General features: G+C 72.2%; 51 protein-coding genes (1 of these 51 running past the window's edge). 17 read left to right on the plus strand and 34 right to left on the minus strand.

Features of this window, described 5'->3' with window-relative positions; genetic code table 11:
• From AB0I79_RS44200 to AB0I79_RS44215, 4 genes are all read right to left on the minus strand, one after another.
• On the minus strand, positions 1–808 hold an 808-nt coding region (locus AB0I79_RS44200), incomplete at its 3' end, for an alcohol dehydrogenase catalytic domain-containing protein (RefSeq protein ID WP_357886470.1).
• A 15-nt stretch (positions 809–823) separates the two neighbouring features.
• Complete coding sequence (locus AB0I79_RS44205) at positions 824–1795, minus strand: adenylate cyclase regulatory domain-containing protein (RefSeq protein WP_357886472.1); 972 nt, start codon at positions 1793–1795, stop codon at positions 824–826.
• 14 nt (positions 1796–1809) lie between these two features.
• The gene (locus AB0I79_RS44210) at positions 1810–2319 is read right to left on the minus strand and encodes a PH domain-containing protein (protein ID WP_357886474.1); all 510 of its coding nucleotides are present in this window, start codon (positions 2317–2319) and stop codon (positions 1810–1812) included.
• 59 nt (positions 2320–2378) lie between these two features.
• Positions 2379–3200 carry a biotin--[acetyl-CoA-carboxylase] ligase gene (locus AB0I79_RS44215; protein WP_357886476.1) on the minus strand — a complete coding sequence of 274 codons (822 nt, stop codon included), beginning with the start codon at positions 3198–3200 and terminating at the stop codon, positions 2379–2381.
• A 55-nt stretch (positions 3201–3255) separates the two neighbouring features.
• On the opposite strand from AB0I79_RS44215, the gene fdhD reads away from it, so the two are divergent.
• Both fdhD and AB0I79_RS44225 read left to right on the plus strand, forming a co-directional pair.
• Positions 3256–4095, plus strand: a complete 840-nt coding sequence (gene fdhD / locus AB0I79_RS44220) for a formate dehydrogenase accessory sulfurtransferase FdhD (RefSeq protein ID WP_357886478.1) — start codon at positions 3256–3258, stop codon at positions 4093–4095.
• Positions 4096–4169: 74 nt separating this feature from the next.
• Positions 4170–5252 carry an epoxide hydrolase family protein gene (locus AB0I79_RS44225; protein WP_357886480.1) on the plus strand — a complete coding sequence of 361 codons (1083 nt, stop codon included), beginning with the start codon at positions 4170–4172 and terminating at the stop codon, positions 5250–5252.
• A gap of 39 nt (positions 5253–5291) precedes the next feature.
• Here the strand turns inward: AB0I79_RS44225 and AB0I79_RS44230 are convergent, their stop codons facing one another.
• The 3 genes from AB0I79_RS44230 to AB0I79_RS44240 all read right to left on the minus strand — a co-directional run bounded on the left by AB0I79_RS44230 (position 5292) and on the right by AB0I79_RS44240 (position 10323).
• On the minus strand, positions 5292–7913 hold the full coding sequence (locus AB0I79_RS44230; protein ID WP_357886483.1) for a phosphoenolpyruvate carboxylase: 2622 nt from the start codon (positions 7911–7913) through the stop codon (positions 5292–5294).
• A 68-nt stretch (positions 7914–7981) separates the two neighbouring features.
• Positions 7982–9541: a hypothetical protein gene (locus AB0I79_RS44235; protein WP_357886486.1), complete on the minus strand. Its 1560-nt coding sequence runs from the start codon at positions 9539–9541 to the stop codon at positions 7982–7984.
• Positions 9538–10323, minus strand: coding sequence for an ABC transporter ATP-binding protein (locus tag AB0I79_RS44240; RefSeq protein WP_357886489.1), 786 nt, complete (start codon positions 10321–10323; stop codon positions 9538–9540). Before AB0I79_RS44240 ends, AB0I79_RS44235 begins: the two co-directional genes overlap by 4 nt.
• Positions 10324–10359: 36 nt before the next feature.
• Between AB0I79_RS44240 and AB0I79_RS44245 the strand changes: the two genes are divergently transcribed.
• The 3 genes from AB0I79_RS44245 to AB0I79_RS44255 all read left to right on the plus strand — a co-directional run bounded on the left by AB0I79_RS44245 (position 10360) and on the right by AB0I79_RS44255 (position 13192).
• Positions 10360–11946, plus strand: a complete 1587-nt coding sequence (locus AB0I79_RS44245) for an acyl-CoA carboxylase subunit beta (RefSeq protein ID WP_357886492.1) — start codon at positions 10360–10362, stop codon at positions 11944–11946.
• Positions 11943–12143 (plus strand): acyl-CoA carboxylase subunit epsilon, encoded by a 201-nt coding sequence (locus tag AB0I79_RS44250; RefSeq protein WP_357886495.1) that lies wholly within the window; start codon positions 11943–11945, stop codon positions 12141–12143. Before AB0I79_RS44245 ends, AB0I79_RS44250 begins: the two co-directional genes overlap by 4 nt.
• Before the next feature lie 107 nt (positions 12144–12250).
• Positions 12251–13192 (plus strand): NYN domain-containing protein, encoded by a 942-nt coding sequence (locus tag AB0I79_RS44255; RefSeq protein WP_125632505.1) that lies wholly within the window; start codon positions 12251–12253, stop codon positions 13190–13192.
• On the opposite strand, the gene AB0I79_RS44260 is transcribed toward AB0I79_RS44255, so the two are convergent.
• Complete coding sequence (locus tag AB0I79_RS44260) at positions 13150–14166, minus strand: DUF5937 family protein (protein ID WP_357886498.1); 1017 nt, start codon at positions 14164–14166, stop codon at positions 13150–13152. The genes AB0I79_RS44255 and AB0I79_RS44260 overlap by 43 nt on opposite strands.
• Positions 14167–14226: 60 nt before the next feature.
• Between AB0I79_RS44260 and AB0I79_RS44265 the strand changes: the two genes are divergently transcribed.
• From AB0I79_RS44265 to AB0I79_RS44280, 4 genes are read left to right on the plus strand one after another with little or no spacing between them, the layout of a single operon-like run.
• A complete protein-coding gene (locus AB0I79_RS44265) occupies positions 14227–15450 on the plus strand; it encodes an MFS transporter (protein WP_357886501.1) in 1224 nt (407 codons plus the stop codon).
• Between the two features lie 58 nt (positions 15451–15508).
• Positions 15509–16918, plus strand: coding sequence for a DNA-3-methyladenine glycosylase 2 family protein (locus AB0I79_RS44270; RefSeq protein ID WP_357886504.1), 1410 nt, complete (start codon positions 15509–15511; stop codon positions 16916–16918).
• The gene (locus tag AB0I79_RS44275) at positions 16915–17427 is read left to right on the plus strand and encodes a methylated-DNA--[protein]-cysteine S-methyltransferase (RefSeq protein WP_357886507.1); all 513 of its coding nucleotides are present in this window, start codon (positions 16915–16917) and stop codon (positions 17425–17427) included. Before AB0I79_RS44270 ends, AB0I79_RS44275 begins: the two co-directional genes overlap by 4 nt.
• A gap of 31 nt (positions 17428–17458) precedes the next feature.
• Positions 17459–18328, plus strand: a complete 870-nt coding sequence (locus AB0I79_RS44280; RefSeq protein WP_357886510.1) for a hypothetical protein — start codon at positions 17459–17461, stop codon at positions 18326–18328.
• A 50-nt stretch (positions 18329–18378) separates the two neighbouring features.
• On the opposite strand, the gene AB0I79_RS44285 is transcribed toward AB0I79_RS44280, so the two are convergent.
• The gene (locus AB0I79_RS44285) at positions 18379–19533 is read right to left on the minus strand and encodes an MFS transporter (protein ID WP_357886513.1); all 1155 of its coding nucleotides are present in this window, start codon (positions 19531–19533) and stop codon (positions 18379–18381) included.
• 91 nt (positions 19534–19624) lie between these two features.
• On the opposite strand from AB0I79_RS44285, the gene AB0I79_RS44290 reads away from it, so the two are divergent.
• A complete protein-coding gene (locus tag AB0I79_RS44290) occupies positions 19625–20056 on the plus strand; it encodes a MarR family transcriptional regulator (RefSeq protein WP_357886516.1) in 432 nt (143 codons plus the stop codon).
• On the opposite strand, the gene AB0I79_RS44295 is transcribed toward AB0I79_RS44290, so the two are convergent.
• The 12 genes from AB0I79_RS44295 to AB0I79_RS44350 form a co-directional block, all read right to left on the minus strand.
• Positions 20036–20986: a hypothetical protein gene (locus tag AB0I79_RS44295; protein WP_357886519.1), complete on the minus strand. Its 951-nt coding sequence runs from the start codon at positions 20984–20986 to the stop codon at positions 20036–20038. The two genes, AB0I79_RS44290 and AB0I79_RS44295, sit on opposite strands and share 21 nt — an antisense overlap.
• Positions 20983–21582 carry a hypothetical protein gene (locus AB0I79_RS44300; RefSeq protein WP_357886522.1) on the minus strand — a complete coding sequence of 200 codons (600 nt, stop codon included), beginning with the start codon at positions 21580–21582 and terminating at the stop codon, positions 20983–20985. The genes AB0I79_RS44295 and AB0I79_RS44300 overlap by 4 nt, the downstream gene beginning before the upstream one ends.
• Positions 21579–24647 (minus strand): BTAD domain-containing putative transcriptional regulator, encoded by a 3069-nt coding sequence (locus AB0I79_RS44305; RefSeq protein WP_357886525.1) that lies wholly within the window; start codon positions 24645–24647, stop codon positions 21579–21581. Before AB0I79_RS44305 ends, AB0I79_RS44300 begins: the two co-directional genes overlap by 4 nt.
• Before the next feature lie 92 nt (positions 24648–24739).
• The gene (locus AB0I79_RS44310; protein WP_357886528.1) at positions 24740–25156 is read right to left on the minus strand and encodes a pilus assembly protein TadG-related protein; all 417 of its coding nucleotides are present in this window, start codon (positions 25154–25156) and stop codon (positions 24740–24742) included.
• Positions 25153–25539 carry a TadE/TadG family type IV pilus assembly protein gene (locus AB0I79_RS44315; RefSeq protein WP_357886531.1) on the minus strand — a complete coding sequence of 129 codons (387 nt, stop codon included), beginning with the start codon at positions 25537–25539 and terminating at the stop codon, positions 25153–25155. Before AB0I79_RS44315 ends, AB0I79_RS44310 begins: the two co-directional genes overlap by 4 nt.
• Positions 25536–25934, minus strand: a complete 399-nt coding sequence (locus AB0I79_RS44320; protein WP_357886534.1) for a TadE/TadG family type IV pilus assembly protein — start codon at positions 25932–25934, stop codon at positions 25536–25538. The genes AB0I79_RS44315 and AB0I79_RS44320 overlap by 4 nt, the downstream gene beginning before the upstream one ends.
• Positions 25935–25963: 29 nt before the next feature.
• Positions 25964–26203, minus strand: a complete 240-nt coding sequence (locus tag AB0I79_RS44325; RefSeq protein WP_357886537.1) for a hypothetical protein — start codon at positions 26201–26203, stop codon at positions 25964–25966.
• The gene (locus tag AB0I79_RS44330) at positions 26200–27123 is read right to left on the minus strand and encodes a type II secretion system protein (RefSeq protein ID WP_357886540.1); all 924 of its coding nucleotides are present in this window, start codon (positions 27121–27123) and stop codon (positions 26200–26202) included. Before AB0I79_RS44330 ends, AB0I79_RS44325 begins: the two co-directional genes overlap by 4 nt.
• A 23-nt stretch (positions 27124–27146) precedes the next feature.
• Positions 27147–27998, minus strand: coding sequence for a type II secretion system F family protein (locus AB0I79_RS44335; RefSeq protein ID WP_357886543.1), 852 nt, complete (start codon positions 27996–27998; stop codon positions 27147–27149).
• Positions 27999–28003: 5 nt separating this feature from the next.
• Complete coding sequence (locus AB0I79_RS44340; RefSeq protein WP_357886546.1) at positions 28004–29299, minus strand: ATPase, T2SS/T4P/T4SS family; 1296 nt, start codon at positions 29297–29299, stop codon at positions 28004–28006.
• On the minus strand, positions 29296–30012 hold the full coding sequence (locus AB0I79_RS44345; protein WP_357886549.1) for a hypothetical protein: 717 nt from the start codon (positions 30010–30012) through the stop codon (positions 29296–29298). The genes AB0I79_RS44340 and AB0I79_RS44345 overlap by 4 nt, the downstream gene beginning before the upstream one ends.
• Position 30013: 1 nt before the next feature.
• The gene (locus AB0I79_RS44350; RefSeq protein ID WP_357886552.1) at positions 30014–30685 is read right to left on the minus strand and encodes a hypothetical protein; all 672 of its coding nucleotides are present in this window, start codon (positions 30683–30685) and stop codon (positions 30014–30016) included.
• Between the two features lie 311 nt (positions 30686–30996).
• Here AB0I79_RS44350 and AB0I79_RS44355 point away from each other — a divergent pair, with 311 nt between their 5' ends.
• Positions 30997–35874, plus strand: a complete 4878-nt coding sequence (locus AB0I79_RS44355; RefSeq protein ID WP_357886555.1) for an FtsK/SpoIIIE domain-containing protein — start codon at positions 30997–30999, stop codon at positions 35872–35874.
• Positions 35875–35946: 72 nt separating this feature from the next.
• Entirely contained in the window at positions 35947–37356 is a 1410-nt protein-coding gene (gene eccB, locus AB0I79_RS44360) for a type VII secretion protein EccB (protein ID WP_357886558.1), read from the plus strand.
• Positions 37357–37434: 78 nt separating this feature from the next.
• Here eccB and AB0I79_RS44365 read toward each other — a convergent pair whose 3' ends face one another.
• Together AB0I79_RS44365 and AB0I79_RS44370 are read right to left on the minus strand one after the other, a co-directional pair.
• Positions 37435–38211 (minus strand): hypothetical protein, encoded by a 777-nt coding sequence (locus AB0I79_RS44365; RefSeq protein WP_357886561.1) that lies wholly within the window; start codon positions 38209–38211, stop codon positions 37435–37437.
• Between the two features lie 16 nt (positions 38212–38227).
• Positions 38228–39289: a hypothetical protein gene (locus AB0I79_RS44370; protein WP_357886564.1), complete on the minus strand. Its 1062-nt coding sequence runs from the start codon at positions 39287–39289 to the stop codon at positions 38228–38230.
• A 130-nt stretch (positions 39290–39419) separates the two neighbouring features.
• On the opposite strand from AB0I79_RS44370, the gene AB0I79_RS44375 reads away from it, so the two are divergent.
• Complete coding sequence (locus tag AB0I79_RS44375; protein ID WP_357886568.1) at positions 39420–40340, plus strand: M23 family metallopeptidase; 921 nt, start codon at positions 39420–39422, stop codon at positions 40338–40340.
• Between the two features lie 2 nt (positions 40341–40342).
• On the opposite strand, the gene AB0I79_RS44380 is transcribed toward AB0I79_RS44375, so the two are convergent.
• The 9 genes from AB0I79_RS44380 to AB0I79_RS44420 all read right to left on the minus strand — a co-directional run bounded on the left by AB0I79_RS44380 (position 40343) and on the right by AB0I79_RS44420 (position 46452).
• Entirely contained in the window at positions 40343–41635 is a 1293-nt protein-coding gene (locus AB0I79_RS44380; RefSeq protein WP_357886571.1) for a hypothetical protein, read from the minus strand.
• Between the two features lie 17 nt (positions 41636–41652).
• Positions 41653–42117, minus strand: a complete 465-nt coding sequence (locus AB0I79_RS44385; protein ID WP_357886574.1) for a hypothetical protein — start codon at positions 42115–42117, stop codon at positions 41653–41655.
• Positions 42118–42127: 10 nt separating this feature from the next.
• Positions 42128–43552 (minus strand): hypothetical protein, encoded by a 1425-nt coding sequence (locus AB0I79_RS44390; RefSeq protein WP_357886577.1) that lies wholly within the window; start codon positions 43550–43552, stop codon positions 42128–42130.
• A gap of 12 nt (positions 43553–43564) precedes the next feature.
• Complete coding sequence (locus AB0I79_RS44395) at positions 43565–43975, minus strand: hypothetical protein (RefSeq protein WP_357886580.1); 411 nt, start codon at positions 43973–43975, stop codon at positions 43565–43567.
• Between the two features lie 68 nt (positions 43976–44043).
• Positions 44044–44358 carry a WXG100 family type VII secretion target gene (locus AB0I79_RS44400; RefSeq protein ID WP_357886583.1) on the minus strand — a complete coding sequence of 105 codons (315 nt, stop codon included), beginning with the start codon at positions 44356–44358 and terminating at the stop codon, positions 44044–44046.
• A gap of 11 nt (positions 44359–44369) precedes the next feature.
• The gene (locus AB0I79_RS44405) at positions 44370–44693 is read right to left on the minus strand and encodes a WXG100 family type VII secretion target (RefSeq protein WP_357886586.1); all 324 of its coding nucleotides are present in this window, start codon (positions 44691–44693) and stop codon (positions 44370–44372) included.
• A 127-nt stretch (positions 44694–44820) separates the two neighbouring features.
• Entirely contained in the window at positions 44821–45264 is a 444-nt protein-coding gene (locus tag AB0I79_RS44410) for a YbaB/EbfC family nucleoid-associated protein (protein ID WP_357886589.1), read from the minus strand.
• A gap of 28 nt (positions 45265–45292) precedes the next feature.
• Entirely contained in the window at positions 45293–46141 is an 849-nt protein-coding gene (locus AB0I79_RS44415; protein ID WP_357886592.1) for a hypothetical protein, read from the minus strand.
• Entirely contained in the window at positions 46138–46452 is a 315-nt protein-coding gene (locus AB0I79_RS44420; RefSeq protein ID WP_357886595.1) for a hypothetical protein, read from the minus strand. The genes AB0I79_RS44415 and AB0I79_RS44420 overlap by 4 nt, the downstream gene beginning before the upstream one ends.
• Positions 46453–46576: 124 nt before the next feature.
• On the opposite strand from AB0I79_RS44420, the gene AB0I79_RS44425 reads away from it, so the two are divergent.
• Complete coding sequence (locus AB0I79_RS44425) at positions 46577–47008, plus strand: YbaB/EbfC family nucleoid-associated protein (protein WP_357886598.1); 432 nt, start codon at positions 46577–46579, stop codon at positions 47006–47008.
• Between the two features lie 20 nt (positions 47009–47028).
• On the opposite strand, the gene eccD is transcribed toward AB0I79_RS44425, so the two are convergent.
• Positions 47029–48462, minus strand: coding sequence for a type VII secretion integral membrane protein EccD (gene eccD, locus AB0I79_RS44430; protein ID WP_357886600.1), 1434 nt, complete (start codon positions 48460–48462; stop codon positions 47029–47031).
• 101 nt (positions 48463–48563) lie between these two features.
• Here eccD and eccCa point away from each other — a divergent pair, with 101 nt between their 5' ends.
• Genes eccCa through AB0I79_RS44445 form a run of 3 tightly spaced genes read left to right on the plus strand, consistent with a single transcriptional unit; the run spans position 48564 to position 53915 of the window.
• Positions 48564–52547 carry a type VII secretion protein EccCa gene (eccCa, locus tag AB0I79_RS44435; protein ID WP_357886603.1) on the plus strand — a complete coding sequence of 1328 codons (3984 nt, stop codon included), beginning with the start codon at positions 48564–48566 and terminating at the stop codon, positions 52545–52547.
• 7 nt (positions 52548–52554) lie between these two features.
• Positions 52555–52839, plus strand: coding sequence for a hypothetical protein (locus tag AB0I79_RS44440; RefSeq protein ID WP_357886606.1), 285 nt, complete (start codon positions 52555–52557; stop codon positions 52837–52839).
• A complete protein-coding gene (locus AB0I79_RS44445) occupies positions 52836–53915 on the plus strand; it encodes a WXG100 family type VII secretion target (protein WP_357886609.1) in 1080 nt (359 codons plus the stop codon). Before AB0I79_RS44440 ends, AB0I79_RS44445 begins: the two co-directional genes overlap by 4 nt.
• 40 nt (positions 53916–53955) lie before the next feature.
• Here AB0I79_RS44445 and AB0I79_RS44450 read toward each other — a convergent pair whose 3' ends face one another.
• A protein-coding gene (locus AB0I79_RS44450; protein ID WP_357886612.1) for a protein kinase crosses the window boundary here: on the minus strand, positions 53956–55916 show its 3' portion. The gene runs 403 nt beyond the window's last position; the window shows 1961 of its 2364 coding nt (coding positions 404–2364); its start codon lies off the right edge, out of view; its stop codon occupies positions 53956–53958.

Below are 55916 nucleotides of genomic sequence, written 5' to 3' on the forward strand. Positions count from 1 at the left end.
CGCGGGCGTAGAAGGCCTGCTCGTACGTCTCGGGCCGGCCGACGGCCTCGATGACCACGTCGGCGCCGTTGCCGCCGGTCAGGTCGCGGATCGCCTCGACAGGGTCGGACGCGCGGGAGTTGACGGTGTGGGTGGCGCCGAAGCCGCGCGCCCACTCCAGCTTCCTGTCGTCCACGTCCACCGCGATGATCCTCGCGGCGCCCGCCAGCGAGGCGCCCAGGATCGCCGCGTCACCGACGCCGCCGCAGCCGATGACCGCCACGCTGTCGCCGCGGGTGACCCCGCCGGTGTTGACGGCCGCGCCGAGGCCGGCCATGACACCGCAGCCGAGCAGGCCGGCGACCTGTGCCGGGGCCTCGGCCGAGACCTTCGTGCACTGCCCGGCCGCGACCAGCGTCTTCTCCAGGAACGCGCCGATGCCCAGCGCGGGCGACAGCTCGGTGCCGTCCTTGAGCGTCATCTTCTGCGTGGCGTTGTGGGTGGCGAAGCAGTACCACGGGCGGCCGCGCAGGCAGGCGCGGCACTGGCCGCACACCGCGCGCCAGTTGAGGATCACGAAGTCGCCGGGCTCCAGGCCGGTGACCCCGTCGCCCACCGCCTCCACGGTGCCCGCCGCCTCGTGTCCCAGCAGGAACGGGTAGTCGTCGCTGATCCCGCCCTCGCGATAGTGCAGGTCGGTGTGGCACACGCCGCAGGCCTGCACGTTCACCACCGCCTCGCCCGGACCCGGGTCCGGCACGAGCACCGTCTCGAGAGAAACTTCCTGACCCTTGCCCTGGGCTACCACGCCCTGCACTTCGTACGGCATGCCAGTCATCTTGTGTCAGGAGGATGATCTCCGCAAGACATACGGCTGCACCACGCCGAGGCCCCTCGCCGGACGGCGCCTGATCTTGTGCAACTCGTACGGCTCGCCGTCGAGCCCGCCGGCCAGCGCCTCGTCGATGAGGATCGTGCCGGGCCTGGCGATGGCGGTGAGCCGGGCGGCGAGGTTGACGGTGGTGCCGAAGACGTCGCCCATCATGGGCAGCACCGGGCCGTACGCCATCCCGATGCGCAGCTCGTCGGTCGCCACCAGGTCGAGGGCGATGGCCGCGGCCTGCTCGGGGCCCTGCGCGGTGAACAGCACCTCGTCGCCCAGCGTCTTGACCAGCCGGGCGCCGTGGGAGGCCACCACGTCGGAGGCCCGCGACTCGAACCCCTCCACCAGCCCCGCCAGCTCCTTCTCGTCGAGCTCGCGGCTGCGCCTGGTGAACGACACCAGGTCCGCGAACCCCACCGCCATCGCCACCCTGGTCGGCACCAGCTCGTCGTTGACGTCGGCGATGGCCAGCAGCCGGGTGCCGGCGGCGGCGAGCTGGGCCCGCCAGACGTGGATGAGCACGTGCTCGAAGTCGGGCAGCAGCCCCTGCGCCGTGTCGAGCACGGCCGCCAGGTCGCCCTCGGACGGCTCGGGCGGCAGCATCGTGCCGATCATGATCTCGGCCTGCCACTGCGCCAGCCTGGCCGTGGTCTGGCCGAGCGCGCGGGCCATGCGGATCACGGTCTGCTCGTCGAGCAGGCCGCCGTCGATCATGCTGCGTACCCGGCGCAGCGCGTCGACGTCGGCCTCGGTGAACGCCACGGCGTCGTCCGCCCGCTGCGCGAAGCCGAGCGCGCGCCAGATGCGCTCGGCCAGCTCCCGCGGCACCCCGCTCCTGGCGGAGACCTCCGCCCGTGTGTACCGGGGCGGCAGGCCGACCAGCAGTCGCTCGATCTCCTCGGCGCTCGGGCGGCCGGGACGGGCTTCGCTCACCCGAGGAGGCTACTTCAGCGCCCGTCCACCTCGCCGTCCGAGGCGTCCTCGACGAGCCGGAACAGGTCGGTGCGCACGTCCTGGATCCTCGGGATGTCCTTCAGCACGATCTCCCCGCGATCGCCGGCCGACTCGACCGTCAGCGTGCCGCAGCCGAGCAGCCGCTCGGGGAAGGTCTGGTCCGAGCTCACCGTGTTGACCTTGGCGATCGGGATCTCGTCGGTCGACTTGTTGAGCACTCCCGTGCTGATCGTGAAGCGGTGCGTGGTGAGCACGTAGCCGGTGTTCTTCCACTGCAGGTACGGCACGAACGACCAGATCGTGAGCAGGATGAGCCCGATGACGACGACCGCGATCCTGGCGTAGGACACGTACTCGAAGTCGGGGATGAAGTACAGCGCCGCACCCGTCGCCGCGGCGATGAGGATCAGCGCGACGAAGGGGACGATGAGCCGCTTCCAGTGGGGGTGGAAGGATCGGACGCGCCGCTCACCCTGCGTCAGATGATGGTCGGGAAGGGTCATGGGCAGCATCGTGCCACCATCGAGGGGCCGGGGGCCATGCCCATGACGCAACGGGCAGCTCAGCCCGCGGCCCGCACGTGCACCACGTCGCCCGCGCTCAGCGTGTACCGCTCGCCGCCGGACTCCAGTTGCAGGTGGCCGGAGCCGTCCACGCCGGTCGCGAGCCCGGTCAGCGTCCGCCCGCCCGGCAGCTCCACCCTGACCTGGCGGCCGACCGTGGCGCTGATGGCGAGGTAGGCCGCGCGCAGCCCCGAGGCGTCGGCGTCGCCCTCGGCCTCCGTCCACTCGCGGTAGTGGGTCTCGACCTCCCTGAGCACGGCGCGCAGCAGCGGGTCGCGGTCGAGGCAGGCCCCCTCCGCGATGCTCAGCGAGGTGGCCGTCTCGGTGGGCAGCTCGTCGGGCCGGAGCGTCACGTTCAGGCCCATGCCGATGACGACCGCGTCGTCCGCCCGCTCGGCCAGCACCCCGGCCAGCTTGCGCTCGCCGATCAGCAGGTCGTTGGGCCACTTGAGGCCCACCTCGACCTCCGCCAGGCGGCGTACGGCGGAGGCGGCGGCCACGCCGTACAGGAGCGACAGCCAGCCCTGCGCGAGCGGCGGCACGCCGGGCCTGAGCAGGACAGAGAACGTCAGCCCCGAGCGGGGCGGCGCCGACCAGGTGCGGCCCAGCCGCCCGCGGCCGGCCTGCTGCGCCTCCGCGACCAGCACCGTGCCCTCGGGCGCGCCGTCCCTGGCGGCCTGGGCCAGGTCGGCGTTGGTGGAGCCGGTGCTGTCGACGACGGTGACGCCGGTCCACAACGAGCCAGGACGGACCAGGGCCCGGTTGAGCGACGCCTCGGACAGCGGCGGGCGGTCGAGGTCGGAGTAACGTGAGTCGGCCATCCCCCCATCTTCGCTGATGACGGGCGGGTGAAGGGGGAGTGGGCAAGATGGTGGAGTGAGCGAGCGCGCCGGGCCGACCACCCGGATCAGGATCACGGAGCTGTCCGGCCCGGCCGCCCGGGAGCGGCGCGACGACCTGGCCACGGAGGAGCCGCTGGAGCTCCGCGTCACCGCGCCCGACGGCACGCGCAGGACGGTGGCGATCACCATGCGCACGCCGGGGCACGACTTCGAGCTGGCCGCAGGCTTCCTGCACGGCGAGGGCCTGGTGCGCCACGGCGACATCGCCTCGATCGCGTACTGCACCGACGAGGACCTGCCGCCCGAGGCCCGCTACAACACGGTCACGGTGCGCCTGCGCGGCCCGGTGCCCGACCTGCCCGCGCTCGACCGCCACTTCCTCACCTCCAGCGCCTGCGGCGTGTGCGGCTCGGCGAGCCTCGACGCGCTGCGCGGCCGGTGCGCGGCGGTCCCTCGCGGGTCGCTCAAGCTCGCCCCCGAGGTGCTGTACGGGCTGCCGGACGCGTTGCGCGCGACGCAGGGCGGGTTCGGCAAGACGGGCGGGCTGCACGCCGCCGGGCTGTTCTCCGGCGACGGCGCCCTGGCGGCGGCGCGCGAGGACGTGGGCCGCCACAACGCGGTGGACAAGCTGGTCGGCTGGGCGTCCATGACCGGGCGGCTGCCGCTGGCCGAGCACCTGCTCATGGTGAGCGGGCGGGCCAGCTACGAGATCATGCAGAAGGCGCTGGCGGCGGGCGTCCCGGTGGTGTGCGCGGTGTCGGCGCCGTCGTCGCTGGCGGTGGAGCTGGCCAGGGAGTTCGGGCTGACGCTGGTGGGGTTCCTGCGCGGGGAGCGCTGCAACGTGTACGCGGGGGCGGAAAGAATCATCGCCTAACAGTGGAATGAAGCATTCCGTTCTGCTAGTCTGGAAACAGAACGAAACATTCCGTTCCTTCTGGAGGTCAGAACATGAGCACCATCACCCCCTTCCGCGTCGAGATCCCCCAGTCCGACCTCGACGACCTCCAGGCCCGCCTCGCCCTGACCCGCTTCGCCGACGAGATCCCCGGCGCCGAGCAGGGCGTCAGCGTCGAGCGGGTCAAGCGCCTGGTCGCTCACTGGCGCGACGGCTTCGACTGGCGGGCGGTGGAGGCCAGGCTCAACGCCTACCCGCAGTTCACCACCGAGATCGACGGGCAGGACATCCACTTCCTGCACGTCCGCTCCGACAACCCCGACGCGCTCGCCCTGATCGTCACCCACGGCTGGCCCGGCTCCATCGCCGAGTACCTGCGCGCCATCGAGCCCCTGTCGCGCCACTTCCACCTGGTCATCCCGTCGCTGCCCGGCTACGGCTTCTCGGGCCCGACGCGCGAGCTGGGCTGGAACAACCAGCGCATCGCCAGGGCCTGGGCCGAGCTGATGGCGCGGCTCGGCTACGAGCGCTACGGCGCGGTCGGCAACGACGGCGGCTCGATGATCTCCCCCGAGGTCGGCAGGATCGACCCGGAGCACGTGGTGGGCGTGCACGTCACGCAGATCTTCTCGTTCCCGTCGGGCGACCCGGCCGAGTTCGCCGGGCTGAGCGAGGAGGAGCAGGCGGGGCTGGCGGTGCTCGACTGGTTCTGGAAGGAGAAGGGCGCGTTCAACGTCCTGCAGTCGCAGCAGCCGCAGACGCTCGCGCACGCCATCGTCGACTCGCCCGCCGGCCTCGTCGGCTGGCTGGCCCAGCTCTTCGACGAGGACCTGGACGACGAGTTCGTGGTGACCAACGCGGCCATCCACTGGCTCACCGGCACGGCCGGCTCGGCGCTGCGCCTCTACTGGGAGAACGCCCGCGCCGAGCAGCCCAAGGAGCCGACGACCGTGCCGACGGCGCTGGCCATGGGCGAGGGCGACTTCAAGTCCATCCGCCGCTTCGCCGACCGCGACCACGCCAACATCGTCTCCTGGAAGACCCTCCCGGCCCCGGCCCGCGGCCACTACACGGCGCACACCGCCACGGAGGCGCTCACCTCGGACGTCATCGCCTTCTTCCGCAGCGTCGGCTAGGCACGAGAAGGCGCCCCCTCGGGGGCGCCTTCCGAGGCGTCAGCCGGTGTTCTGCAGGCCCGCCGCCACGCCGTTCACCGACAGCAGCAGCAGCGTGGAGAGCCGGTCGCGCTCCTGGTCCGACGGGTTCTCCGTGCGCAGCGCGCGCAGCGCCCTGAGCTGCAGGTGCGACAGGGCGTCCACGTACGGGTCGCGGAGCTGGACGGCGCGCGAGAGCACCTTGCGGTTCTCCAGCAGCCGCGTGTGCCCCGTGACCCGCAGCACCAGCTCCCGGGTCCGGTCGTACTCCTCCAGCACCCGCTGGGCGAAGTCCTCCCTGCCGCCCAGCGCCAGATAACGCTTGGCGATGGAGCGGTCGGTCTTGGCCAGCGACATCTCCGCGTTGTCCAGCATGACGTTGAACAGCGGCCACTCCGCGTACGCCGCCCGCAGCTCGTCGAGGGAGTCGACGGCGGCCAGGCCGGTGCCGAGGCCGTACCAGCCGGGGAGGTTGACGCGGGTCTGGGCCCAGGCGAAGACCCAGGGGATGGCCCGCAGGTCGTCGAGTGAGCGGGGGGCGCCCAGGCCGCGGCGGGCCGGGCGGGAGCCGAGGCGCAGGGTGCCGATCTCCTCCAGCGGGCTGACCAGGCCGAACCACTCGGGGAAGCCGGGGGCCTCCGTGAGCGCCCGGTAGGCCTGCTCCGAGGCCGTCGCCACCTGCTCCGCCAGGCCGCGGAAACGTTCGGCGGCGGTGGCGGTGCGGGCGCCGACCGTGGGCGAGGAGGCCAGCAGGACGGCGTTGGCCACCTGCTCCAGGTGGCGGCGGGCGATCGCGATGTGGCCGTAGCGGGCGAAGATGACCTCGCCCTGCTCGGTGACCTTGAAGCGGCCCGCGACCGAGCCGGGCGCCTGGGCCAGCACCGCGCGGTTGGCCGGGCCGCCGCCGCGGCCCAGCGCGCCACCGCGGCCGTGGAACATGCGCAACTGCACGTCGTGCTCGGCGGCCCAGGCCGTCAGCTCCTCCTGCGCCTCGTAGAGGCGGAGGGTGGCGGCGGCGGGGCCGAGCTCCTTGGCGGAGTCGGAGTAGCCGAGCATGATCTCCATGCGCCGCCCGGTGTCGGCCAGCCGCCGCTGCACCTCGGGGATGTCGAGCATGCCGGTCAGCACCCGGGGCGAGTTGGCCAGGTCCTGGCCCGACTCGAACAGCGGCACCACGTCGAGCACCGGCGCCCGGTCGCCGAGCGCGTGCCTGGCCAGCTCGTACACCGCCGCGACGTCCTCGGCGGAGCGGGTGAAGGAGACGACGTAGCGGGAGCAGGCGGTGACGCCGAAGCGCTCCTGGATCCAGCCGATCACCCGGATCGTGGCCAGGACCTCCTCCGTGCGCTCCGACAGCTCGCCGCCGGCCCGCAGCTCCTCCAGGGCCTCCGCGTGCACCTGGGAGTGCTGGCGCACCTCCAGCTCGGCCAGGTGGAAGCCGAACGTCTCCACCTGCCACATGAGGTGCTGCAGCTCCCCGTACGCCTGCCGCGGCGCCGAGGCGGCCAGCGACTCCTGGGCCAGCCGGAGGTCGGCCAGCAGCTCGGCGGGCGAGCGGTAGGCCAGGTCGAGGTCGCGGCGGCGGGTGGCGGCGATGCGCGCGGCCACGAACAGCAGCCACTGCCGGTGCGGCTCCCGCGGCGAGCGGGTGGCCAGCTCGGACACCACGTCGGGATGGCCGTCCACGGCCGCCGCCAGCGCCGTCCGCAGCTCGGGTGAGCAGGGCGCGAACTGGGCGGAGGCGGTCAGCGTGCGGGCGATGCGCGTGCAGGCGGTCTCCAGTGCCGTCAGCACGTGCTCGGACTGGATCTGGATGGTCTCGCGGGTGACCTTGGAGGTCACGTTGGGGTTGCCGTCGCGGTCGCCGCCGATCCAGCTCCCGTACCGGATGAACGGCCTGGCCAGCGGTGGGCGGGTGCCGGTGCGCTCGTCGAGCGCGGCGTCGAGCGAGCGGTAGACCTGCGGCACCATGCGGAACAGCGTCTCGTCGAAGGCGGCCATGGCCGTGCGCACCTCGTCGAGCGGGTCCAGCTTGGTGGAGCGGAGCTGGGCCGTACGCCACAGCAGGTCGATCTCCTCCAGCATGCGGCGCTTGCTCTCGGCGCGCTCGGAGGCGCCGCGTCCCGGCGCGTTGTACTCGGTGAGCTGGCCGCTGATGCGCTGGATCGCGGTGACGACGGCGCGCCTGCGCGCCTCCGTCGGGTGCGCGGTGAGCACCGGATGCAGCTCCAGGCCCTCCAGCAGCTCGGTGACGCGCTCGTGCCCGAGCTCGTGCACGGCCTGTGCCAGCGACTCGCGCTGCACCCTGCCCTCGGCGTCCCGCTCCCGCAGTGTGCGGATGCGGTAATGCTCCTCGGCCAGATTGGCGAGGTGGAAGTAGCAGGTGAACGCGCGGGCCACGGCCACGGCCCGCTCGATCTCCCATCCGGCGACCATTTCGGTGATCACGTCGGCCGAGATCTCACCCTTGCGCGCCGCGATGACGGCCTTGCGCAACCGTTCGACATCGGCCAGCAGGTCCTCGCCACCCTGTTCGGCGAGCACCTGGCCGAGCAGTTTGCCCAGCAGACGCACATCGTGGCGTAGCTCGTCCGGCATCTCGGTTACGGCGGCACTGCGACGCTCGAGCCCCTGGTCAATCATGTTTCGAAGGGTATCGAGTCGCTTCCGGCCGACGTAGACCGGTCTCAGTTATTGGACTAGACCACTGCTCAGGTGGGCTTCGAGACGGCCGCGAGCAGCTCCGGCGTACGCGCGAAGCCGATCCTGGCGGCCAGCCGCCGGCCGAGCACCTCGGCGAGCAGGCCGTAGAACGGCGCCAGGACGGACACCCAGAGGAGCCCGAACAGGAGCGGCACCACGATCGGCAGCGCGAGCAGCCCGATCCCCACCGTGGCCCCCATCGCGGAGGCGAACGCCAGCCCGCCCTGGCCGGGGGCGGCCCCGCTGAAGGCGTTCATCCGCTCGGGAGCGGTGTACGGCAGCACCACGCTGGTCACGGAGCCGACGCCGAGCCCGATCCCGAGCGCGCCCCAGCCGGTCAGCATGCCGGGCAGGATCGCGCCCGGCTGGCCGGTGAGCAGGCCGGTCGCGACGGCGATGGCGGCGATCACCGGCACGGCGATCAGCGCGTTGGCCAGGTGCCGGCCGGCCAGGTCGGTGGCCAGGCCGCGCTCGGAGCCGAAGGCGACGGCGTTCATCCAGAGCGAGCGGCCGTCGATGCCGAACGCGTTGATCGACTGCAACGCGATCATCAGCGCGCCCGCGCCGGACAGGGTGATCGGCATGCCGGCGCCGGCCTCGGCCGTCCTGGTCAGGGAGAACGACAGCACGACCGTCACCAGGACGGCGCTGAACCAGCCCACGCGGTAGCGGGGGTCGCGCCTGATGTACTTCAGCTCCTTGGTCACCACCGCCGCCAGCGGCCCGTCCGGCAGGAAGCGGTCGACGAGGCCGCTCTCCCTGCGTACGGAGGCGGCCTGGGTGGAGACGTCGGGCGTGACCAGGGCGCGGGCGAGCGCCTTGATCCACAGCCAGGCCAGCGCCACGGTGAGCAGCGCCACGAGGACCACCTCGGCCAGCCCGATCAGGCCGCCGTCGGCGATGGCGTGGGCCAGCATGCCGGGCGGGGTCCACCGCAGCACGGCCGCCATGGCGTGCAGCATGGCCGCCGGGTCGCCGAATCCGCCGTTCATCAGCAGGTTGGGCAGTTGCGCGAGCAGCACGACGAGCAGCGCGGCCACGGCCAGCACGTCACGCCCGCGCCGGGTGCGCAGCGCGCTGGACAGCGCCGTGGTGATCAGCCGGGACGCCACCACGCACAGCGCGAACTGCACCAGCACGGCCGGCACCCCGAGCAGCCAGCCGCCCGCGCCCGAGGCCAGCCCGACCAGGGCGCCGAACGTCACGATCAGCATCGCCGCCGGCCAGACGCCGGTCACGGACGCGGTGAACAGGCCGACCGCCAGCCGCCGCGTCCGCAGCGGGAACAGCGACAGCTTGGCCGGGTCGAGCGTGTCGTCCAGGCCGAACGCCATCAGCGGCACGACCATCCAGCCGAACAGGAAGAAGGCGAACGCCACGATCACGAGCGAGGAGGAGATGTCCGGGGGCGCCAGCCGCAGCAGGCTCATCAAGAAGAAGCCGAGCACGGCCAGCCCGGCGGCCGCGACGAGGGTGAAGACGAAGCCGAGCTTGCGCTGGAGGTCGCCGCGCAGGTTGCCGGCCAGCAACCGCAGCTTGAGCCGCGCGAAGAGCGCGACGGTGGTCACGGGCCGGCCTCGGGCGGCCTGGCGCCGAGCCAGGTCAGGCCCGACTCGCCGCCGCCCTGCGAGGAACGGCCGACGAGCTCCAGGAAGGCCTGGTTGAGCGTGGGACGGTCGCCGCGTACGTCCGCTAACGTGCCCTGCGCCACGATGTGCCCCGCGCTCATCACCGACACCCAGTCGCACAGCCTCTCGACCAGGTCCATCACGTGGCTGGAGAAGATGACGGTGGAGCCGGAGGCGGTGAAGCGGCGCAGCACCTCGGTCAGCGTGTTGGCGCTGACCGGGTCGACGCCTTCGAACGGCTCGTCGAGGAAGAGCACCGACGGGTTGTGCAGCAGCGCCGCGGCCAGGCCGATCTTCTTGCGCATGCCGGTGGAGTAGTCGACGACGAGCTTGTCGGCGGCCTCGACGAGGTCCATGACGGCCAGCAGCTCGCCCGCGCGCTGCTCGACCTCGGCCTTGGGGATGCCGCGCAGCCTGCCGTTGTAGAGGAGCAGCTCGCGCCCTGACAGCCGCTCGAACAGCCGCAGCCCCTCGGGCAGCACCCCGATGCGCGCCTTCACCTCGACGGGGTCGCGCCAGACGTGGAACCCGTCCACCTCGGCGGAGCCGCCGTCGGGACGGAGCAGCCCGGTGATCATGCTGAGGGTGGTCGTCTTGCCCGCCCCGTTGGGCCCGACCAGACCCGCGAAGCTCCCGGCGGGGACCACGAGGTCCACCCCCGCGACGGCGATCTGCTGCCCGAATCGCTTGAACAGGGCGTGCGTGCGAACCGCGTCCGACATGGCTCCACTCTAGGAGGAGAGGCTAGCCTTGCGCGCATGAGCACTGCGGAGGAGATGCCGGGGCAACCGGATATTCACACCACCGCTGGGAAGATCGCCGACCTGGAGCGGCGACTCGACGAGGCCGTGCACGCGGGCTCGTCGGCGGCGGTCGACAAGCAGCACGCCAAGGGCAAGATGACGGCCAGGGAGCGGGTGCTGGCGCTGCTGGACGAGGGCTCGTTCGTGGAGTTCGACGAGTTCGCCAGGCACCGGTCCACGATGTTCGGGATGGACGAGCGCAGGCCGTACGGCGACGGCGTCATCACCGGGCACGGCACGATCGACGGCCGGCAGGTGTGTGTGTTCTCCCAGGACGTGACGGTGTTCGGCGGCTCGCTCGGCGAGGTGTACGGCGAGAAGATCGTCAAGGTGCTGGACCTGGCGGTCAAGACCGGGTGCCCGATCATCGGCATCAACGAGGGCGGCGGCGCGCGCATCCAGGAGGGTGTGGTCGCGCTCGGCCTGTACGCCGAGATCTTCAAGCGCAACGTGCACGCCTCCGGCGTGATCCCGCAGATCTCGCTCATCATGGGCGCCGCGGCCGGCGGCCACGTCTACTCCCCCGCGCTGACCGACTTCGTGGTGATGGTGGACCAGACGTCGCAGATGTTCATCACCGGGCCCGATGTGATCAAGACCGTGACCGGTGAGGAGGTCACGTTCGAGGAGCTGGGCGGGGCCCGCACGCACAACACCAGGTCGGGGGTGGCCCACTACCAGGCCGCCGACGAGCAGGACGCCCTCGAGTACGTCAAGGCGCTGCTGTCGTACCTGCCGTCGAACAACCTGGACGAGGCCCCGGCGTACGAGCCGGCGACGGATCTCGACCCCGACCCGGAGCTGGACGAGGTGATCCCCGACTCGCCGAACCAGCCGTACGACATGCACCAGGTGATCGAGCACGTGCTGGACGACGGGGAGTTCCTGGAGGTCCACGCGCTGTTCGCGCCGAACGTGGTGGTCGGGTACGGCAGGCTCGACGGCCAGCCGGTGGGCGTGGTGGCCAACCAGCCCATGCATTTCGCTGGATGTCTGGATATCAACGCATCCGAGAAGGCTGCCAGATTTATTCGAACATGTGATGCCTTCAATATTCCAATCCTGACTTTTGTTGATGTACCGGGTTTCCTTCCCGGCACCGATCAGGAATGGAACGGAATCATCCGCCGCGGCGCCAAGCTCCTGTACGCCTACGCCGAGGCCACCGTGCCGCTGATCACGGTCATCACCCGGAAGGCGTACGGCGGCGCGTACGACGTCATGGGCTCCAAGCACCTGGGCGCGGACGTGAACCTGGCCTGGCCCACCGCGCAGATCGCGGTCATGGGCGCGCAGGGCGCGGTCAACATCCTCCACCGGAGGAGGCTGGCGAGCGCCGCCGACCCCGAGGCCGAGCGGGCGGCTCTGGTCACCGAGTACGAGGACACGTTGGCCAACCCGTACATCGCGGCCGAGCGCGGCTACGTGGACGCGGTGATCCGGCCGTCCGAAACCCGCCCCCAAGCCATCCGGGCGCTGCGCGCCCTGCGGAACAAGCGGATGACGCTGCCCCCCAAGAAGCATGGGAACATTCCGCTATGACGCCGCACCTGCGCATTGTCCGAGGGGACGCCACGCCGGAGGAGATCGCGGCGCTCGCGGCCGTCCTGGCGTCCCGCCGCGCCGAACCGGAGGCGAGCCGCACATCGGGAAGACAAACATGGCGAAACCCGGCTAGAGCCATGCGTAAGCCTGTCGCCCCAGGGAAGTCGGCATGGCGGATGAGCGCACTACCCTAGATAGATCCTGAGAATCGGGTGTCAAGTTCCCCGGGAGTTGGGACTATCTAGAGAAAGTAGGCGTATATAGTCGGCCGATCAACTAACACCGCGGCCTGGAGGACGACATGGCCATCCCAGACCTCATGCCGCATCCTGTGGCAGCCAAGTACGCCGTCCTAGTGGATGTCGGTTATCTGTACGCTGCGGCAGGTGAAGTGCTGCTCGGCGCGAAGGAGCGCAAGGAATATCGGGTGGCCGCCGATGAGCTCATCCAGAGTCTACAGAAACATGCAGAGGAACGCATTTCGGGCGAACTTCTGCGGATCTATTGGTATGACGCAGCCCGTGATCGCGTGCCTACCGTCGACCAGCGTGTCATCGCTCAGCTTCCGTGGGTCAAGGTTCGGCTCGGCAACCTGAACGCCCGCGGCCAGCAGAAGGGTGTGGACGCGCAGATCCGGAGCGATCTGGAGGCACTGGCCAGGCATCATGCGGTCACTGACACGATCCTGCTGGCGGGCGATGAGGACATGGTCCCGGCGGTGGAGGCCGCGCAGGCCTACGGCGTGCGCATCCACCTGTGGGGCGTCGAGCCGCCTTACGGCACCAACCAGGCCGAACGCCTGGTGTGGGAGTCCGACACCGTCGAAGTGATCAGCGCCGATTTCCTAAGACCGTTTTTCAGCCGTGCTCCTCAGCCCGTCCCTGTCACTCCACCCGCCGCCGCTCCCTCGCCCGCGCAGGTCTTCGCCGGGCGCGCCCCCGTCAAACCGCACGCGAAACCCGGCCAGGTCGCCAAGCTGGGGCCGAGCAGGCCGCGCGTGGAGGACGTGGGCGAGCACGTCGCCCAGAAGTGGATACTCACCCGCGGGCGTGACAACATCCGCGACCTGCTCCCCGGGCCCATCCTGCCCACCGTGATCGACACCGAGCTGCTGATCGAGGCGGAGAAGGAGCTCGGGCACTCGCTGCGGCCCTACCCGGAGGCGCGGGTGTGGCTGCGTGACGGGTTCTGGGCGCGGGTCTACCGGGAGTTCGACCTGGGGGTGGGCGTCTCGTCCAAGTAGTCGCGGGGCCCGGGGTTCAGGAGGGCCTCGGCTATCGCCGTGCGGGCGTACAGGACGTATCGCCCCGTACGGTGTGCCGTGCACAGGCCGGCCCTGCGCAGCGCGGTGAGGTGCTGGTTCGCGCCCGGCTCCGACAGCCCGGCGCGCCGGGCCAGCTCGCGGGTGGAGGCCGGCTGGTCGAGCTCGGCCAGCAGCCGCGCGCGGGTCCTGCCCAGCACGGCGGCCAGCGCCTGCGGCGGCTCCATCTCGCGGCGCTCCCAGAGCGTCGCCACGCCGCGCGGCGCGTACCGCACGGTCGGCTGGTACGGCGGCACCGTCACCGAGAACACCTTCGGCCAGACGAACACGCTCGGCACCAGGAGCAGCCCGAGGCCGCGCAGCGGGCGCTCACCGGAGACGTGGCGGTGCCGGATGCTCAGCGTCCCGTCGTGCCAGGTGACGGCCTCGTCCAGGTCGGCCAGCATGCGCTGCGCGCCGCCCTCGGCCAGCAGCCTGGCCCGGTACAGGATCTCGCCCTCCAGCAGGGCCCTGATCCGCGGCCAGTACGGGGCCAGCGCGGCCCGCCAGTAGTCCGTGACCTCGGTGGCCAGGCGTTCCAGCCCCTTCTCCGGGTCGTCGAAGAGCGCCTGCACCCGTTTCGTCCGTGGACCGGGCACCTCGTCCAGATCCGGGCGCACGCGGGCGGCCGCGCCGCGCATGGTGGCCAGTTCGAGCTCCAGGTCCGGCACGGACGTGGACGGCGGGGTGCAGGCGAAGCCCGCGATCGTGATCGTCGGCACCGGGACGAGGTCGGACAGCAGCCGCCACTCCACGTCCGCCAGGCGGCGGCGCACCTGCTCGGCCCAGGGGCGCAGGAGCGGGTGCGCGGACGGGTCCTTCAGCACGCGCACGCTGGCCACGACCTCGCCGAGCGGGGAGATCGCGAAGCGGATGTTCGCGAGGTCGTGGGCGGTGAAGACGAGGTCGAGGGTCATGGGATTCGCGGCTCACTTAATCGATGGCACCATTGCCGACATTTCACCATCGTGGCGGGCATGTCAACGACAGTGACGCAGGAGCCGCTGCTTCGGCTCCGCGGCTTTCGCAACCTCTTCCTGGCCGGCGCGGTCAGCCAGCTCGGATCCCAGATCAGCTACGTCGCCCTGCCCCTGCTCGCCGTGACCGCCCTCGGGGCGGGCGCGGGCGAGGTCGGGCTCCTCGCCGCGCTCGGGACGCTCACCGTGCTGCTGCTCGGGCTGCCCGCCGGAGCCTGGGTGGACCGGGTCAGGCGCCGTCCCGTGATGATCGCCACCGACCTGCTGCGGGCGGGGGCGCTGCTGTCGGTGCCGGTGGCGTGGTGGGGCGGGTGGTTGTCGATGGGGCACCTGTACCTGGTCGCGGTGCTCGTCGGGGCCGGGACGCTGCTGTTCGACGTGGCCTCGTACAGCATCGTGCCGGCGCTGGTGGGACGGGACCGGCTGACGGCGGCGAACACGCTACTGGTGGGGACCGGGGCCGGGATGGACGTGGCGGGGCGCAGCACCGCCGGGGTGCTCGTGCAGGTGGCGGGGGCGCCGGTGGCGATCCTGCTGGACGCGCTGAGCTACCTGTGGTCGGCGGCCTGGCTGCGAGCCGTCCCCGACCCTCGGACGACGGCGCGGGAACCCGACCCGATGGGAAGGCAGATCGCCGAAGGCGTCCGGTTCCTGTTCGGCAACCCGATCCTCGTCACGGCCCTGCTCCAGGGAACCCTGGTCAACCTGGCGTTCCCGCTCTGCTCCGTCCTGCTCCCGGTCGTCCTCGTGCAGCAGCTCGGCCATCCCGAGTGGGTGCTCGGGGCGTACCTGGCCGCGGGCGGGCTCGGCGTGCTGGCGGGATCGTCGTCGGCGCACGCCATCGGCCGCCGGCTCGGCACCGGGCGCGCCGCGTGGCTCACGAGCCTCGTCACCACGCCCGCCGCGTTCGTCGTGCCGCTCCTGAGCATGGGCGGGCCGTGGGTGTGGGCGAGCGCGGTGGCGTGGCTCGTGCTGACGTTCCGTACCGGGCTCAACAACGTGCTGCTCGTCAGCCTGCGGCAGCGGGTCACGCCCGACGCCATGCTGGGCAGGATGACGGCGACGATGCGCCTGCTCCTGACGGGCGCGCTCGGGGCGGGCGGGCTGCTCGCCGCCGCCGTCGGCGAGCTGTGGGGCACCGGCCCCGCGCTGGCGCTGGGCGCGGCCGTCATGGCACTGAGCTGGCTGCCCTACGTACGCTCGCCGCTGCGCCACCAGCCATGAACGTTGGTGTCTGATTTCCGCCAGTCAGTCCCCTTGGGGAGCGCATACTGTCGGAGACATGTCACCACTCGAGCTCGACTTCGACTCCTGTTACCGGGCCGTCTCCGCCAGGGACGCCCGGTTCGACGGGCGTTTCTACACGGCGGTGACGACAACGCGCATCTACTGCCGCCCGATCTGTCCGGCACGTACGCCCTCGGCCCGCAATGTGCGCTTCTACCGGCACGCGGCGTCGGCGGAGGCCGCCGGGTTCCGCCCCTGCAAGCGCTGCCGGCCCGAGCTGTCGCCCGGCGACCCCGGCTGGGACGTGCGCGGCGACCTCGTCGGGCGGGCACTGCGGCTGATCGACGACGGGGCGGCCGACGAGCAGGGCGTCGCCGGGCTCGCCCAGCGGCTGCACATCACCGAGCGGCACCTGCACCGGCTGTTCGTGACCGAGCTGGGGGTCGGGCCGCTGGCGGTGGCGCGGACGAAGCGGCTGCTGCTGGCCAAGCAGCTCCTGACCGAGACGGGGCTGCCGGTGACGGAGGTGGCGTTCGCGGCGGGGTTCGGGAGCGTGCGGCAGTTCAACGCGACGATGCGGGAGACGTACGGGTTCACGCCGAGTGAGCTGCGCGCCACGGCCGGGCCCCGGACGGTCCAGGCCAACGGGGTGGCGACCGGGGCGGCGACGCTGCGGCTCCGGCTGCACCGGCGGGAGCCGTACGACGTGGACGGGGTCTTCGCCTTCCTCGCCTCCCGGGCGATTCCCGGGCTGGAGGTGGCGGACCGCACCTCGTACGCCAGAGCCGTACCGGGCGGGACGATCACACTCACCCCGCAGCGCGGCCACATCGCGCTGGACGTGGCCGTGGACGACACCCGCCAGCTCGCCCGCGTGGTGGCCCGCTGCCGCCGCCTCCTCGACCTGGACGCCGACCCCGAGGCGATCTCGGAGATGCTCGGCCGGACCTCGCTCGGCCCGCTCGTCGCGGCGCGGCCGGGGTTGCGGGTGCCGGGGGCGTTCGACGGGTTCGAGCTGGCCGTGCGCGCGGTCGTGGGCCAGCAGATCTCGGTGGCCGGCGCCCGTACGCTGCTCGGCCGCATCGTCGCCAGGGCCGCCGCCCCTGACGGCCTCTTCCCCACCCCCGTCCAGCTCCTGGACACCGACCTGACCGGCCTCGGCCTGACCAACCGCCGGATCGACACGCTCAAGGACCTCGCCGCCCGCCTGACGGAGGGTCACCTCGACCTGGACGGCGGGCAGGACCCGGCGGAGGCGGTGGCCGAACTGCTGGCGGTCCGCGGCATCGGCCCGTGGACGGCCAGCTACATCGCACTGCGCGCGCTGCGCGACCCGGACGCGTGGCCCGCGGGCGACCTCGTCCTGAACAAGCGCATGGCCGCCCTGGGCATCCCCCAGGACCACATCGAGCGGTGGCGCCCGTGGCGGGCGTACGCCGCCCTGCACCTCTGGAGCTCCTCATGATCGCTGCCCAGCTCGTACCGACGCCGGTGGGCCCGCTGGCCCTGCTCGCCCGGGAGGGAGTGCTGGTCGCGGCCGGCTTCACCGCCGACCCGACGGAGATGTTCGTCCGGCTCACGCCCGCGCTGCAGGCCGAAGGGCTGGAGGTCGTGGACGACCTGGGCCTGGCGGCCGAGGCGACCCGCGCCTACTTCGACGGCGACCTGCACGCGCTGGACGCCGTCCCGGTCTCGCAGCCCGGGTCGCCCACGCGCAAGCGGCTGCATGCGGCGTTGCGGGAGGTGAAGGCGGGGACGACCGTTTCGTACGCGGAGCTCGCGGAGCGGGCGGGGATGCCGAAGACGGCGGCGCGGGCGGCGGGGTCCGCTTGTGCGCAGAACCTGATCGCGCCGTTCGTGCCTTGCCATCGGGTGTTGCCCAGCTCTGGGGGATATGGCGGGTACTACTACGGCGTACCGGTGAAAGAGTGGCTGATTGCCCACGAAAATGGAGGAATCGTTAACGCTTGGTAATCGGCCGACAGCTTTCGGTAATGTGTTCGCCATGTCGCCGACATTAGAACATGAGTACCTAATCGAGCTCGTCCGCAACCGCCCGACCCTGGTCACTTCCCTACTGGCGGAGATGGGCGTCGCCGTTCCGGCCTTCGATGAGCTGTCGCTGGGCAACACCGACTTCACCGACTGCAGACCTACGGAGTATCGCGCCGACTCGGTGGTCCTCATGACCCAGGGCGGGACGCCGGTACACGCCGTGGTCCTGGAGATCCAGCGAGCACCCGACAAGCGCAAACAATGGTCCTGGCCGGTCTATCTGAGCACACTCCGGGCACGTACGAAGTGTCCGGTGGTGCTCCTGGTCTTCTGCCAGGACGCCGCGACAGCCAAGGCATGCGCCGAAGCGATCGACATGGGACATCCGGGATGGGTACTCGTACCCATCGTCGCGAGCTCGAAGGACGTGCCCGAGATCATCGACACCACGCAAGCCTCCGCCAACGCCGAACTCGCCACCCTCTCGGTGATCGCCCATGGCAACGACGCGTCCGAGCGACTGCACAAAATCCTGCACGCATATGTCCAGGCCATAGTCCAAGGCCCGAAGGACCGGCCGAGCTATATTGAGCTTGTACTCAGCTCGGTGCCCCGGTCCATCGGCAAGATCATCTACAAGGAGCTCGAGATGAGCGTAAACATCGAAGACCTCATGGACTACCCCTTCGTCCGCGAATGGGTCGAACAGGGCGAGGCCAAGGGCGAGGCCAAGGCCGTCCTCATCATCCTCGAGAACCGGGGCGTTCCCCTTCCGCACGAAGCACAGGAACGCATCCTGGCCTGCACCGACCAGGCAACACTGAGGACATGGATCGGCCGAGCCGTTACAGCCACCAGCGTCGACGAGCTGTTCGACTGAACAAACCCGCAGGGCCGGCACGGCACCCGCCGCACCGGCCCTGATCGCGATCAGGCAGGCACCAGCCGCCGGGCCTGCATCCCCGCGACTCCGGCCACGCCGAGCCCCACCAACCCCAGCAGGGCGGCCGTCCAGGCCGGGGCCGTGTAGCCGAGGCCGGCGTCGATGGTCAGGCCCGCCACGAAGGAGCCGATGGCGTTGCCCAGGTTGAAGGCGCCGATGTTGGCGGCCGAGGCCAGCGTGGGGGCGCCCGCGGCGGTGTCCAGGACGCGGGTCTGGAGGGGCGGCACGGTGGCGAAGGCGGCCACGCCGAAGAGCGTGATCGCGACGATGAAGGCGATCTGGCTGGACGAGACGAGCGCCACCACCACGGCCAGCAGCGTGAGCAGGCCCACCGAGCCGTAGATGGACGGCATGACCGCCCGGTCGGCGAGCTTGCCGCCGATCAGGTTGCCGGCCACCAGGCCGACGCCGAACAGGGCCATCACCACCGGCACCGCCCCCGGCGAGAAGCCGCCGACGCCGGTCATGATCGGCGCGATGAACGTGATGACGGCGAAGACGGGCGCGAACCCGAAGACGGTCATGGCGAGCGCGAGCCAGACGCCGGCCTTGCGGAAGGTCGCCAGCTCGCGCAGCAGGCCGCCGCCCGAGGGCCGGGGCTGGCGCGGCACCAGGGCCATGACACCGGCGAGGCCGGCCACCCCGATGGCGACCACGACCCAGAACGTGGCCCGCCAGCCGAACGCCTGCCCGATCCACGTCCCCAGCGGCACGCCGAGCACGTTGGCCAGCGTCAGGCCGGTGAACATCAGGGCGATGGCGCTGGCCCGCTTCTGCGGCGCCACCAGGTCCGCGGCCACGACCGAGCCGACCCCGAAGTAGGCGCCGTGCGCGAAGGCCGCCAGGAAACGGCCGGCCATGAGCACGCCGTACGAGGGGGCCAGCGCCGACAGCAGGTTGCCCGCGATGAACAGCACCATCAGGGCCAGCAGCATGGTCTTGCGCGACAACCGCCCGCCGAGCATGGTCAGCGGCGGCCCGCCGACGGCCACGCCGAGGGCGTACCCGGAGACGAGCAGGCCCGCGGCCGGGATCGTGACGCCGAAGTCCGCGGCCAGCTCGGGCAGCAGCCCGTTGATGATGAACTCCGTGGTTCCGATGCCGAAGGCGCTGATCGCGAGGGCGAACAGGGCGAGAGGCATAGAATTCTCCTCAGACGACGTTAGTAAGCGTAGACATTATTTGCACACGCTGACTAACTGACCATACAACCATGCCGGAGGAGGCTGTCACATGCCCATAGCCGATGACGCCGTCGAGGCGCGCGCCCAGGGCTGGCGCACCCTCGCGGCGCTGCACGCCAAGATCGAGGACCGGCTGGAGAAGTGCCTGCAGAAGGAGCACGAGCTGAGCGTGAGCGAGTACACCGTGCTCGACGTGCTGGCCAGGCAGGACGGCTGGCACATGCGCATGCAGCAGCTCGCCAGGGCCGTGGTGCTCAGCCAGAGCGCGACCACGCGGCTGGTGGCCCGGCTGGAGAACCGCGGGCTGCTGCACCGCTACCTGTGTGCGGACGACCGCCGGGGGATCTACTCCGAGGTCACGCCCGCCGGGCGCGAGCTGCTGGAGCGGGCGCAGCCGACGCACGACGCCGTGCTGAAGGAGGTGCTGGCCGAGGCCGCGCAGGAGCCGGAGCTGGCCCCGCTAGCCGCCGTTCTGTCCTGACGGCGGCGTGACGTTGCTCTGGATCTCGCCGACCGGCACGTCGCGCGTGGTCTCGAGCTCCACGGGGTCGAACTGGAACGGCACCACGCCGCCCTGGGCCTGGATGTCCACCGGCCACACCGTGGTCACGGTGAGCGTGTACTTCTCGCGCGGCTGGTCGATCGACGAGCGCAGGTAACGCACGCCGCAGGAGAACTCCCCGCCCTTCGTGTACGGCCTGCCGGCCGCCCCGCAGCCGCTCTCCGTCACCTCCGCCCGCTCGCCCGTCGTCCCCGGATCGATCTCGATGTTCTCGAGCGTCGCGACCAGGGTCACGCTCATGACGCCCGGCAGCTCTGCCGTGACGGTGCGGCGCGGCTCGCCCACGCCTTCGAGCCAGACCCAGGTGGGCAGGTTGACGTAGCTCTTGGCGTCGGGGTTCAGCTTGACGGCGGGCTCCGGCACGGTCAGCGCGGCACGGGCGATCTGGGCGAGCTGCTCGATCGTCAGGCCGGCGGGCGGCGTGGTCCCGGTGGGCACGAAGATGAACTGCTCCAGGTCGGTCCAGCAGGCCACGCCGTTGGGGTCGGCCTCGTTCAGCGCGGGCAGCCACCAGCGCCCGTCCTGCCCGAGCTTGTCCTTGAACTGCTGGATGAAGGCCTGGTGGCTCTCCTCGTCGATGCGCGCCCTGTTCGCCGCGTCGCGGCCCTCGCCGCGCTGGCGGAGCATCTCCTCGGGGGTGGGCCCGGGCTCGTACCAGCACGGTTGCGGGATGCGGTAGCCGTCGCCGCTGCCGCCGACGTCGCCGCTGACCCTGATGCTGGTGTGTTTCCCCCTCCATCCCACGGTGTTGCCGGTCTGCTCCTTCTCCTGGGTGGTGTTCTCGCCGGGGCCGGGGATGGGGTCGAGAAGCAGCGGGGCCACGAGCAGGGCCGCTAGCCAGGCTTTCATCGGGTGCATCTCTCTCTGGAGGGAACGTAGGTCCTGATGCGCCACACCCCGTCGTCACCGCGGCGGGCGGCCACGCTCTGGCCGTAGGGGGTGCGCAACCACTCGGGCTGGGGGCTGACGGCTCTCCCGGTACGGGTGGAGACCATCCGGACCCCCGATTCGTCCACACAGGCGTTGATCTGGGCGCCCTTGCCCACCCGCGCGCTGACCCGCAGGTTGTAGAGCCGCCCGACCCCGCGCATCGACCACCCCTCGGCGGCGAACGACTCCACCCACTCGCTGGCCTGCACCGCGGCGTCGAGTTCGAGGCCGTCCTTGTACGTGCGCCGCCTCTCCGCCACGGCCTTGCGGGTGCCGACGTACTGGTCGACCATGACCTTCAGCAGCGGGTCGGGGTTCGCGGGCCACTCGACGCGGGCCTTCAGGCCGTCGGCGACCTGGATCGTCTCGGGCCCGGAGGACGGCTGCTCCTCGGGCGCGGCCGGGGTGGTGCCCACCGCCGCCGCCGGGGCGCCCTCCTTCGGGCGGTACGGCCGCTCCGGTGCCGCGCAGCCCGCCGCGAGCAGCAGGCACAGCACTATCGCCGCAGGTCTCATGCCGACGACTCCCTCACCACATGAATGCGCCACGTGGGCAGCAGCTCCTCGATCAACGCCTCGGTCTCGGGGGCCATCGCGCCTCCGTACGGGTGCGAGGCGGCCCGACGGGTCAGGCCCTCGACGACGGCGCGCAGGCGGACGGCGTCCTCCGTGGCGTGCGTGGCCCGCAGCAGGTCGCGCCAGAGGCTCTCGTCGTCGGGCGCCAGCAGCAACGCGGCGCGCACGGCGGCCACCGCGGCGTCCGGCTGGCCGTGCGCGAGCCGCAGCTCGCAGAGCTGGTGCGCGGCGTCGGCCACGGCCGCGGTCACGTCGTACTCCAGGTCGTCATCCGTCAGCCAGGCGTACCGGCCGGGGCCGCGCGCGGCCAGCAGCGGGCCTCTGACCAGGCCGAGCGCCTTCTCCAGCAGGACGGCCCTGGCCGTGGGGTCGTGGTGCGAGCGGCGGACGAGCTCACGGAACAGCGCCCAGTCCGTACGCACGTCGGGCCCCAGCCGCAGCCGGCCCGCCTCGTCGGTGAGCAGGTGCTCGGGCCCCAGCCACTCGGCGACCCGGGCGATCGTGGCGTCCCTGACCATGTCCTGCACGCCGCGCGGCCACAACACGCCGCCGAGCACCACGGGATGCACGCCGCCCACGTGCGTGGCCAGGTACACCAGCAGCTCCGTGGCCAGCGCCATCCGGCCCTCCTCCAGCGGAGGCAGCCCGGCGATCTCGACGGGGCCGAGGATCCTGATCTCGACGGCTGGCGGGTGCAGCCCGGCCAGCGGCTCGGCCTCGGGGATCGCCTCGCCCTCCAGGCGGCCGGCGGTGCGGAACAGGTCGATCAGCGCCTGGTAGTGGCGGCGCGGCAGGAGCTGGGCGTCCACCTCGAAGCCCAGCTCGGCGATCCTGGCCTTGCCGTCGTCGCCGATCTCCAGGGTCCAGGTGGCGTGCGGGACCTCGCCCGCCACCACGTACCCGGCGGTGTCCCTGCGGGCCAGCAGCGCCAGGCGGCGGGCCTCCTCGTGCGTGGGCGCCACCGCGGACAGCAGGTAGTGGGCGCTGCGCGGGCTGCCGGTGATGCGGCCGGTCAGCACCTCCCTGCGCGGGGCGGCACCGGCCTCCAGCTCGGGCAGCACCTCGGCCAGGCTGCCGACCGCCCTGACGCGGCCCGGCGCGATGGCGGTCAGCTCGCCGCCGAAGCCGACGAGCGTGATGCGCATGCGGTCGGACCACAGGTTGGTGGCCAGCTCGACCGCCAGGGCGGCCAGCGCGGCGGTGGTCTGCGTGCCGCGCACGTTGATCAGGCCCTGCGCGGCCTCCAGGTCGATCAGGACCCGCCCGGCGGCGTCCGTCCCGATGGAGACCAGGCCGGGGTACGGCGCCCCGCCCGGCCGCACGCCGGTGCCGGCCTGAGACGCCCCGCCCCGCTGCGCGCCGGCGCCGGCCTGAGGCGTCCCGCCCCGCTGCGCGCCGGCGTCGGCCTGGGGCGCCCCACCCGGCCGCGCGCCGGCGCCGGCCTGAGACGCCCCGGCCCGCTGCGCCCGGCTGTCGGGATACGGCGCCCTGCCTGCCTGCGCCCGGCCTTCGGGGTACGGCGTCCCCCCGTGCCGGGGCCCGGGGTCCGCGTACGGCTGAGTCCTGGGGTCCGCGTACGGCTGAGTCCTGGGATCCGCGTACGGCTGGGTCCTGGGGTCCGGCAGGAGGCGGCCCTCGTGGGCCGGGAGGCGCCAGATCTGGCCGCCGTCCGCCGCCGTCCACGGGGCGGGCGGGTCGTCGTCCGCCGGGTGGATCCACAGGTCGAGCGAGCGGGCCGACAGGTGCGCCCCGTACACGACGGGCGGCGTTCGGCGCTGGGCGGCCAGCTCGGCGCCGAGCATCCGCAGCCCGACGTCCAGGACGCGGGCGCCCGGCGCGTCGCTCCCGAGCCGCAGCGCGAGCTCGGCCTGGGCGGCGTCGTCGCGCGGCCGGACGATCCTGCGGCCGAACAGGCGCCGCCAGAGCTGCTCCCTGCGCCGCCTGGCCAGCACGAGCAGCAGCCCGGCGGCGGCCAGCGAGGCGGCGGCGAGGTACTGCGTCAGTTCGCCGCCCTGGGGCTCGGTGATGACGACGGGCTGCCGGTCCGTCGGCGTCTCGTCCTCCAGCTCCGCGCGCTTGCCCTCCTGCCGCTCGGCGTGCTTGCCCTCCTGCTGATCCGTGCGCTTGCGCTCCTGCTGGTCCGTACGCTTGGGCTCCTGCTGCTCGGGCTGGCGGTGCTTGGCCTCGCCCCGCTCGCGGGGCTCCGGCCGGTCCACGTGCGCCCTGCCGGGGTGCTCGCGCAGCGTCTGCTCGCGGGGCTGGCCGGCGGGCACGATGTGCACGTTCCTGGCGTCGTCCGGCATGTCGAGCACCCAGCCGGGCCTGATCAGGTCGGCCATCCGCAGGCGGGTGCCGTCCGGCTGCTCCTTCGCCTGGTTGAGCCGGTAGATCTCGGGGTAGCGGCGGCCGTCTCCCAGGCACTTCTCCGCGATCTCCCACAGGCTCTCGTGGTGCCGGCCGTGCGGCGGCTGCACCACGTACACCTTCTTCGTCTTGGGCGTCTCCAGCGTCTGCTCGACGATCGGCGCCGAGTACGCGACCGCCGTCACCGGCGGGGCGGCGGGCGTGGGCGCCGTCTTCACCAGCGGCACCACCATCGCCCCGGCCGTGAACAGCAGCAACACCGCCGACACGAGCTTGTTCGCGAGGAACTGCATCCCGCCGGAGAGCGGCACGCGGGCGGGCATGCCGACCCGGCGGACCCCGGCGTACACCTCGACCAGCACGCACACGAAGAGCTGGAGCCAGGCGCCCCACACCATCAGCACCAGCACGGCCATGATCGTGGTGTGGCCCACCTTGCCGGTCCACACGCCGGGGTCGAGCAGCTCGGGCCTGATCGGCGGGCCGGCGTACGTGAGCAGCGCGTACGGCACGCCGCCCACCAGCGCCACCAGCACGATCAGCGCCCCGATCCCGGCGAGCACGTCGCCGAAGCTGCGCCTGGCCGGCACGCGTACGGGAACGTGACGTCCGGGTGGACGCGCGGGCTCTCGCGTCGGCATCGCCTCTCCTTTCCCCGGTCCAGCGTCGTGCCTCTGGTGTCCCGCATCCATCGAGTGGCGGGATTCGGTCTGGCTCGCTTCGGGCGGGCCCGCTATCTCGCCTCGGGGGCCGCGGTGGCCTCGCCGGTCATCTCGGAGCCGGGGAAGCCGATCGCGCTGAGGAAGAACGCCTCCCATCGCACCGACACGGACACCGTCACCTGCGCCTGTCCCTGGCCGACCGCGCACTCCCCGGAACTCACGTCGTCGCCGCCCTGGGCCGCCACGATCTCGTCGGCCCTGGCGCACACCTGCGCCTCGGCGAGCAGCCGCGCCTCCCCGGTCTCGCGGAGATGGTCGACGTCCAGCTCGTCGGCGCCGGCCCGCGCGGCCTGCTCGGCCACGTCCGCGGCGCGCAGCCGGGCGTTGATCGCCGAACCGCCGTCCACCAGCAGCCCGGCCAGCAGGAAGACGACCACGGAGAACAGCACGGTGAACACCGACATGGAGCCCCGCTCGCCGGCCCTCATTCGATCCTCCTGAACTGCTCGATCGGCACCACCGCGGTCCCCGTGAGCCGCTTGGTGCCGCCGAAGCCGAGGAAGGCGAGGTCCAGCTCGCACGACACCTCGGCCTGGACCTGGCCGCCCTGCTCCCACTCGGAGCCGTCCAGGGAGACCGCGGCCGACTGGCAGCGCCCCTCCAGCACGCTCGTGGTGATCGCCTCGGCGGCGGCCTCCGCGTCGTCGAGCGAGCGCTGCACGGACGCGGCGCGGGCGGCGTCGCGCGCGGCCCCGTTCACCCGCCCCTGCGACTCCACCAGCACCCCGGCGCCGGCCAGGAACATGAGGAACAGCAGGAAGACCGGGGCCAGCATGACGGTCTCCACGGCCATCGAACCCCGCTCGTTCATGCGCAGTCCTCGCCGCCGTTGTCGGGGCGGAAGCACTCGACGGGCCCGCCCGCGGTGGCGGTGATCGTGAACGCCAGGTCGGGCAGCAGCGGGACGACCTGTACGGCGCTGCCGGTCACCGTGACGAAGCGCTCGTCGGGCTCCTTCTCGGAGGTCGTGGCGGTGGCGCCCTGCAGCAGCCGGGGCCCGACAGCCTGGATGATCTCCGTGGCCTTGCCGGTGGCCTCGCCCTGCCAGGCGCCGGAGTCGAACGGCGCGGCCCTGGCCACGCGCGCCCCCTCCCTGGCCGCCGCCTCGGCCACCTCACGCGCGTGGAACCAGAGGGCGACCTGCACGATGAGCAGCACGGTCGCGAGGATGACCGGCATCAGCAGGGCCAGCTCGATCACCGTCACGCCGCGCTCGTCCCGGGGCGGCCGGGCTCTCACGGCTGGCCGCCGCCACCGCCGTCGCCGCCGCCACCGCCGAAGGTCTGTTCGAGGTTGCCCTGCTGCTGCTCCACCAGGGTCCTGATCAAGGTGGCCAGGCCGAGCGCGACACCGGCGATGATGGCGGTGATGATCACCCATTCGACGGCGGAGGCGCCCCTCGTGGGCGCGGTGCGGGCGCGGCGGACGCGCTCGCCCAGGTAGGCGTTCAGGTAGACGATCCAGGGGTGGTTCATGAGACTCCCAACATCTTCATCGCGGCGGGGTAGCTGAGAAAGATCACGAAACCGGCGCAGAGCAGGAGCTGGGCCACCAGCATCGACTGGGAGCGCTCGCCCGCCCGGCCCTCGATCTCGGCCAGCTCACGGCGGCGCAGCGTGGCGGCCCTGGCCGTGAGCGAGGCACGTACTTTGGCGCCGTCGTCGGCCACCAGGCCGAGCGCGGCGGACAGGTCGCGCAGCTCGTCGACGTTGATCTCCTCGCCGAGCTGGCCGAGCGCCTGCCACGGCGTGATGCCGACGATCCTGGCGCCGCTCAGGGCGTCGCGGATGCGGCCCATCGCCCAGTTGGGCTGCTCGCCGCTGACCGAGACGGCCATCATCAGGGCCTCGGGGACGCCGCGGCCGCCGGCCAGGTTCATGGAGACGAGGTCGAGGAAGGCGCCGACGACGTGGCGGAAGTCGCGTCGCTTGGCCGCCGCGTCCCGCTTGACCTGGAGGTCGGGCAGGAAGAAGAAGACGACGGCGACGAGCACGGCGGTCCAGAACGGGATGGCCAGGGAGACGCCCCACTCCATGAGCACCAGCCAGGCCAGCAGCAGCGGGAAGGCCAGCAGGCCGCTGGCGGCGAGCAGCACCTTGGTGGCCAGGAACGCCTCGAACGAGCGGCCGAGCAGGGCCAGGTCCGACTTGGCCGACCGGGCCTCCCAGCCGCGCGCGCCGTACAGGCGGGCCAGGCGGGCGCCGAGGCCGCGCCGGAACGCGCTGACCTCCTCGTCGGGCAGGAGGAGCTGGATGCGGGGCGCGCCCGCGTCCTCGCGTACGGCGTCGAGCGCGAGCAGCCGCGCCACCAGCCCGGGACGGGCCGGGAACAGCGCCCGCAGCAGCACGAACAGCCCGAGCCCGAGGGCCGCGCCCGCCAGCGCGCTCTCAACCATCGCGGCCACCTCCTCTCAGGGCGTCAGCCATCGCCGCCGCCCCCTCCCATGAGCAGCCGCGTGGGCTTGTCGAACCTGGCCAGCCGCCGCATCCAGGCGAACCCCGCGCCGAACAGCCCGGCCACGACGACCAGCACGGCCTGGCCGAGGTAGCCCTCGTACTCCTTGACGTAGTCGGGGTTGAACAGCACGAGGATCCCGGCGAAGACCAGCGCGGTGATCACCACGATCTGCACGCTGCGCCTGGTCGAGCGGCGCTCGGCCTCGACGCGGCGGCGCATGTCGAGCTCCTCGCGGGCCGAGACGGCCAGCGCGCCGAGCACGTCGCGCAGGCCGGGCCCGCGCAGCTTGGAGTTGAGGATGAGGGCGGCGACCACGAGGTCTGCCGAGGGGTCGTCGAGCTCGTCGGCGAAGCGGGCCAGCGCGTCCGGCAGCGCCATCCTGGTGTGCAGCCGGTCGATCAGGGCGCGCAGGTGCGGCCTGAGCGTGGGCGCGGCGGCCCTGATGGAGGAGGGGATGGCCTGTTCGAGGCCGGCGGCGCCGGCGATCGTGTCGCGCAGCGACTCCGTCCAGGCGGCCAGCCCTTCCAGGCGGTGCATGGCGGCGCGTTCCTCGGCCGCGCCGCCCGCCAGGCCGCGCCAGGCGAACACGAGCAGCACCGTGCCCACCGCGACGACCGGCCAGCCGGTGATGATCAGGACCATGGTGGCGGCCACGGCCGCGACGGCGCCGCGGGTGGTCACCACCTTGATCAGGTCGCTCCTGGGCCGGGTGGGGCGGGGGCGCAGGCCGTACAGGGACAGGACGAACAGGAACAGGCCGCCGCCTGCGGTCGCGCCGGCCAGCAGCGCCAGCGGGTCGATCGTGAACGGCATGCCTCTCACCAGCCTCCGGGGGTGTAGCCGTGGGCGGCGAGTTCCTCCAGGCAGGAGATCGGGGCGTGCGGGACGCCACCGCCGTCGGGCCCCGGCACGAACACCTCGCTGGACAGCACGCGGCCGTCGCAGCCGTTGACCTCGCGGATGCTGGAAACGTAGCGGCGCAGCCGGCCGCCCACGTGGTAGTCGTTGCGCTTCTCGATGAAGACCACGAAGTCGATGGCGCCGGCGATGAGCATGTGGGTCGCGTCGATGGGCAGCCGCTCGCTGGCCTGCAGGGCGTAGGTGGAGATGCGGTTGAAGACCTCCATGCTGGAGTTGGCGTGGATGGTCGACAGGGAGCCGTCGTTGCCCTGGGTCATCGCGTTGAGCATGGTGACGATCTCGTCGCCGAGCACCTCGCCGACGATGACGCGGCTGGGGTTCATGCGCAGCGAGCGGCGGACGAGCTCGGCCATGGAGATCTCGCCCTGGCCCTCGGAGTTGGGCAGGCGCTGCTCGAAGGCGACCACGTTGGGGTGGAGCTCGGGGAACTGGTCGAGGCCGAGCTCGAGGGCGCGTTCGACGGTGATGAGGCGCTCGTTGGGCGGGATCTCGTTGGCCAGGGCGCGCAGCAGGGTGGTCTTTCCCGCGTTGGTGGACCCGGCGATCATGATGTTCTTGCGGGCGGCGACCGCCGCCCTGAGGAATCGCCCAATGTCCTGACTTATCGTGCCGTTGCCCACGAGATCGGACATGAAGACCTTGCCCAGGCGGGCGCGGCGGATCGACACGGCCGGCCTGACCGTGACGTCCATGACCGCGGACAGCCGGGAGCCGTCGGGCAGGCGCAGGTCGAGCTGCGGGTTGGCGGTGTCGAACGGCCTGCTCGACAGGCCCGAGTACGCCGCCAGGATCTGGATCAGCTCGATCAGCTCGTCGTCGGATTCGGCGACCGGGTCGTGCATCAGCTCCTGGCCGTCGGCGTAGCTCACGAACACCCTGTCGCAGCCGTTGATGTCGATGTTCTCGACCTCGCCGTCGTCGAGCAGCGGCTGCAGCCGGCCCACCCCGAACAGCGCCGCGTGGATGCCGGCCGCGAGGGCCTCTTCCTCCTCCACGGTGGGTGGCGTGCGGCCGAGGCCGATCTCGCTGCGCGCGTGCTCCTCCAGCACCTGGGAGATCAGCGCCCTGGCGAACTGGCGCTCGTCCTCCCCGGTCATCGGGGGCAGGCCGTTGGCCTGGTCGAGCCGGCGCTGGTGGGCCAGGCGGTCGCCGACCTCCTGGCGGAAGCGCTTGACGAGCGAGTGGTCGATCATCGGTGGCTCACCAGCCTCGCCGCCAGGTCCCTGGCCGTACGGATGAGCAGCGAGCGGTCCAGCCGGCCGCCCCACTGGCCGCGCAGCAGCTCGGCGCCCTTGGGGTCGTAGGCCAGGCCGTGCACGAACTGCACGCTCGGGCCGACGATCCTGCGCACGTCCTCGATGGAGCCGCGGTAGTTGCGCGGGTCGGCGATGACGACGACGCCGTGGGCCTTGGTGATCTGGAGGCGCTCGCGCAGGTGGGCCACGTGGTCGAGGGTGGCCCTGGTGAGCAGCACGACCTGCTCGGACTCGGCGATCAGGTCGGCGAGCTGTGGGTGGGCGCCCAGGCGTCCGCAGTCGGCGATCACGTCGGCGTTCGGGATGGCGGCCAGCGACCTGCCGAGCGGGCCCCACAGCCAGGTGAGGCCGGCGGCCTGCTCGCCGTGGGTGAGCCCGACCAGCACGTCGAGCCCGCCGACGATCTTCTGGGTGTGCTGGTGGATCTGCGCGGCCTCCAGCCCGCGCCGCGCGGTGGCGCCCAGCGTGAGCAGCCCCCTGCCGGGGTTGAGCACGCCGCCGCCCGCGGCGGGCAGCCGGTAGGCGAGGTCGCCGCCCGCCGGGTCGCATTCGGCCAGCAGCACGGGACGGGGCCAGACCGCGGCGAGTGCCGTGGCGGCGGTGGTCACGCCGGGCGCGCCCTTGTCGGCGGCCAGTACGATCAGCGCCACGTCAGCGTGCCCCCGGGAGCTCGGCCACCGCGACCTGCCCGCTGGAGGCGGCAGCCACGATCTCCGGCGCGGCCGGTGCCTCGACGACCACGGTGATCTGGCCGGAATTTCCCGTTCTCGATCTGTCTCCCAAGGCGAAGACGAGCGCGTTCGCGGCGAGCACCCGGCTTTCTCCCTCGCTCGCCCTGCTCGGCACGAATATCACCTGTACGCGGTCACCCTGCTGCACACCGGCGGGCATTTGACCGGGTTTGAGCGCCAGCCCGACGGTGGCCTTTCCCGGCCCCAGCTCGCTGCTGGCCCGCACACCCATCTGATTGGTGAGCAGCGTGCCGGGCAGGATGGTGACGGCCGCGAAGCTGTCGAGCACCTGCTGCCGCTGCGACCAGGAGACGTAGTCGACACCCGTGTCGGCGATCTTCACTTCCTCGATCGCCTCCGGCCCGAACTTCTGCCCCGCGCCGACCTGCTGGGTGACGCGGATCGCGGAGACGCGGTCGCCGCTGTTCAGCACGAGCAGGGTCGTGGCCAGCGCGCCGCCCAGGATGAGCAGGACGGCCAGCGCGGCCAGCGCCGGCTTGCGTTCCCGGGGCGGGACGGGGAGCTTGCGCGAGGCCGGCCCGGACAACCCCGCCGCCGCGTTGGCGGCAGGCTGCTTTTCACTGGTCCTCATGGGTGGGGGGCTCCCGAAGGTGAATTGCGGAATTCACGCCATTATGTGGGGATCACCCGAGTGGCGGAGGCGGAATTGGCGGACCCATGCTTGTTTCGCAGGTGACATGATGTCAAGCGGAAATAATCAATGCCTATTGTTTCTACCGCGTTGACGGATGGGCAATTATCCGGTTAGCCGCACCTTCTTTAACTTCCGGCGCATAAGTCACATGCTTTCGGTCCTTCCATGCCGTTGCCGTCAACCGGCGCGCCCTGCCCCGTTCCTGGCGCTACCTTGGCGCCCGAAGTCGACCGAGGAGAGACGGCACCATGCGGATCATGCTCACCGTGATCGGCGGGCAGGGCGACCGCGACGTCGTGATCGACGGCGACGACGGCGCCACGGTGGGAAGGCTCAGCGAGGAGCTCAGCGATCAGGGCCCGCTGGCGGAGGTCGTCCGGCTGCCCAAGGCCAGGGCGCCCTACGGCATGTCCGCGACCGGCGACAGCCCCCGCGTGCCGCTCCCGCGCAGGCCGGAACGGTCCGCCATGGGGCCGCCCGCGCTGTGGCGCGACGGCCACCCGCTCGACCCGCTCGCCCCGGTCACCGCCGTGCTGCGCGACGGCGACAAGGTCACGCTGGAGGCCCACCTGGCCCCTGCCACCGTCGTCGAGGAGCCCGGCGGGGTCGCCGAGGTGCGGGTGGTGGGCGGTCCCGCCGCCGGGGCGGTGCACCGGCTGGGGCTGGGCGTGCACGTCATCGGCTCCGACCCCATGTGCGCGGTGGCGGCCGGCGATCCGGCTCTGGCCCCCGAGGCGGTGACCGTACGCGTGATGCCGGACGCGATCACCGTGGAGCGCGCCTGGCGGCCACCCGCCGACGCGCCCAAGCTCAAGCTCAAGGGGCGCTGGGCCGAGGAGGTCGCCGAGCTCACGGCGCGCACGGCGGAACGGGAGCGGGCCGAGCTCGCGGCCGGCTACGGCGAGGTGCCCGAGCTCGACGGGCAGCCGCTCACCGAGCCGGTCGAGTGGCCCGACCAGGCCGTGCTGACCTGCGGGTCCTCGGTGTTCGTGCTGACCTCGATCGAGCCGAGGGACGCCCACCTGGCGCCGCGTGGGGAAGGCGGGGTCGCCTACAACCGCCCGCCCAGGCTGCGGCGGCCCGAGCCGCGGCGCACGTTCGTCCGGCCGAAGGAGCCGACCAGGAACGAGGGGCTGCGCCTGCAGTTGCTGGCCGCCCTGCTGCCCGCCGTGCTCGGTGTCACCCTGGCGATCGCGCTCAAGCAGCCGTTCTACCTGCTCGTCGCCCTCATGACGCCGGTCATCATGATCGGCCAGTGGTGGAGCGACCGCCGCCACGGCAAGAAGCAGCACAAGAAGGCGCTCAAGGAGCATCAGGAGAAGCTGCGCGCCTACGACGAGGACGTGGAGCGCGCCCGCGTGGCCGACGAGGCGGCACGCAGGGACGACGCGCCCGACCCCGCCAGGGTGCTGCTGACCGCCACCGGGCCGCGCAGGCGGCTGTGGGAGCGCAGGATCCACGACGCCGACTCGCTCCGGCTGCGGGTCGGGCTCGCCGACCTGCCCGCCGGCCTGGAGCTGTCGGAGGAGCAGGGCGGGCGCATCGACCCGCCGATCTGCCGCTCCGTGCCGGTCGCGCTGCCCATGCGGCGGCTGGGGGTGGCGGGCGTGACAGGGCACCGTACGGCCGCGGCGAGCCTGGCGAGCTGGCTGATCGCGCAGGCCGCCACCCTGCACAGCCCGCGTGACCTGGCCATCGTGATCGTGTCCGCGCACCCCGACGCCGAGCGGCAGTGGGGCTGGATGCGCTGGCTGCCGCACTGCGCGCCGCGCGCCGGCGAGGAGTGCGTGGCGCTGGTGGGCGCCGACCCCGACTCGGCCGCCCGCCGGGTCGCGGAGCTGGCCGCCCTCATCGACGAGCGCCAGAACACCACCATCCCCGAGCTGGGCAAGGTCCCCACCGGCTGGGACGACCTCGGCGGGCCGGAGAAGCCCTCCTTCTCCTCCTATGACGTACGCCCCTACGACGTGCTGGTGATCCTCGACGGCGCCCAGGTGCTGCGCGGCCTGCCGAACATGCCGCAGGTACTGCGCCAGGGGCCGCGCTGCGGCGTGTTCACGCTGGCCATCGACGAGGACCAGCGGCTGCTGCCCGAGGAGTGCCAGACCGTGGCCGAGTGCGGCGCCGACGGCCTCGTACGCCTGCGCGGCGGCGGCCTCGACGTCATCGGCCCCCTCCTGGGCGACCTCGTCTCCCCCGCCTGGTGCGACCGCCTGGCCAGGGCGCTGGCCCCGATCCGCGACGTGAGCAGGGACGATCCGGGCGGGAACCTCCCCGACGCGGCCCGCCTGCTCGACCTGATGGGCCTGACCGTGCCGTCCGGGGCGGAGCTGGCCGCCCGGTGGGGCGAGCGGGGCAGCACCGAGGCGCTGATCGGGGTAGGGCCCGACGGGCCGTTCTCGGTGGATCTCCGGCTCGACGGCCCGCACGGGCTGATCGCCGGCACCACCGGCGCGGGCAAGTCGGAGCTGCTGCAGACGATGATCTGCTCGCTGGCCGTGGCCAACCGGCCCGACCAGCTCACGTTCGTGCTGATCGACTACAAGGGCGGGGCGGCCTTCAAGGAGTGCGTACGGCTGCCGCACACCGTGGGCATGGTCAGCGACCTCGACGGGCATCTGACGCAGCGGGCCCTCGACTCGCTGGCGGCCGAGATCCGGCGGCGGGAGCGGCTGCTGGCGTCCGCCGGGGCCAAGGACATCGACGACTACACCGGGCCGGGGCTGCCGCGGCTGGTGCTGATCATCGACGAGTTCGCGGCGCTGGTGGCCGAGTTGCCGGACTTCGTGGCGGGGCTCGTGGACATCGCGCGGCGGGGGCGGTCGCTGGGGATCCATCTGATCCTGGCCACGCAGCGGCCCGCCGGTGTGGTGACGGCCGACATCCAGGCGAACACGTCGCTGCGGATCGCGTTGCGGGTGACCGAGCCCGCCGAGTCCGCCGACGTCATCGACCTGCCTGACGCGGCGCACATCTCCAAGTCCACGCCTGGACGGTGTTACGTGCGGTCGGGGGTGGGGGCGGCGGTCGCCGTGCAGACGGCCAGGGTCGGCGGCCGCAGCCCGGTCCTCCCCACGGCGGCCGGCCATGGAGCGGGCGGGCCGGCCGCACCACCCGGCGGCGCAGGCGGCGGCTCGCACGGCAACGGCTCGGCGGGCGGCGGCCTGGCGGGCGGCAGCTACGCGGCCGGTGGCCTGGCGGGCGGCGGCCACGCGGGCGGCGATCTGGGTGGTGGGAGCTTGCGGGTGCTCGACGTGGGCTGGCGTGCGCTGGGCAAGCCGCTGCCGCCGCCTCCGCGTCCGGACGAGGAGGACTCCACGACCACGGACCTCACGCTCGTCGCCGACGCCCTCATCGAGGCCGCCAGGCTGGCCGGCGTGCCCGCCCAGCCGAGCCCGTGGCTGGACCCCCTGCCCACCCACCTCGTTCTCGACCTTCCGGACGAGGCCCCGGCGTCCGGCGACGGGTTCGCCGAGGTGGAGCCGCTGCCGTTCGGGATCACCGACCGGCCCTGGGCGCAGGACCGGAGCCCGCTGGCGCTCGACGTGGCCCACGGGGGTCACCTGCTCATCGCCGGGGCGGCCCGCAGCGGGAGATCGACGGCCCTGCGCACCATCGCGGGCTCGATCGCCGCGCACGCCTCCCCCGAGGACGTGCACCTGCACGCGGTGGACTGCGGCTCGGGCGCGCTGCTGCCACTGGTGGCCATGCCGCACTGCGGCGCCGTGGTGACCCGCGACCAGCTCGATCGGGTGGAGCGGCTGCTCACCCGGCTGCGCGCGGAGGTGGGCCGGCGGCAGCAGCTCCTGGCCGAGGCCGGGCACGCGTCGCTGGCCGAGTACCGGCAGGCGGGGCATCGGGTGCCGTGGCTGGTGTTCATGCTGGACCGCTGGGAGGGCTTCGTCGCGGCCTTCGAGAACTACGACTACGGGCGGCTGATCGAGGCGGTGCTGCAGCTCCTGCGGGAAGGGCCCGCGGTGGGGCTGAGGGCCGTCGTCAGCAGCGACCGGTCCGGGTTGCTCGGGCAGGTCTCGACGGTCTTCGACGACCGGCTGCTGCTGCGGCTGTCCGACAGCGCGGACTACGGTCTGGCGGGCTTCCCGCTCAAGGGGCTGCCCGCCACCATGCCGCCCGGGCGGGCACTGTCCATGGGCGAGCACGGGATCGTGGAGCACCACATCGCCCTGCTGGCCGCCGATCCGGCGGGACCGGCGCAGGTGGCGGCACTCCAGTCCCTGGCCCGCGCCGCCGCGGCCGATCCGGCGGCGGGAACGGAGGACGCCGCCATCCGCGTCCCCGGAGCGAAGGGCGCCGCCACCCTCGCCTCCGGGGCGGAGGGCGCTGCCGCCCATGCCGCGGGGGGCGGCGGGGCCAGGCGGCCCAGTCCGTCGCATGCCCTGGGAGCGAGCCGGGGTTCCTGGCGCTGGGGTGGGGCGCCGCCGTTGCGGGTGGACGCGCTCCCGATGCGGATCACCGCCGCGCAGACGCTGGCCCTCGATCCGGAGTTCGCGCCGCCGTCGCCGCTGTGGGCGCTGGTCGGCGCGGGCGGGGACGCGCTCGCGCCGCTCGGCATCGACCTGCAGGCCCAGGGCCCGGGCGCGGTGATCGCCGGGCCGTCCCGTTCGGGCCGCTCGTCGGCGCTGATGACGGCCGCCCGGTCACTGATCGCCCGGGGCACGCCGGTCGTGGCCGTCGCGCCCAGGCGCAGCCCGCTGCGCGAGCTGGAGGGCGCGCTGGCCGTGCTGAACGGCGACGCCACGAACCTGCAGGAGCTGGTGGCCGGGCATGACCATTACGTGGTGCTGGTCGACGACGCCGAGCTGGTGAACCCCGACGGGCCGCTGGGGACGGCGCTGGAGGAGGTGATCCGGACGGGCCGCGACGGGGACCACGGCCTGCTGATCGCGGGCGCGACGGGCGATCTGGCCGTGGCCTACCGCGGGTTCGTGGCGGAGGCGCGCAAGTCCCGTACCGGGGTGCTGCTCGCCGTGCAGGGGCAGACCGACGGCGACCTGTTCTCGATCCGCCTGCCGCGCGGCGCGGGTGGGGGGCCGTCCGGGCGCGGCCTCCTCGTGACGACCGGCACCATCACCCAGGTTCAGGCGGCTCTGCCGGACAACGTCTGATATTCAGGCGGATGACCGAAACTCCCCTATGTGTGCGTTCTATGCTGATGCCGGCGACACGTGGGGAGAGAGATGCAGACCCGGAAGGACCTCTACCAGGCGCACAAGCTGATGCAGCAGCGCCTGGGGATGGCGCTGCTGCAGGCAGAGCCGGACGTGCCCGAGTCCCCGATGCGGCGGCACAACGTGGCCATGTTCTGCGGGATCATCGTCGCGCTGCTGGTCACGGCGGCGTTCGGGATCTGGGGGCTGCTCAAGCCGGGCGCGGCGACGAACCTGGAGGCGGCCGGGCAGCTCCTCGTGGAGGAGGAGACCGGCGCCAAGTACGTCTACAGCCAGGAGCAGAAGCGGATGCTGCCGGTCGCCAACTACGTCTCCGCGCTGCTCCTGCTGGACTCCACCAACTTCGAGGTCAGGAACGTCACCGCGGCCTCGCTCGCCAAGTACCCGCGCGGGCCGCTCGTGGGCATCGCCGGCGCCCCCGACTCGCTGCCACCCAGGGAGAAGCTGGTCAAGGGCCCGTGGTCCGTCTGCGTGACCGAGGCGCCCGACGCGACGGGCACGGCGGTCCCGTACGTGACGCTCGTGGGCGGCAGTGCCGTCGGCGGCACGCCGATCGGCACCGGCGCCATGGTCGTCACGAACGGCCAGGAGAACTGGGTGATCTGGAACGACCAGCGGATGAAGACCGGCGACGCCGGCGTGCGGGTGCTCGACGCGCGCCCCAAGCGGGTGCCCTCCGCCTGGATCAACGCCGTTCCGACCGGCCCCGACTTCAAGGCGCCCGGGATCCCGGGCCTCGGGAAGAAGACGCGCGGCCCCGACGGCCGCACCGCCGCCATCGGGCGCGTCTACACCGTGAAGGGCGTCGGCGGCGCCCCCGACCGCTGGTACGTGCTGCTCGCCGACGGCCTGGCCACCGTCAACGTCACGCAGGCCACGCTGCTGCTGGAGGAGCCCGGGCTCAAGCGGGCGTACGGCGGGAAGGCGGCGATGCCGCTGGAGCTCGACGCGGCCACGGCCAACGCCGCGAGCAGCGGCCGGACCCTCACCGTGGGCGGCATGCCCACCAGCCTGCCCAAGGCGGTCGCGTCCTCGTCGTCGCCGCTGTGCTCCGTGTACGCCGACACGCAGAACGGCTCGGCCAGGGCGAAGGTGACGGTCGGCGGCACCATGGCCATCCCCGCGCCGAGCGTGCGGGGCGACCAGGAGCACTTCGACCAGGTGCTGATGCCGGCGGGCTCGGCGGCGCTGGGCGGGCTGCTGCCGGGCGACGGCCAGAAGGCGTTCGTCCAGACCTACTTCCTGATCAGCGACCAGGGCAGGCGGTACCAGCTGCAGTCGGGCGACCAGATCAACAAGCTGGGGTACGGCGTGGAGGACGTGGCGCCGATCCCCGGCAACCTCGTCCACCTGCTGCCCGAGGGGCCGGCGCTGGACCCGCAGGTGGCGCGTTCGCCGCTGCAGGTCACCGCGCAGTGACCGCGCAGTGACCGCGCAGTGACCGCGCAGTGACCGCGCAGGGGGGCCGGGCGGCCCCCCGCGTGCCGGACAACAGGTCTAGACGAAGGCGCTCATGCCGCCCATGCCGGTGGTGGGGATGCTCGGCATGCCGCCGTTCTTGGGCTGCAGGGTGCCCACGCCGGTGGCGTCGTTGCCGACGTACTCCAGGGCGGCCGGCGCGAAGTCCGGGCGGGGGCGGCTCTGCTCGATGAACTGGCCCAGCGACATGCACATGAAGTTGATGGCGCCCACGAGGACGGTGAGCATCGCCACGGACTTCATCTGCTTGCCCAGCAGGCCCCTGACCACCATACCCATGCGGGTCAGCGCTACGAAGATCGCCAGAGCCATGGCCGCCTGGACCCCGGGCCAGGGAGCGAAGATGGGGACGAGCTTCTTCCAGCCGGCGAGCAGCAGCATGGAGGTGGCCACGATCGTCGCCACCTCCGCGGCCCAGTGGTAGGCGTTGGCGAGGCTTCCCACGCCCTGGCCGACGCCCAGGTGATACTGCCCCGCCTTGTCCAGTTGCTCGATCAGGATGTCCAACGAGGCGATGCACGCGTCGCAGGCGGGCCCCTTCCACCACTCCTGCTCGAGGCATTCCTCGCGCAGGGCGCGCACCGCCTGCTTGACGGACTCGATGTTCATGTCGCCGTCGCCCTCGGGATTGCTCCACTGCTCGGCGGCCAGCGTCATGCTGTGCGGGTTGGACACCATCGTGCCGATCATCAGCGCGATGTTCCTGGCCATCGGGTACTCGTACAACATCGCGGCCGCGGCGGTCGCCGTCGTGGCCGCGTAGATGAACTGCCCGCGGTCGCTTCCTGTGCCCATGTTCTTCCTGTCTCTCTCAGGCCTCGCCGATCACGGGCGGGGCGATGTCGATGTCGTCCACCCAGTCCGCCTCGTCGCCGCGCACGTAGTCGGGCTTGTCGCGCTCGTTGTTCTGGTCGCCGCCCGCGCCGCCCATGGGAGGCATGAAGGGCATGCCCGCCATGCCCATGCCGTTCATGCCGCGCGCCGAGGCGGGGCCCGCCGCGGCGGCCTGCTGCACGCTGCCGGGCGAGACGCCCGTGGGGCTGCCGGGGGACAGGCCGGGACCGAGCGTGGTGGTGCTGGGAACGGAGGGAGTGGGTATCGTGCCCAGCTTCGAGGGGTCGAAATTGGCCAGGTCGGTCTTGGTGGGGTCGGTCGGCAGGGAGGTGTTGGGGACGGTCGGGACGGTGGGGACGTTGTGGTTGAGCTGGTCCTCGATGGAGGGGGTGGTGGGCAGCGTGGCGTTCGGGTCCGGCAGGTTGGCGTTCGGCAGGTTCGGGTTCGGCACGTTCGGGTCCGGCAGGTCGGTGTCCGGGACCTTGGTGTCCGGCATGTCCGGCGTCGGGACGTCCGTCTTCGGGAGGTCGGTGTCGGGCAGCTTGGAGTCCGGGAGCTTCGAGTCGGGCAGCTCGGAGCTGGGGATCTTGGGGGACGGCAGATCGCCCGCGCCCGGCAGGTCGCCGGTCTTCGGCATGCCGCCGCCGAGCGAGGCCGGGTCGATGCCCGGGCCTGTGCCGGGGCCCGCGTAGGGGTCGGTCTTGATGATGCCGTCGTTGTCCTTGTCGGCCTTCTGGTAGTTCTCCTCGAGCTTGGCCAGCGCCGTCCGGTAGTCCGACAGGACGTCCCTGGCCGTCTTGAGCGTGTTGTGGGCGCTGTCCTTGAGCTGGTCGTGGGCGTAGTTGAGGCCGATGCCGATGACGCCGAAGGCGGGCGGCTCGACGCGGATGCCGCCGACGTTCTGGGCGATGGCGTTCATGTTGGGCGCCTGTGCGCCCAGATCCTGGCCGACCTGCTTGATGCGGCCGTCCTCGAACTGGATCGTGGCGCCCGCGAGCGAGCCACCAGCGTACTGAGCGCCTCCGTTGTCGGTGGCCATGCACACCCTCCCAGCCCATAAATCGCGTTATGTGCGGACCTGGCTACGATATCGACAGAAATCAACTTCTTGCGTGAACAGTTGGCCAATGATCTAGACGCCTGTATGATCCGGATGGCAGCCTTTCCGCATGCGGATCAAGACCCTGATAGCAGGCGCGTGCGGCCTGGCCGTAGTGCCTCTCACCGGCGTGGGCACGGCGGATGCCGCAACGGCCGCCTCCACGCTGCAGCTGCCGTTCCCGTGTGGCGAGACCTGGGTGGGCAGCAGCAAGAGCCGCGCCCACACCGCGGGCTACGAGATCGACTTCAACGGCAGCGCGACCGACGGCAACGCCGACCTCGGCAGGACGGTCGTGGCAGCGGGCGCCGGCACGGTGATCATGTCGGAGTACCGGAGGACGGACGGCTTCGGCAACGTCATCAAGATCCGGCACTCGGACGGCACCGTGACCCTGTACGCCCACCTGAACGCCCGCTCGGTCGCCAAGGGCGCCAGCGTCCGCCAGGGCCAGAAGATCGGCACGGTGGGCAGGTCGTCCGCCAAGTACAAGGGCATGATCGCCCACCTGCACTACGAGCAGCGCACGTCGTCCGGCAGCATCGTGCCTGCCAAGTTCAACGGCACCACCTACCGCTACCCGAACCAGACGCTGACCTCGCGCAACTGCGGCGGCGGCGGCACGCAGACGCAGACCGGCAACGGCAACAACAACAGCGGCGGCAGCGGCAACCCGTACTCGGCCACGCAGATCTGCGGCTCCGGCTTCAAGCAGATCGACTCGCAGAACCTCGGCTCCGCGGGCAAGGTGGTGCTGCTCTACTCGGCCGCCACCGGCCAGAACTGCGTCACGACGCTGCGCAACAGCGGCTCGGGCAAGGCGGCCGTGCAGGCGTACCTGGAGGTCCAGGGCAAGGCCCGCAAGACCGACTCCGGCAGCTACCAGTACTACGCGGGCCCGGTGAAGGACACCGCCCGCAAGACCTGCGTGAAGTGGGGCGGAGCCATCGGCTCCGCCAGGTACGACAGCCCGCTCGAGCACTGCGACTGAGCTCAGACCAGCGTGGATGGGGTGGTGCCTTCGGGCCCACCCCATACGTCGTCGTCCTCGTAGAGGTTCGAGGTGTTCTCCCCGCTCGACTCCTCCCCCTTGCGGCGGGCGGAGACGGGGGCGTGCAGCAGCGGCATGCCCATGCTGCCGAGCCCCATCCGTCCGGCCGCGGAGGCGGCGTTCGCCGCCGCGTTCGCGCCAGGGTTGCTCATCGCCGTGTTGCTCGGGCTGACGGTGGTGGACATCCCCGGGCCGTTGCCCGGATAGGTCGCGGTGGTGTTGTTCGGGCCGTTGGGCACCCCCACCTGCGAGGGGTCGAAATTCGCCAGGTTCGTGGAGTCGTAGTCGCGGGGTGAGACGGCCGAGGGCGCCGAGGGAGCGGAGGGCGCGGAAGGAACGGACGGCGCGCCCGGCGTGGCGCCGAGGGTGCCGTTGGCGAGCGCGGACGGGTCGCCGCCGCCGTAGGCGTCGCTGTCGCCCGGCCCGCCGAGGCCTCCTGTGCCGCCCGTGCCGGCGCCGGGGTCCAGCCCGCCGTTGCCGTAGCTGCCGGGGTACTGCCCGGGAGCCGACGGGTAGGAGCCGTCGGCGGACGGGCCGCGGGGGACCGAGCCGGGGTCGAACGAGGCGTTCTGGTAGGGAGGGACGTCCCCGTTGCCCAGGCTCCCGACCTGCGGCCCGCGCAACCCGGTGTTGTTGAAGTCCGGCATCTCAGGATCGACGACGATCGGCAGCGCCTGCTGCACGTCCGCCGGCAGGGTCTCGTAGTGCTGCGCGATCCGCTCGTTGACCTCCCGCAGGTGCTGGGTGGCCCGGTCGCTGCTGCGCTTGATGCCGTAGAACGGGACCTGGTCGGCCCAGTCGATGTCGTTGTCGGAGCGGGAGTCACGGCCCCTGCTCTCGACCACGTTGGCCTGCGCCCACTGCAGCGTGTCGCCGTACGGCTTCAGCGACCTGCCCATCGCGCCGAGCTTGGCGGCCAGCTCGACCACGCTGGCGTGCAGGCTGCGGAGCTGGAGCTGCGTCTGGTACGCCGCGGGCCCCCTGTAGTGCTCGGCCAGCTCGGCGGCCTTCGTCTTGAGGTCCGCGGCGAACTCGTTCAGCAGCGGCTCGGCGGCCTGGTAGTACAGCCCCGCGAGCTGGACCGCGGCCGGGTCCGTCGCGTCGATCATGTCCCGGATCTCACCGATGGTGTCCCGGAACATGCTCTCCATGAACCCGGCCTCGCGCACCGACGTGTCGATCGGCTGGTCGCCGTAGCGGAGAGTGAAGGTCTGTGTCTCGGGCTGGTCAGCCATGGCGCTCTTCTTTCGTCTCAGGCCTGACGCGAGGTGGCTTCCTCGGTCGCCTGCTCGGCGGTCTGGGACGTCCGTGCGATCTCCAGCACGGCGTCGAAGGACTCCTCCGCCTGCTTGTTCAGGCCGGCGTAGAGGCCGCTGGTGGTGCCGGGCTCGCCGATCAGCATCGAGTAGGCGCTGAAGGCGGCCGTCCCGTACTGCATGGCGGCCTGCCACTGGCCCATCTGTTCCTGGTTGAGCGCGCAGTGCGCCTGGAGGTCCGGCAGCGAGCCGGCGCCCGGCGGGAGCTGCGGCCCCGGCACCGGGTCGCCGGGCGCGACGGCGTACTCCGTCACCGGGATGCCGGAGGAGGTGGTGAGCTTCTTGAGCAGCTCGTGCAGGTCTCCCGCGATGCGCCGCACCTCGGCACGGTCGGTGTACGGGTCCTCGTTCTCGTCGTCGTCCGACGCCCCCGGCCAGTTCTGGTCGAGCTGGATGGCCATGCCGCCTCCCTCAGTTGCGGATCACCGGCGAGATGGTGCTCTCCGTCGCCGAGTGCCAGTCGTCGCGTTCTCCCTTGAGGTTCGTCCCCTGTTCCTGCTGCTCCTGCTCGCCGGCGGGCGCGCCACCGCCCATCGGCATGAAGGGGTAGCCCATGCCGCCCGCGCCCGCCCTGACCGCCGCCGCGGCGCCGGGGACGCCCGGCTGGGTGTACGGGCCGGATCCGCCGATCACGGCGGGGGCGGCGCTGCCCGTGGGCGTGACGTAGGTGGTCTGCGGCGTCGTGACGGGGGTGTGCGTCGGCGTCGGCGTGGTGGGCGCCGGCGGGGTGCTCGCCGTCTCGGTGGCCCGGGGGTCCTGGGTCTCGGTCCCGGTCTGCGTGGCGCGTTCCGGGTCGGTGGTGCTGCTGTCGATCACGGACGGCGTGGTGCCGTCGGTGCCGTCGCTCTGGTTCCCGGGCGCCGGGGAGCCCTGGTCGGCGGGTGGGCCGGAGGAGCCGGGGTTGTCGGGGGAGCCCGGGGTGTCGGAGGAGCCCGGGCCGTCTCCACCCGGGGTCTCGGCGCCCGGCCGGTCTCCGGGGCCCGTTCCCGAGCCGGTGCCCGGGCCTGAACCGGAGCCGGGCGACCCGTCCGACCCGCTGGAGCCGTTCGACCCGCTGGAGCCCGACGAGCCGGTGGAGCCGCTGGAGCCGCCCCAGCCGGAGGAGCCGCCGGTGGAGCCGCCGCTGCTCCGGGAGTCGCGGAAGTCGTGGGGCGTGCCCTGGTCGATCACCGGCATGTCCCGGCCGCCGTCGTCGGTGACCGGCGTGACCGTCGGCAGGTCGATGGTCACGCTCTCGGGGATCTTGAAGTCGTACAGGTCGACGATGTGCCGGTCGAGCTTCTCCATCGCCCGCCTGGCGGCCTCGTCGTCCAGCTGGGACGCCTGCGGGGTGGCGCCGGGCGTGGGCTGGTCCCAGCCGTTCGTGGTCTGGGGGCCGAGCATCGGCGGCGTGGTGGGCTCGGGGCTGGCCGAGGCCGTCGGCGAGGGGCCGGGCGAGGGCTGGGGCTCGGCGTCGGACCGCTGGTTCGAGGCCGCCCGCACCTCCTCGATGGCCGTCGGCAGGTAGTCGCGCCCGTAGAGGGTGAGTGCCTCGGACATCTTGGTCATCGCGTCGGCCAGCTCGGTGCCGCTGGCGTGCAGCATCTGCAGCGCGCGCTGGGTCTTCGCGGCCGCCTCCGAGCGCCAGGCGTCGTTGAGCGCGACGCCGATGTCGGGCAGCGCGTCGGCCACCGCCTTGATGGCCTCGGCCACCCGGCCGTAGGTCATGCCGCGGTCGTGCACCTCCAGCGGGGAGGTGCCGTCCAGCCACCGCTGGATCTCCTCGCGGGAGGCGCTGACCTCGCCGGCGTTCGGCCGCCTGGAGGGGTCGCGGATGTCGACGGTCCGCTCAGCCACTGACTCTCACCTTCAGCTTTCGCCCCTGACGGGGTTGGTGCGCTCGTAGACCGCGGCACTGTCCCTGATCGCCTGCACGACGCGCTGGCAGCACTCGACGTACTCCTGGTACAGGGTCGCCAGGCGCTGCCCGCGGCCCTCCAGGGACACCTGGCCGCCCGGGTCGGGCCCGGTGGTGCCCACGCTGTGCGCGAACGCGGCGGCGGCGGGCCAGCTCCCGATGTGCTGCTGGGTCAGGTCGAAGTACCTGGTGAGTGCCTCCACCGCGCCCGTGCCGCCGTCCTTGGTGCCCCCGGGGCCCTGCGTGGGCACCAGGGCGATCTCCAGGTCGTCGGCGACGGCACGCATCTTGCCGACGTTGTAGAACAGATCGGCGTCGGTGTCGTCCAGCCCCCGCCACTGCGCGGGGTCGAGCTCCCCCATGATCCTCTCCTCACGCGTTCGGCCACCGCGGGCGGTGGCCGAAGAAAGAACGACGGCGGAGTGACGGCTCAGCCGTCGTACCACATCGCCTTGTTACGGGCCTCCGCGGCCTGGTAGTTCTGGTTCGCGATCTGGACGGCGCCGCGCAGCTCCACGAGGTTCGTGCTCATGGTGGCGGCGGCGTTGTCCCACTTGGTCTTGAAGCGCATGAACTCGGCCTTGGCGCCCTCGACGTCGCCGTCCCAGTTCTCCTCGAGCTGCTGCAGCAGCTTGGCCACCAGGTCGTCAAGGGCCTGGTCGAAGGCCTTGACGATGTCCTCGTAGTCCTTGGCGGCCAGGTCCATGTTCTTGAAGTTGACCTTGGTGAAATCCATCTCAGGCATGTCGGTCCCCCTTACCTGACGTCCGCGTTGATGAGCGACTCGACCTTGCCGACACCGGCCTGCACGTCGTCGTCGGTCATGCTGTAGGTGATCGCGTTGGCGCCCATCTTCTCCGCGATGCCCTCGAGGTCCTGCCGGACGGCGCGCATCTGAGCGTCCCAGCTCTCCATGATGGTGCGGAACCGGTTGGCCGCCGGGCCGAGCCAGTCGGCGTTGAGCAGACCGTTGGAGGTGGTTTCGACCGCGACGCGCAGACCCTCGATGAACTGGGCCGTGTCAGTGACGTGTCCCGCCGCCAGGTTGATCTGGGAGCTTGACGCCCCAAAATAGCTCACTTGCTACCTCCGTGGTGTGCAATTTCGGTCGCTTATCCATATAAGCACCATTTGCCTCTTGAGTAACAGGCGTCCCTATGGCGAAGATGTAACAGGATCTCGACAGGGGAGCAAACCCGCTGGTAAATCAGAGGTCGAGGTCTCGGCGGATGCGGTCCAGCTCGCCCATGACGTTCTCGAACGCCCGGTCGTAGTTGGCCTCCGCCTGCCTGATCGGCTTGAGCAGGGCCTCCGGATCGTTCATGAGGCGCGACGGCGTGGCGGCCGCCCCGAACAGCTCGGCCATGAGCTCCTCGATCTCGCGTTGCAGGTCCGCCGTCGCGGCGTGCACGGCTTCCTTGACCTTCTCCGACAGCTCCGCGGCCGCCAGGCGCATGGCCTTGGGGTGGATGTCCAGGGTGCGGATGCCCTCCTGGGCGTACTCGACGACGACCATGCCGTCGGCGTCCTCACCCCTGCCGACCACCAGCGGCAGACGCCTCTGCAGCTCGTCGGACTTGGCGAGCTGCTCGTCGACGCCGCGCAACAGACGTTCGACGTCGATGTTGGCGAAGTCCCCGAAATCCGTCACGAGTCACATCTTGCACCAAGAGCCACGTTCACGGCGTGGTTGTGCTCACATCCGGCGCGATCCAGTCAAAGTTCTGCGAACCGGCCGGAAGACGCCCGGGGGCGGGCGGCTCCTTGAAGGAGGGGTAGTTGCTCACGTCGAGGCGGGCCCGCTGGAAGTCGATGGCGGCGACGCCCGTCGGCGCCACGTAGCCGAACTGGCGCTCCTTCTTGGCCATGGTCGTCAGCGTGTCGCCGCCCTTGGACAGCAGCGCCCCCATCACGCCGGTGCCGATCGTCACCGCCGTGAGGACCTTGGCGCCGGTGAGCTGCTCCAGGAGCATCCCCAGGGCCCGCGTGTGCGGAGCGGGGAACATCTTCAGCCACAGGGCCCTGATGAGCGCCGCGACGGTCGCCGCGCCCAGCACCGAGATGGCCACCCAGTACGCGCGGAACGCGGCGGCGATCTCGTCGAGCACCTTGCCGATGTCGTCGAACATCTTGCGCAGGGCGCCGATCTCGCCGTGGAAGCGCGCGTGCACGCGCGCGTACTCCTGCTGGTCGGCCGCGATCCAGCCGGTCTCGGAGGTCTTGAGTATCTGCGGCATGAGGTTCTTGACCCCGTCGTCGAGCCGGGCGCTCATGCCGACGCTCCAGATCGTGCCGGCCCGCGCGATCTCCCCCTCGTCCGCGTTGACGGTGGCGGCGACCATGACGGCGGGGATGACCCAGGCGGAGATCCGCCCGGCGGCCCGCAGCGAGGCCAGCCCCCTGGAGGCGGAGCTCTCGGCGCCCGCGGCCGACAGGGAGCCGAGCTTCCCGCTCTCCGGGTTGAGCGGGATCAGCGGCGACGACCCCCGGGACACCGGGGAGAGAGCGTTCAGGTACGGGTCGCTCATGCGCGGTATCCGACCATGTTCGCCTTCTCGGCGGCGTTCCAGTTGCGCTCGCAGTGGGTCATGGCCGTCACCCAGCTCTCCAGGGTCTCCATGGCCTCGCCCATGATCTGGTCACACCGGGCCTGGACGTCCTTGTAGGTGCCCCCGATGATCGGGTCGCCGAACGTCCCGAAGCCGTTGCCCTGCACGTCGGCGGCCGGGATCATGCCGCGGACGAAGCCGACCATGTCGTCCTTCAGCTCCCGGTCGATGCGCCCGCGCGTCTTGCGGATGGTGCTCGAGGTGATGTGGATCTCGCGTGTGGTTCCCACAGATCTGGATTCTTGCGGTGGTTTGCACCCGTTTCATCACTCATAGCGGGATTTTTCTGATCACTTCAGCATCTGGTCATGTGGCACTCCCCAACTGTTAACCCGGACCGGGTGGCGTGCTCGCATGAGTTCCCGCGACTTCAACCCCGACGACCTCGACAGCCTGCTGCGTGACAGCGAGCGCTCGCTGCGCGAGCTGACGAGCATGATCGGCGAGCTGCAGAGCATCTCCGGCGCGGGAGAGAGCCGCAGCGGCGCGGTCACCGCGACGGTGGACGCCAACGGCCGGCTCGACCAGCTCAAGCTGGCCGCCAGGGCGAGCCGCATGGAGCTGGACGAGCTGACCGAGGAGATCGTCCAGGCCGTCCGGGCCGCCCAGGACGACCAGACCCGCAGGGCCATGGCGCTCATCCCCGTCTCCCCCCAGCTGGGAGGCGTCTCCCTGGAGGAGATCCAGCGCCAGTTCGACGAGATCCAGGACTCCTTCACGCGCGACATGCACGAGCGGATGGCCGACCTGGAGGCCATCCGCCGCCGCTCGCTCGACGACGACTGAGGCCAGGGCCGGCCAGGGGCTCAGCCGCCGAGCCCGCGCACCCAGGCGTACACGTCCAGCACGCCCAGCGCCAGCGGCACCAGCGCCACGATCAGCAGCCACTCCACGATGTCGGCTGCCCGGCCCCAGAACGGCGAGAGCCGCCCGTCGGGCAGCCAGACCCCCATGCCGACCACGATCATCGCCGTCCACAGCAGCCCCAGCAGCACCGCGACGGCGGCCAGGCCGCCCACCACGACGCCGATCTGCACGCCCACCGCGGCCAGGCCGCCGAACCCGACGAGCATCAGCCACATCCGCTGCCCGACGCCCTGGAACACGCGCGCCCGCATGAGCTGCGCCAGCGCGAGCACCACGGACATGATGGCGGCGATCCACGTGCCCTCGGCCAGCAGCAGGGCGTGCGCCCCGAGCCCGACCAGGCAGATCGCGACGATCATGCCGGTTGCGTACCGCTGCGCCGCGCCGGTGCGCTGGAGCACGGAGGCGCTGTCGAGGTTCTGGTTGTCGCCGCGCAGCTCCTCCGCGTTGGTGGGCATGGTCGGCAGCGGCACCCTGGCCAGGCGGAACGACAGCACGGGGACCAGCGGCCCGAACGCCATCACGACGGCCGCCGCGACGGCCGCCACCCCTCCGGGGGACGCCCCGGCCACCATCACCACGGCCGCGCACACAGCGCCCACCATGGAGGCGATGGCCGTGCCGAGGAAGCCGGGCACGCCGCCGGCGATCGCGGTGCCGCCGATGGTGGCCACCAGCGCGGTGCAGGCCAGCGCCCCGAGCACCTGCGGCGCCCCCAGCGCCGCCAGGCCGCCGCCCGCGGCAGGAGCCAGCAGCCCGGCCAGGAACGCGTACGGCAGCGCGGCGTGCCCGATCAGCGCGCCCGCGCCCGAGTGGCCGACCGCCCTGGACAGCGCCACGCCGACCCCGACGAGCACCAGCGCCAGCGCCCCCGCCACGATCGCGGTGACCAGCGGCGTCAGCCCGCCGAACGCCAGCGCCACGACCCCGGCCAGCAGCAGCCCGCAGGCGGCCCCGCCGCCCATCGCGCGCGTGTGCCTGGCCTCCCAGCTCCCCCTGCCCTCGCGCACGCCGGTGGCGACCACGTCGGCCACGTCGTCGAACCTGGCGGGCGGCAGCGCCACCTGGCGCGGCCGCAGGTAGAGGATCTCGCCGTCGAGCACGCCGAGCTGGGCCAGGCTCTGCCCGAGGTCGAAGGGCGGCCCGCCGATCCGCTGCAACGTCCAGCCGGGCGCCGCGGCCGTCTCGCCGCCCAGCTCGCCCATGGCCCGCAACAGGCCGGGCAGCACGTGCGGCAGCGGGATGTCTGCGGGCAGCGCCAGGTCGGCCTTCCTGCGCGGCCCCACCACCGTGACGTGGCAGAGCGGCGGGAGCGGCGCGGGCATCTGGTGCAGTCCGTGCGGCGAAGGCGGGATCTCGGCCAGCGAAGTCACAGGGCCAACATAGCGAGGAGAAGTTAACTCATACCCCAACTCGGACGTAAGGCACATCTGGTAAGAAGGTTCTTCCGAGCGTCAGAAGGGCCTGTCCAAGGGTGAGCATCGTCGTCGTACGGCGTCCCGAGCGCCGTCCCAGCCCGAAGCCGCCGCGTGGCGAGATCCTCCTGGAGTCGCCCCCGGAGATCCCCGAGGTCCAGTCACAGGGCATGATGGCGGCCCTCACGTGGCTGCCGATGGTGGCCGGAGCGGCGGCCATGGGCCTGATGTTCACCGCCAACGGCACCAACGCCAACCCCATCATGTACGTCGCCAGCGGCCTGTTCGCCTTCTCCATGGTCGGCATGACGCTCGGCCAGCTCGGCCGCCAGGCGGGCGAGCGCAAGCAGCGGCTCAACGGCGCCCGCCGCGACTACTTCCGCTACCTGGCCCAGATCCGCAAGCGCGTCCGCAAGGCCGCCGTCCAGCAGCGCGAGGCGCTGGAGTGGAGCGGCCCGGCCCCCGACACGCTGTGGTGGACCGCCATGGGCCCGCGCCTGTGGGAGCGCCGCCCCCGCGACGAGGACTTCAGCACCGTACGCCTGGGCACCGGCACCCAGAAGCTGGCCATCCAGCTCATCCCGCCGGACTCCAAGCCCGTCGAGGACCTGGACGCCCTGACCGCGGGCGCGCTGCGCAGGTTCATCCGCACGCACTCCACGGTCTCCCAGCTCCCGGTGGCCGTGGCGCTGCACTCGTTCGCCCGGATCAAGCTGGACGGCGACCCGGCCATGGTCCGCGACCTGGTGCGGGCGATGGTGGCGCAGATGGTGACGTTCCACTCGCCGGACGACATGCGGATCATGGTCTGCGCCGGCCGGGAGTGGATGGGCCACTGGGAATGGGTCAAGTGGCTGCCCCACGCCCTGCACCCGGAGGAGAACGACGGCGCCGGCCAGGTCAGGCTCATGGCCGAGAACCTGGCCCAGCTCGACCGGCTGGTGGGCGGCGAACTGAAGGAGCGGGCCCGGTTCAAGCCGGGCGCCTCGCCGGACGTGCTGCCGTACCACGTGCTCATCCTGGACCACGGGCACGTGCCGCAGGACTCGCAGCTCGGCGCGGACGCCATCGACGGCGTCACCGTCATCGACCTGTCGAACTCCTCAGGCGTCGTCGAGGAGCGCAGCACGCTGCGCCTGCGCATCAACCAGACCGGCTTCCACATGGTCAAGATCGACCACGCGGGCAAGGAGAGCACGAACCGGCTCGGCGACCCCGACGCGCTCGACTACATCAGGGCCGAGGGGCTGGCCCGCCAGCTCGCGCCGCTGCGAGCCTCCACGGCCAAGGGCGGCGAGGCCCAGGACGTGCTGTCCACCAACACCACGCTGACCGACCTGCTCGGCGTCGGCGACCCCACCCGGCTCGACACCGGCCAGACCTGGCGGCCCCGGGCCGGCCGCAACCGGCTGCGCGTCCCGATCGGCCTCGGCAGCGACGGCCGGCTGGTCGAGCTGGACATCAAGGAGTCCGCGCAGGGCGGCATGGGCCCGCACGGCCTGGTCATCGGGGCCACCGGCTCCGGCAAGTCGGAGCTGCTGCGCACGCTCGTGCTCGGCCTGGCCGTCACGCACTCCTCCGAGATACTCAACTTCGTGCTCGTCGACTTCAAGGGCGGCGCCACGTTCCTCGGCCTGGACGGCCTCTCGCACGTCTCCGCGGTCATCACCAACCTCGAGGACGAGCTGCCGCTGGTCGACCGCATGCACGACGCGCTGCACGGCGAGATGGTGCGCAGGCAGGAGCTGCTGCGCGCGGCCGGCAACTACGCCTCGCTGCGCGACTACGAGCGCGCCCGAGAGCAGGGCGCCAACCTGCAGCCGATGCCCACGCTGTTCGTGGTCCTGGACGAGTTCAGCGAGCTGCTGTCGGCCAAGCCCGAGTTCATCGACCTGTTCGTGATGATCGGGCGGCTCGGCCGGTCGCTGGGCGTGCACCTGCTGCTCGCCTCGCAGCGGCTGGAGGAGGGCCGGCTGCGCGGGCTCGACACGCACCTGTCGTACCGGATCGGCCTGCGGACGTTCTCGGCCATGGAGAGCCGGGTCGTGCTGGGCGTGGCCGACGCGTACGAGCTGCCGTCCGCGCCCGGCAACGGCTACCTGAAGTTCGACACGACCGGGATGACCCGGTTCAAGGCCGCGTACGTGTCGGGCCCGTTCACGCCCGCCTCCGGGCACGTGGCCACCGCCGACGGCACGGTGCCGATCAGGGAGGTCGTCCCGTACGGCCCCGACTTCGTGCCCGTGCCGCTCGTCGAGGAGCCGGTGGAGGCCGCTCCCCAGGAGGAGAGCAGGTCGCAGCAGAGCCTGCTCGACGTCGTCGTGGGCCGGCTGGTCGGCAAGGGCCCGCCCGCGCACCGCATCTGGCTGCCGCCGCTGGCCGAGCCGCCGACGCTGGCGCAGTTGCTGCCGCCGCTGTCGATCACGCCCGAGCTGGGGCTCTCGACGCCCGGCTGGCCGGGGCGCGGGCGGATGCAGGCCGTCGTCGGCATCATCGACCGGCCGTTCGAGCAGCGGCGGGACCCGTACTGGCTGGATCTGTCGGGCGCGTCAGGGCACGTCGGCGTGGCCGGCGGGCCGCAGAGCGGCAAGAGCACGGTGCTGCGCACGCTGATCGCCAGCATGGCGCTCACGCACACGCCGGCCGAGGTGCAGTTCTACTGCCTGGACTTCGGCGGCGGCGCCCTGTCGGGGATCGAGGGGCTGCCGCACGTCGGCGGCGTGGCCAGCAGGCTGGACGCCGACCGGGTCCGCCGTACGGTCGCCGAGATCGCCGGCGTGCTGCAGCAGCGCGAGCGGATGTTCACCGAGCAGGGCGTGGACTCCATGGTCACCTACCGCAGGCGGGTCGCCGACGGCTCGCTCAAGGGCGACGGCTGGGGCGACATCTTCCTCGTGGTGGACGGCTGGCTCACGATCAGGCAGGAGTTCGACGCGCTGGAGCCGGTCATCACCGACCTGGCGGCGCGCGGCCTGGGCTACGGCATCCACGTGGTGGCGGCCACGAACAAGTGGTCGGAGTTCCGGCCCGGCATCAGGGACCTGTTCGGCACCAGGATCGAGCTGAAGCTGGGCGACGCGTACGAGTCCGAGATCAACAGGAAGAAGTCGCTCGCCGTGCCGGAGGGCGTGCCAGGGCGCGGCCTGACCAGGGACGGGCTGCACTTCCTCAGCGCGCTGCCGCGCATCGACGGCGTGCAGGACGCCGAGGACCTGACGACCGGCGTGCAGGGGCTCGTCACGGCCGTGCGGGACTCCTGGCAGGGCCCGCCGGCCAAGAGCGTGCGGCTGCTGCCCTCGGTGCTGCCGGCCGCGTCGCTGCCCGGGCCCGAGGAGAGCGGCAGCAGGAGCAGGATCGCGATCGGCGTGGACGAGGCCACGCTCTCCCCGGTGTTCCTCGACTTCGACACCGACCCGCACTTCGTCGTGCTGGGCGACAACGAGAGCGGCAAGTCCAACCTGCTCAAGGTGATCACGGAGAACGTCGCGGCCAGGTACGAGCCGCGCGAGGCGATGATGATCTTCATCGACTACCGGCGCTCCCTGCTGGACACGGCCGTGGGCGACAACCGCATCGGCTACGCCGCCTCCGCCAAGGCCGCGCTCGACCTCGTCCAGGACGCCCGCAACGCGCTGCTCAAGCGGCTGCCGCCGGCCGACCTCACCCCCGAGCAGCTGCGTGCCCGCGACTGGTGGAAGGGCTCCGACCTGTACATCGTGGTCGACGACTACGACCTGGTCTCCGGCTCGAACAACCCGCTGATGCCGCTGGCCGACCTGCTGCCCCAGGCCCGCGACATCGGCCTGCACCTGATCCTGTCGCGGGCGATGGGCGGCGCGGGCCGGGCCATGTTCGAGCCGCTGATCCAGCGGCTCAAGGACATGGCCAGCCCCGCCGTCATCCTGTCCGGGACCAAGGACGAGGGCTTCCTGTTCGGCAACGTCCGCGCCCAGCCGCTACCACCCGGACGCGGCTTCCTCGTGGACAGGAAGTACGGCTCGCGGCTGGCGCAGACGGCGCTCTGGCCGCCATCGGAGGACTGAAAGGATCATGGCAGGCCTCGACATCCACTACGACGCGCTCGACGACTGCCGCACCGCGGCCAGGACGCTGATGGGCCAGTTCGGCGGCCTGGCCGACGACTACCCGGCGGACCGGCCCGACTCGACGATCTTCGGCCGGGTGGGCGGCGCGTCGGCGCTGGCCGACGCCGTACGCACGGTGGAGACCACCTGCGACAGCGAGTTCGGCAAGGCCAAGAGCCTGCTGGAGAGCGTCGAACGGGCGCTCGACCTGGTGCAGAGCAACGTACGGAGGGCGAACGAGCCGTCATGAGCGCCCGTGAAGGCATCCGCGAGCTGCCCAACGGCGAGGCCCTCGCCGACCTGGCCGACGAGGTCAGCGGCAGCCCGTCGTCGATCCGCGACATCGCCGCCCGCTGGCGCGCGGCCGCGAGCCGGGTGAGCACCAGCACCGGCACGCTGGGCGGCGCCGTCTCGACCGTGGACCTGGCCTGGGAGGGCGAGTCGGCCAACGCCTTCGTCGGCTACATGTCGAAGTACGGCAAGGCCGGCCAGGACCTGCACGACGCCCTGGTCGGCTGCGCGGGCAAGCTGGAGAAGGCCGCCGACACCCTGGAGTCGTCCCAGCGCGTCGTGGACGGCATCTGCGACCGGCTGCTCACCCGGGTGGGCACGTACAAGCGGAACAACCCGGACGCCGAGCAGGAGGAGCTCGACGAGCGGATCGGCCAGTGGGTCAACGACGAGATCGCCGTCGCGCGCCCGACGGTGCAGGAGGCCAGGGACGCGGTCAACGACGCCAAGGAGGCGCTCGGCACCCTGATGAGCGAGCGGGACACCACGTTCCGGCAGATCGGCCTGGCCGGGGAGGAGAGGTTCACGCCCGACTCCGGATACCGCTTCGACTGGCGGCGCACGGAGAGCTACACCGCGCAGACCGCCGCGGGCGGTCCGGGCGGCAGCCCCGTCGTCGGCGCCGGGCCCGGCGGGTACGGCCCCAGCGGCCTGCCGCCGGCCGGCGGCGGCCCCGCCCCGACGGGACAGGTCAAGGAGTGGATCGAGCAGGCCATCGCCATCCTGCGGGACCACGGCTACCCGGCCGACAAGATGAACCCCAACGACATCTGGATGGTCATCCAGCACGAGTCGGGCGGCAACCCGAACGCGATCAACCTCTGGGACTCCAACGCCGCCGCCGGGCACCCCTCCAAGGGCCTGATGCAGACCATCGACCCGACGTTCGACGCCTACTCCCTCGGCGGGAGCATCTACGACCCGGTGTCCAACATCGTCGCGGGCGTGCGGTACGCCATCGAACGCTACGGCAGCGTGTCCGCCGTGCCCGGCGTCGTGGGCATGAAGACCGGGGCCGGCTACAGCGGCTACTGATCCGTCCCGCGCCGTGGTGCCACGGCGCGGGACGCCCGGGCTAGCCGCAGTTGTCCCACGGGGCGCTCGTGCTGCCCGACCCGGCGCTGCCGGAGTAACGCACGCACTTGCCCTTGGCGGACAGCTTCACCGGACCCGCGTAGTACTCGTAGTTCCCCGAGTCGGTCTGGCTCCCGCCGCCCTGCACCTCCAGGGTGGCGCTGACCGGCGTCGCCTTGCCGACGTTCGCCCCCGACTTGAGGGTGACCACGCAGTTCTGTCCCGTGCCGTTGTTCCAGAGCTGGTACGTGGTGCCCCCGCTGAACGAGCTCGACCGCTGCACGACGAACCCGCTCCCGCACACCTGGGTCGCGCTGTACGGGTTCGGCTTCGGCGCCGCGGTGGTCTTGGTGGGCTGGGGCTTCTGGGTGGTCTTCGTCGGGGTGGGCCGCGGCTCCGGCTCCCGCGTCGGCTCCTTGGTCGTCTTCGTGGGGGTCGGCGTGGGGGTCGGCGTGGGCTTCTTGGTGGGTTCGACCGTCTTCGTGACCGTGGCCGTCGGCTTGGGCTTGGCCGTCTTCGACGGCTTGGCCGTGGGCGTGGTCTTCGGCGTCCTGGTCCTGGTGGGCGTCACGGTGACGGTGGGGACCGGCACCGGCTGCTGCGTGATCGCCGGCGGGGTCGGCACCGTGGTGAGCACGGGGACCTCCGCCGAGCTGCTGGGCTCCTGGGACGGCAGCTCCATGGGGCCGACGCCGTTGTCGTCCGGGCTGGGCGTGGTCGTCGCCCACGGCGCGGTCACCTCGGTCTGCGGCTGCGTGGCCGGAGGGGTCCCCTGCCCGTGGGCGGCGGCGTTGTCCGGGCTCGGGCTGCTGGAGGCCGCGGCGGCGGGCGCGAACGTGACCTTGTCCGAGTACTGGCTCGCGCCCCACAGGCCGAGTCCCGACAGCAGCACCACGGCCGTCACCCCGGCCACCAGGCCGATGGGGAACGGCTTGCGCGGCTGGCCGTCACCCTGCCTGTGGAGGAGGTGCGGCGGGTGCTGGGGCGGGTGCTGCTGCTCCGCGATGGGCGGCGGGCCCCACACCGGGGGCTCGTGATGGCCGGGCCCCATCGGGGGCGGCACGACGGCGCCCTGCTGCGGCGGCACGACGACACCGTGCTGCGGCGGCACGCCGTCCGGGCCCATCGGGCCGGGCCCCATGCCGTCCGGCCCCATCGGGCCGGGGATCGGCGCGCCGCGGCCCAGGGGAGCCGGCGGCATGCCGTGCGGAGCGGGCCCCTCGCCCACCGGCGGCGGCCCCCACGCGGGGCCGGGAGGCATCGGCCTTTCACCCATCGGACCGGGAGTCCCCTCACCCATCGGGCCGGGGCCGGCCACGGGACCCGGCATCACCGGGCCGGGGCCGGCCACGGGACCCGGCATCGTCGGGCCGGGGCCGGCGGGCATCGGGCCCTGCGGGTGCATCGGGCCGTCCGGCAGCCGGGGCACCGCAGCGCCCTCGATGGCCAGCTGGATCGGCAGGATCAGCGGCGGCTGCCCGCCGGGCGGCGGCACGGGGCCGGAGCCCGGCCGGCCGGCCTGGGGCGGCACGGGAACGCCGTCGAGCAACGTCGGAGCGAGATCGCCGGACCCCGGCGGCGGCACGGGAACGCCCTGGACGGCCGGCGCGGGCATGGGCGCGTTCGCGTCGCCGAGGAGCCGCAGCAGCGCCACGTACGCCGTGGGCCGCCCCGTCACCTCCTTGGCCAGCGCGGCCACCACCACCTGCCGCAGCGGCTCCGGCAGCTCCCCGATCCGGGGCTCCCCGTTCAGCACGCTCTCCTTGTCGTGCTCGAACGGCGCGGCGCCGGTGGCGGCGAACACCACGGTCGCGGCCCAGGAGAAGACGTCGGCGTACGGGCCGTACTGCAGCCCGGCGAGCTGCTCGGGTGCCCGGAAGCCGAGCTCGCCGGCGGGCTCGCCCAGCTCCATGTCGGTGACGCGCGGGCCGTCGGCGGTGAGGATCACGTTCGACGGCGTGA

Source organism: Nonomuraea sp. NPDC050202 (assembly GCF_040656115.1).
In the GTDB taxonomy this organism is placed as follows: Bacteria; Actinomycetota; Actinomycetes; order Streptosporangiales; family Streptosporangiaceae; genus Nonomuraea.

What these genes read in the sequence shown, in the direction of transcription:
- AB0I79_RS44380 (WP_357886571.1), bottom strand. Translation starts at nt 41,635, where the DNA reads ATGGCTGACCAGCCCGAGACACAGACCTTCACTCTCCGCTACGGCGAC.
- AB0I79_RS44365 (WP_357886561.1), bottom strand. Translation starts at nt 38,211, where the DNA reads ATGGGCACAGGAAGCGACCGCGGGCAGTTCATCTACGCGGCCACGACG.
- AB0I79_RS44330 (WP_357886540.1), bottom strand. Translation starts at nt 27,123, where the DNA reads ATGGTTGAGAGCGCGCTGGCGGGCGCGGCCCTCGGGCTCGGGCTGTTC.
- AB0I79_RS44340 (WP_357886546.1), bottom strand. Translation starts at nt 29,299, where the DNA reads ATGATCGACCACTCGCTCGTCAAGCGCTTCCGCCAGGAGGTCGGCGAC.
- AB0I79_RS44250 (WP_357886495.1), top strand. Translation starts at nt 11,943, where the DNA reads ATGACGCCGCACCTGCGCATTGTCCGAGGGGACGCCACGCCGGAGGAG.
- AB0I79_RS44425 (WP_357886598.1), top strand. Translation starts at nt 46,577, where the DNA reads ATGAGTTCCCGCGACTTCAACCCCGACGACCTCGACAGCCTGCTGCGT.
- AB0I79_RS44265 (WP_357886501.1), top strand. Translation starts at nt 14,227, where the DNA reads ATGTCAACGACAGTGACGCAGGAGCCGCTGCTTCGGCTCCGCGGCTTT.
- AB0I79_RS44325 (WP_357886537.1), bottom strand. Translation starts at nt 26,203, where the DNA reads ATGAACCACCCCTGGATCGTCTACCTGAACGCCTACCTGGGCGAGCGC.
- AB0I79_RS44335 (WP_357886543.1), bottom strand. Translation starts at nt 27,998, where the DNA reads ATGCCGTTCACGATCGACCCGCTGGCGCTGCTGGCCGGCGCGACCGCA.
- AB0I79_RS44260 (WP_357886498.1), bottom strand. Translation starts at nt 14,166, where the DNA reads ATGACCCTCGACCTCGTCTTCACCGCCCACGACCTCGCGAACATCCGC.
- AB0I79_RS44240 (WP_357886489.1), bottom strand. Translation starts at nt 10,323, where the DNA reads ATGTCGGACGCGGTTCGCACGCACGCCCTGTTCAAGCGATTCGGGCAG.
- AB0I79_RS44415 (WP_357886592.1), bottom strand. Translation starts at nt 46,141, where the DNA reads ATGAGCGACCCGTACCTGAACGCTCTCTCCCCGGTGTCCCGGGGGTCG.
- AB0I79_RS44285 (WP_357886513.1), bottom strand. Translation starts at nt 19,533, where the DNA reads ATGCCTCTCGCCCTGTTCGCCCTCGCGATCAGCGCCTTCGGCATCGGA.
- AB0I79_RS44230 (WP_357886483.1), bottom strand. Translation starts at nt 7,913, where the DNA reads ATGATTGACCAGGGGCTCGAGCGTCGCAGTGCCGCCGTAACCGAGATG.
- AB0I79_RS44270 (WP_357886504.1), top strand. Translation starts at nt 15,509, where the DNA reads ATGTCACCACTCGAGCTCGACTTCGACTCCTGTTACCGGGCCGTCTCC.
- AB0I79_RS44400 (WP_357886583.1), bottom strand. Translation starts at nt 44,358, where the DNA reads ATGCCTGAGATGGATTTCACCAAGGTCAACTTCAAGAACATGGACCTG.
- AB0I79_RS44245 (WP_357886492.1), top strand. Translation starts at nt 10,360, where the DNA reads ATGAGCACTGCGGAGGAGATGCCGGGGCAACCGGATATTCACACCACC.
- AB0I79_RS44210 (WP_357886474.1), bottom strand. Translation starts at nt 2,319, where the DNA reads ATGACCCTTCCCGACCATCATCTGACGCAGGGTGAGCGGCGCGTCCGA.
- AB0I79_RS44445 (WP_357886609.1), top strand. Translation starts at nt 52,836, where the DNA reads ATGAGCGCCCGTGAAGGCATCCGCGAGCTGCCCAACGGCGAGGCCCTC.
- AB0I79_RS44350 (WP_357886552.1), bottom strand. Translation starts at nt 30,685, where the DNA reads ATGAGGACCAGTGAAAAGCAGCCTGCCGCCAACGCGGCGGCGGGGTTG.
- AB0I79_RS44395 (WP_357886580.1), bottom strand. Translation starts at nt 43,975, where the DNA reads ATGGGGGAGCTCGACCCCGCGCAGTGGCGGGGGCTGGACGACACCGAC.
- AB0I79_RS44215 (WP_357886476.1), bottom strand. Translation starts at nt 3,200, where the DNA reads ATGGCCGACTCACGTTACTCCGACCTCGACCGCCCGCCGCTGTCCGAG.
- AB0I79_RS44295 (WP_357886519.1), bottom strand. Translation starts at nt 20,986, where the DNA reads ATGAAAGCCTGGCTAGCGGCCCTGCTCGTGGCCCCGCTGCTTCTCGAC.
- AB0I79_RS44290 (WP_357886516.1), top strand. Translation starts at nt 19,625, where the DNA reads ATGCCCATAGCCGATGACGCCGTCGAGGCGCGCGCCCAGGGCTGGCGC.
- AB0I79_RS44305 (WP_357886525.1), bottom strand. Translation starts at nt 24,647, where the DNA reads ATGCCGACGCGAGAGCCCGCGCGTCCACCCGGACGTCACGTTCCCGTA.
- eccB (WP_357886558.1), top strand. Translation starts at nt 35,947, where the DNA reads ATGCAGACCCGGAAGGACCTCTACCAGGCGCACAAGCTGATGCAGCAG.
- AB0I79_RS44280 (WP_357886510.1), top strand. Translation starts at nt 17,459, where the DNA reads ATGTCGCCGACATTAGAACATGAGTACCTAATCGAGCTCGTCCGCAAC.
- AB0I79_RS44370 (WP_357886564.1), bottom strand. Translation starts at nt 39,289, where the DNA reads ATGGCCACCGACAACGGAGGCGCTCAGTACGCTGGTGGCTCGCTCGCG.
- AB0I79_RS44275 (WP_357886507.1), top strand. Translation starts at nt 16,915, where the DNA reads ATGATCGCTGCCCAGCTCGTACCGACGCCGGTGGGCCCGCTGGCCCTG.
- AB0I79_RS44375 (WP_357886568.1), top strand. Translation starts at nt 39,420, where the DNA reads ATGCGGATCAAGACCCTGATAGCAGGCGCGTGCGGCCTGGCCGTAGTG.
- AB0I79_RS44315 (WP_357886531.1), bottom strand. Translation starts at nt 25,539, where the DNA reads ATGAACGAGCGGGGTTCGATGGCCGTGGAGACCGTCATGCTGGCCCCG.
- AB0I79_RS44225 (WP_357886480.1), top strand. Translation starts at nt 4,170, where the DNA reads ATGAGCACCATCACCCCCTTCCGCGTCGAGATCCCCCAGTCCGACCTC.
- AB0I79_RS44385 (WP_357886574.1), bottom strand. Translation starts at nt 42,117, where the DNA reads ATGGCCATCCAGCTCGACCAGAACTGGCCGGGGGCGTCGGACGACGAC.
- AB0I79_RS44310 (WP_357886528.1), bottom strand. Translation starts at nt 25,156, where the DNA reads ATGAGGGCCGGCGAGCGGGGCTCCATGTCGGTGTTCACCGTGCTGTTC.
- AB0I79_RS44440 (WP_357886606.1), top strand. Translation starts at nt 52,555, where the DNA reads ATGGCAGGCCTCGACATCCACTACGACGCGCTCGACGACTGCCGCACC.
- AB0I79_RS44355 (WP_357886555.1), top strand. Translation starts at nt 30,997, where the DNA reads ATGCGGATCATGCTCACCGTGATCGGCGGGCAGGGCGACCGCGACGTC.
- AB0I79_RS44255 (WP_125632505.1), top strand. Translation starts at nt 12,251, where the DNA reads ATGGCCATCCCAGACCTCATGCCGCATCCTGTGGCAGCCAAGTACGCC.
- AB0I79_RS44300 (WP_357886522.1), bottom strand. Translation starts at nt 21,582, where the DNA reads ATGAGACCTGCGGCGATAGTGCTGTGCCTGCTGCTCGCGGCGGGCTGC.